This is a genomic window from Candidatus Hydrogenedentota bacterium (assembly GCA_018005585.1).
Classification (GTDB): Bacteria; Hydrogenedentota; Hydrogenedentia; order Hydrogenedentales; family JAGMZX01; genus JAGMZX01.
The window spans coordinates 39,751-91,022 of the sequence record JAGMZX010000003.1; the positions used below are offsets into that span (position 1 = coordinate 39,751).

The following is a 51,272-nucleotide window of genomic DNA, read 5'->3' on the forward strand; positions in this document are numbered from 1 at the left end:
TGGCGCAACGGTTGCTTCCGTTCAGGTAGTACCAGTCCGGCGTGTGAATATACACGCCGCGTTTGCGCAGTTCGTGGTAGAACCGCACGCACGCCTGCCACTGGGCCACCTGCGAGTCTTCAAGCCCACGGTGATGAGCGTGCCCGGTCGCGGCGCACACGTCGCCGTGATACGGGCCGTCCGTCTCGATTGCCTCCAATCCCGTCGCGTCGATGAAACGCAGCACCCGGTCGAAATAGCCGTCGGCCCAGGCGCTGGCGAGGCAGGCGCTCTGGCCGAACTTGCTGCCGGGCAGTCCTGTCTCGGGCGATATGCAATTGAATTCCGGCCCCGCGTCGCGCGAAGCGCACATCAGCGTGTAGCCGCCCAATTCGACGCCTTTTTCGTGCGCGTACTCCACGTCTGCTTTGATGCGCGCGATGTAGTCCGGGTCTTCGCTTTCAATGTCGAAGCCGCTCCAAAAGGTGCAGATAACCATCTCGAATCCTGTATCCGCGCATTGGTCCACGGCCCGCCGGACGGCCCTCGAAGAAGAATCCCGTACATGCATCAGAATCGGGTTTTCCGTAACTTGCGGGGCTAGCACCCGGTACATGCGCCGCCGCGCGAGACCCCGCCGCTCGCGGTCGTCGCTGTCGTGTGCGAGCACATAGGTCCGGAACGACTCGAACGACGCCCCCGGTTTCAGTGCGACGCCCGGTCCCATCGGGTACTTGCTCGTAAGCAAGACCGGCGACTGGTATTCGTAATCGACCTGCGTCACATACTCGCTGTCCGGACCCCAAAACGTCGTATCCATTCCGGCAAACGCGAAATTGCTTTCAACATGCAGCCGATGCCGCTCCTGTTCCGTCACCGCCAGTATCTCGCCTTCCAATTCGCCGATCAGCACCTCCGCCGTTCCTGCGTTGGTCACCGTAACCCACTTCACCAGAACCGGCAGGCCGTCGTACAACGCGTAGGTGACGACAACCCGGATGCCCTCAAGCAGTCCCTCCGGCGCTCGAAAGCGCGCCGTAAGCGTGACGCCCCGCGGGGGCCATGCCGCATCGGGCGCGTGGCGCGCGTGCTCCCAGAAATACGGCGTTTGCGGCGCTCCTTGCTCCCAGCCTTCAAGCTGGAAAGCGCCGGGATCGCTCGTGAGCGCGCCGATCCAGGCAGGGTCGAGATAAGCGTAGTCGGGTTGTCCCTTCAGTCCTCCCACTTCGAATCGCCGCCCTTCTACGGATATCGCGGCCTCGGGTTTCACGCCGCGTAAAATCGATGCCCCTGTCATGAGGTTTTGAAACCCGGTCGTCGCAAAATTGGGTCGCGTAGCGAAAGAGCGGCTGATAAGTCCGTTGGTCAGCGTGACCACGTTCCGATCCTCCGTCTCCTCGATGCGCGCGGTCCAGCCTTCGGGGTCAACCAGCCAGTCACGGGAACAGGTATCCGCCAAGGGGACAGAAAGCGCCGCTGCACACATCGTCTCAAGAAGTACAGAGACCATAAGGGATGGCCACCAACCGCGCCGCATAGGTATCACCTCATTTAAACTGCAGACTTAACATGCAATGCCCCGCGACCTCCGGGACCGTGAAGCGCACATGACTCTCGGATTGCGTGAACACGAGCGGCTGTCCGTCTGGAACGCAGCGCACTTCCGCGACCGCTTGTGGCGCCCGCACCGATACTTCCACGCCGTAGAGCGGAATCACGTCCTCAATCACGTCGAAGTCTCTTCCGCGCCGTTCGGGAATGTAGTGCAGCAGGTGCGCCACCCAGCGGTTTTGCGCGGGTTGGGCGTTAATCGCGGCAAGCAGCGTCGAAGGCCCCTCCACGCGCAGCAACGGGTCGGGCAGCAGCAGTCCCAGCGCGTTCAGAACCAGCCGCTTGCACCACAACGGCGCGTTTGCGTGATATTGCGTGAACACAGGATGCGCAAAGTAGATTACGCGGTTCCGGCGCACGATTCCCGGATAACGCACCTCGCGCGAGGACGGCGTATGCCGGTGTGAACAGAAATGTTCGAACGTCCTGTTGAAGTACGGCACTGCGACGTCCGCCAGCACCTCCGTATCCGGAAGCGGGCGCACCTCCAGTCCGCGCATATACATGACGTGCGCGTCTTCGGGCAGTCCTTGCGCGAGCGGCCTGCGCGGAATCAGAAAATCCGGGCTGAATGGGGCTTCGCCAACCGGCTCGACGCCGAATGCATCGCATGCGAACCGTCTTCCCATCGGATCCAGGCCTGACCGATGCGAAGCAATCATGGCGCCGCCTTGTTTCAGATAACCATGCAGTTTTCGCGCCAGACCGTCGTTCACGGGAATGGCATCCGGCAATAGCAGCACGGAGTAGGCCGAGAAATCCGCCTCCGAATCGACCACGTCGAACTGGTGTCTGGCCTCCTGGAGCATCCGCACCGCGCCGAGGGCCGCCTCCGGTTGTCCGGCCTCGCGGAACTCCTCCGGCGTCAGCACCGCAATCTCCGTGACCGGCCTCGCACCGGTGCACCACGGTTCTTTGGTCGAGACGGCGGCATAGACACGGCCTATCAGCTCGTACGTCGTCGAGCAGATGCGCCCATCCGGGTGCAGCTGGTCGCCAATCGAACATTTGGCGTTCAGCGCAAGCATATTGAAGCATTCGAATTCGAGCGCGGCCCGGTTCTTGAACGAATGGAAGTCGCCCCAGGACGTATGGAATTTGCCGGTCATGCCGAGGCAGTCCAGACCAAGCGTGCGCGCATACCGCGCCGCCAACGGGAAATGCATGTATCCCCAACCGCCGCTTGGCAGCGATTCGATCTCGAAATGGGTGTACGTGTCCGCGATGGGCCGGTGCCGCGGCCCGATGTGCCCCGCGTTATAGAAGATGGCGCAGTCATTGTTGAACCGTCGCACAAACGCGGTCATATCGCGCTGAAAGCGATGCAGCACCCCGCGCCCGAACGCTTTCCGTTCGTCCTCGCAGTCTGGGTTCAAGTGGGCCCCCGCCATCGCCCGCCAGCAATGCGTGCACGAACAATCCTGGGCATCTACAATGTCGAAAAACAGACCGTCCGCCGGGAACGTTTCAAGTACTTCACGCGTGACGGCCTTTAGAAAATCGACGTAAGGCGAGTTGAGGCAGAGCCGCCGGTAAAAACCCGGCTCATATGGCGGGGTACCCGCTATCCGTCCGTCCGCACTTTGAATCAGCCAATCCGCGTGCGCTTCCGCCGTGAATCGGTCCCATTGCACCGTGATGTAAATCGGGACGCGGATGCCGCGCCTGTGGCAAGCCTCAATTTGCTCGTGGAGCAGATTGCGCGTCAGGTGCGGGTGTCGCCGTTCGGGAAACCGCTGCGTGTTGTAGTAGAGGTAGCCGTGATGACATCGGGCGAAGCAGGTTACGGAGTTGACGTGCGCCCGGGACAGCGTATCGGCGAATTCCACGGGGTCAAAGGCCGAGCCTATCCCCAAAATATGTTCACTGGTATGGAAATCAAGGTGTATCTGTCGAAAGCGCATGATTCAAACGTGCGACCTCTGGTTGCAGCCGTAATCGAGAAAAGATGCCTGACGGAGCATAAGATAAGGGAAGCGGCGCGGACAGGACAATCCGCGGCCGCGTTGGAAATCGGGGAATTCACTGGCGCCTGCCTGGTCCGCGCGGCCTGAACAGAAACAGCATCGAGGCAGCGATCATGCCGAGCAGAACGTCGCCGGCCTTTGCGCTCAGGGGCGTGTCAACGCCAGGCGCCATCTTGAAACAACCGCATCCGTCCGTCGAGTCGCCCTTCTGAGCGCCCAGCGCGAATACCTGCGAGGCCGTCTCCCCCCCGCCCACGCTGACGGACCTGCTCACGGGGGCGTAGTCCGGTGTCGTGACAGTGACGGTATAGGTACCGGCCGGAATCGCGGCAAAGGCGTACACGCCCTCCACGTTTTCCGTGACCTCCACGAATCCGCCCGGCGCCAGCGCTATCGAGGCATCCGTCACGGGATTACTTGTCGTTGCTTCCCAGACCGTGCACACGATTGACGCGGGCAGCAGCCCGCTGCCTTTCGCCAGGTAAGGCTCATAGTCAACCTGGCCTTCGATGAGTCCCGCAATCTCCGCGGGGTCGTCCGTATCCCAGTCGTTGTTTTCGATGCTGATCGGCGCAGCGCGTTCATTCACTATTGCCTTGTCGCCGATATTCTCAAACCTGTTCCAGCCGCTGCCCGAGTCGCCGGCTTGACCCAGTGTGTTCTCGTCTTCCTGCTTCCGCGCCGTCGCCTTGATTACAATTGCATCGTCGCCAATGTTGCTGAAACGGGTACGCCGCACCAGCGGAAGGGCGTCCTCGATGACCATGCCCGTCTTTACTTGCGCAATCACGCAATCGGTCACCAGTACCGTGCGGGCCTCATTGCCCGAGAAAAGGATACCCGTCGCCTGACTGTTCGTGCGGCCCACCACGCCGACCCGGTCCAACAACACAAATCCGGAATCGACGGCAATCAACGGGGAGGCGCCGAGCGCAGGCTCCTTGACTCGCAGACTGACGAGAGCACTGAAAGGCGCGGTTCCGACCGTGCCTTCAATGGTGCTTTGACCGAGCGCTGCACCCTGCAGGCGGATGCCCGGGCGCAGCACAAGGTTCTCCGGGTATGTTCCGGGTTCCACGATTATCGTGGCGCGCGTGCCGTCCGCGAGCAGCCGCAGGCCTGCCTCAACGTCCTGTCCCACCACTTCTCCAATCAAATCGCCCACCGCATTCACCGCATGTTGAATAGTGCGCCACGGGTATTCCTCCGTGCCCGCATTGGCGTCGTTGCCGGAAACGCTCACATGGAAATCCGTTCGGGGGCTGCCCGGGTCATTGGGGTCGGAACGAAGCTGGAACTCGCGCAGATTCGAGACTCCATCGCCGTCCGGGTCTTCCTGGGCATCATTCCGCGTATTGTCCAGACCATGCTGAACCTCGAACAGGTCTGACATGCCGTCACCGTCACTGTCCGGAGAGTTCGGATTCGTCCCGTAGAGGCCGGTTTCCTCCTCATCAGGCAGGCCATCCCCGTCGCTGTCGCGGACGCCCGCGTCATTCCGGTCGAGCCAGAAGGAAAGCGTGGCGTACGCGCTATCTCCCGCAAAAACCAGCGGTTCCGATTCCGCGGTCTGGTAGTTCACCGCCGTGACGACCGCGCGGTACGTTCCCGGCATGTCGAGGAGGAATCGGTGATAGCCGTCTTCGCCGACTCGCGCGGTTTCGCCGGTAGGCTCGATTCGAACCACCGCCTGCGGCAGGACTGCCTGTGTGCCCGTTTCAGCCACGCGCACTATCAGGTCGGCCCGGCTGGGATCCCATTCGAGGACAAACGTGCCGAAGAACTTCACGCCTGACGAGCTGTCGTCTTCGGAAATGCCGTCGAAATACACACGCGCGCCATTTACCTTGACTTCAAAGAAACCGGACACACCACAACAATTCGCCTCGCTATACACGACAAAGCGAAATGTATTGAGTCCCAGGCGCAATGACGCCGTGACATCGACCGGGCCACTGTTGCCGGGCTGGTCGCCAATATCCGTGCCGGCGGGCCCTTCCCCCCACGCCGTTTGCAGGATGGCCTCCCCGTTCAGGTACACCCGGCAGATATCGTCCGCTTGCGTGATTTCCACTGTCACCTGTTGCGTGATGGGTTCGCCCTCGCCCTCGCCTTCCGCCCCTTCCGGTATCGCAACCTGCATGCTCAACAGGGATGTGTTTCCAAGGCTATCCGTAACGGCGGCGGTCAGGTTCTTGCCTATATGGGCGGACAGGTCCAGGTCTCCGAAGAATTCGCCGTCTGCGTCGGCGGAAAGCGTTCCAACGTATTCCTTGCCTTCATTCAACGCATCGGCATAGAAGTCCACGATGCCGTTCGGAGTTTGCGTTGTTCCCGAAACGGGGTTCACGGAGGTAATGACAGGCGCTTGAATGCCATCGTTCGCGCCGTCAACGAGTTCAATGGCCTTGCCCGTGTTGTTATGTATCGAATTTCCTCGAATGGTATTGCGCCAGGAGCCGGTGCCGTTCACCTCGACACCGTCGCGGCCGTTGTGGCGGATGATGTTGCCCCAGCCTTCCTGAACGTCTCCGATGACATTCGCGCTGGAGCCGTTTCCGATGTACACGCCCCAATATCCGTTTGGCAATGGCGCGTTCCCGTCTGCCGCGACGCCAATGTAATTGCCTGAGATGACAGCCCTCGAGTTTTTCGACGTTTCTTCGTATAAGAAGACGCCGCTGCGCCCGTTACCGGAAATGACGTTGCGCATCTCTGGCAAGGCGCCGCCCACCAGATTCTGCGAAGCGCCGTAACCGATGGTTATCCCATTCCACCCGTTAGGGACGGCCAGTGAGCCGGTCTCGTCCGTGCCGATATAACAGCCAATTATCGTGTTATCATCCGTTCCTGTGCCATAAATGAAAATGCCTACCTCCTGGTTGCCGGAGATTATGTTGCGAACCGCGCCGCTGCCTCCCCCGATTACGTTATTGTGGGCGCCGTTCCCGATTTCGATGCCGTAGCGATTGGGCGCCGCGGCGCCGTTCAGTATGCCGATACGGCATCCCCAGATTACGTTCTCCCTTGCGTCCGGCCCCTCGATAACCAGCCCAGACACGGGGCATCGGATAATTGTCAGCCCCTGAATGATGTTTCCACGGCTCACAATGCGCAACGCGGCTTGTGTCATCGGGTAATTCCTGCCGTCCAGGACAATCCCCGATCCGTCAATCAAAACGCCGCCCGAACCGGTCAGCCACAATTCCGAAGTAGTGCCGCCCGTGCCCAGCAGTATCGGTTCCTCGACGTCGGGCGAGAAGGTAATCGTGTCAAATCCTTCGGTATTGTTTGCTGCCTGAATGGCCTCGCGCAGCGACACCAGCCCGTCGGGGCCCACGTCTCCGTTCAGCAGGTCGTCGACAGTCGCACCCAGGCTGGCGTCCTGCACATCGAAATGTGTCGTGACTTCGATGGTCAGCCCGAACAATGGCGGCATCCCCCATAACGCCATTACAAGAATGATACACATCTTTTTCATCGAAGCCACTCCCGGCTACTGCATTCCGCTACTGCATAGTCCTCGCCGTTCCCGGCGTGGGAACGTCCTTCACTCCCCGGCGCGGTTCAGGGCCTTGGCCCGAGATCCGTAACCTCCTATCCAACTCCGTAATACAATACCTGCCACGCCCGCCGTCGTTGCAGGCTGGAACGCGCTTCCAGCGTCCTGTGTTCTTCAAGGTTGCTTCCCTCGCTTCCGGCGCTCAATGCACAAAATGCCGGTGCGCATTATTCTTCACGGCAACCCAGAAATGCGCCTGTGCTTCTGCCGCCGCCCTCTGCATGAACAAGGCATTGAACTCCAGCCACGAGAACTTCAGCGCCTCGACCGGGCCCCGCGCCGCCGCTGTCGCCGTCCACCGCAGGCCGGGGTCGAATTGCGGAAGCACGCCGAGCAGGTCGGGCGCGTGGCGAACATCATGGGTTTGGCCGGCCATGCGGAGTTCGACTTCGCCATGCGTGAGCAACCAGCCCTCGCCGCCGCACATGCCGCCTTGCTCAAACAGCACTTGGCCGCTGGAAAACGCGACCGGTTGGGTCACCCATTGCAGCAACAAGCAGACACGCAGTTTCAACGCGTCGTCCAATCCCTCAAACAGCGCCAAATCCAGCAGCATGCTCCGGTGAAACCGCTCCAGAACGCAGCGTTCCATGGCGTCCACGATCAGGCCCTGCCCGGCAACGGAAAAGGAGGACCTGGCCTTCGCGTAGAACGCGGGCCAGGCAAAGCGCAGCGCGTGAATCGGGGTCAGGGCGCGCACTGTCGCGGTGCGCTGCGCCTGTGGATTGAACTGGTTCATCTCGCCCAACAGCGCCGGGGCCATCAGCCGAATCGGCGCGCCGGCATCCGGCTCCACCTCGACAGAGCCGTCGACGAGCACATAGCCCGTCTCGCCGCCCAGTTCCCCTTGGCGGATGAGAATTTCCCCGGGCGCCAGCGCGACCTCCTTCGACACATCGGCGAACAGCGCCGCCACGGCTCCCCGCTGCGCTTCGGGTATGTACTGCACGAGCGGCAACCCCTGCAGGGTCCGCAATACCTCACCTCGTTCCATGAGCCGGACCTCCCAAGTTCCGGATAAGGTTTCCCCTCAGTGTATCACGTACCTCTTCCGGAGCACCTCATCCGCGATTTTCCTCACGCAACCCATCCGGCGCTGACCAGCGGGTTTGACAGGATCCCCTTGTCTTCCCCCTATAATACTCAAAGGATGTCTCGCATGCATGAAAACCGGCATCGCAACCTATCCGCCGCTTTCGGTTCGGTCGTATTTCTCATAATCGCGGCATACGCATTCTGGTTGTCCGTGGAGGCGCGTGCGCCGTGGTTGGGCGAAGCGCCCATGAACATCGCCGGGTGGATGACCGGCGGTTCGACTCAGATGGCGCGCAACTGGTACCGCGAAGGCGCGTGGCCGTTGCGTTTTGCCATGTATTGGGAACCTGCTTCGGCCGAACAGCAGTACGCCGGCGCGCGCACGCCTTATGTGTCATATCCGCCGGGCGCCATACTGCCGCTGTATCTGCTGGCGCTCCGGCAGGGAAAAGAACCCGTGCCCGGCCTCGCCATGTCGCTGAATCTCGCGCTGCAGGGCATCACGGCGATTTTACTGTCCGCCACAGGGACGCTGCTCTTGCGCCGCGCGGTCTTCTCACGCTGGACCGCTTTCGTGCTGGCGCCGGTCCCCTTCCTGCTCTACGTGTATCTTCCCATATCGTATCACGAACACGCCATGAGTTACTTTGCGGATGCGGCTGTATTGCCGCTGTACGCGCTGTTCATCTTGCTCGAAGTGTGTCGCGAGCGCGCCCGCAGTCCCCGCGTCCGCCGTTGGCTGGCTTTGTCGCAGGCATTAACCGGTTTTTGCGGCATCCTGACGGACTGGCTGTTTGTGTTCCTCGCGTGCTGCGTCTGGCTGGCCCGAGTCTTCCGGGGCACGCTTGGCGACCGGTTGCCGGTCAAGGTCCGCAATACTCTCCTGTTGGGGCTTCCGTTCGCCGCGGGTGTGGCGCTGTTCCTCGGTCAAGTAATCCTCCTGGACGGCATGGACCAGTTGCTGGAACGGTTTCTGATGCGCTCTGGCGTTACGCCGGGGCAGGGCTTCGGCGTTGGAAGAAATCCGCTCGAATTCGCTTCGGCGAACACGTTCTTCACTTTTTCCCTGGACACGCGCTTCTGGAAGGAACATATCCCCGCTTCCTTTGGCACGTACGGGGCCGAGGTCATCGCCGGATGCCTTGCAGCATGGCTGGTAGCAACGGTGCTGGCCATGTGCGCGGCGCTGCGGCGCAGGTGGCTGGCGCGGGGGGCGGATGGCGAAGAGCAGGCGAACTCCTATGGGAGTGTGGGCGTGTTGCTTGCCGCGTGTTTTCTGTATCTTGCCCCTTGTTTGCTCTATTATCACGTATTCAAGCAACACAACAACCTGCTCTTTCACCGGTACAGCGCCCTGAAGTTCGCGGTTCCGCTGGCTGCGATGCCGCTGGTATTGCTGCCCGCCGCGTACTGGCGTTTTTGGTTTCCCGCCAGAGTGTTTCAGACATGGCCCATGCGCTGTGCCTCGCGGATGGCGCCGCTGTTGCTACTGGCGGGCGCCACTCTCCTGCTCATTTCGCTCACGCCGGAACGGCGCGCCCTGTTCGCGTCGGACGACGACTTGCGTCACGTGTCCTCCGGGAAGTTCATCGGGCAGAATACGACGCCCGAAGATATTCTCTTCGCCCCCGCGCCTCCACCTTGGGCCGATATGCCGCAATTTCAGGCATACGCGATGAAGCGGCTGCATCCCGCCAAGTCCCTTTGGGAACTGTATGCTTTCCTGCGCGGTATCGACGGTCCCTGGCAGGCGGCGGTGTTTCTGGACCGGGCGGACCGCCTGGACCGTCTACCGGAATTGCAGGTCTTGGCTCATTCGGCGCGTGTCGCCGTATCGGAGGGTGCAATGACGCTGTTGTTTATAGATAAAGCGCGTTTTGTATCGCTTTGTGACAGCCTTGGCGTTTCCGCGCGGCATCCGAATGACCAGAATGCTGATTATAGGCTCGCCATTCCGGAATTGACGCCGTTGATGCTTGCGTATGAGCATCAAATCGAGATACCCGGCTGGAAACGCGAGTTGGGGGGCATTCCACATCCCGCGGATTATGCTCCAGAGACGCCCGATGGCCGCATCAGCCTCTCTGAACTGCTGCGTCAATTTCAATTGTGCAACAGCGGCGGATATCATCTGGACGCAGGCGCGGAAGGCCATTTCGCGCCGGGACTGGAGTAACACGGGCATATGAGCAAGACCACATCGGCAGACCGCCCCCTGGTCATCATTCTCCTTGGCGCTTCCGGCGACCTGGCTCTGAAGAAGGTGATTCCGGCGCTCTTTGCGCTGTACAGCCGGCGCTTGCTGCGCGAGCGTGTGCGGTTCGTCGGTTACGCGCGTTCTCCCATGACGACAGAGGCTTTCCGCGAACGCATCATGGCGCATCTCACCTGCCGCTACGTGCCCGGCGAGAAATGCGATGATTGGATAAGCCGATTCCTCGACCGCTGCACGTACGTTTCCGGTCAATACGATTCTCCGGATGACCTGCGCCGGCTCCAGGAAATCGTCAGGCCGTCCGACGCGGACACGCCAGTCGATCGCATCTTCTACATGGCCATCCCGCCATTCTTGTTTCTGGACGTGGCGCAGTCCCTGGCAGGTGCGGGCCTCGTCACCGGTTCCGCGGAATCCGGCTGGTCGCGCGTAGTGATCGAGAAGCCGTTCGGGCGCGACCGCGCCTCGTCGGATGAACTCACGCGCAACATGACGCGGGTGTTTACGGAAGAGCAGACCTATCGTATCGATCACTATCTCGGCAAGGAGGTTATCCAGAATCTCCTTGTCCTGCGTTTCGCCAACCTTATCTTTGACCCCATTTGGAACCGCGCGCATATCGAGCAGGTAAAGATTTCCTGGATGGAGGACATCGGCCTGGAAGGCCGCGCGGGTTACTTCGACGACTACGGCATCATCCGCGACGTCATGCAGAATCATTTGCTCCAGATCCTCGCGCTCGTCGCAATGGAGCAACCGGTCCGGCTCGAGGCGGGGTATGTGCGCGACGAGAAAGTGAAGGCGCTCCGCTGCGTGCAGCCCGTGACCGTTGAAGACCTGGTTACGGGCCAATACACGGCGGGCGCGCTGGAAGGGCGGCGACGCCTCGGCTATCTCGAAGAGGAAGGCATCCCCGCGGGCTCGGTCACGCCGACCTATGCCGCCGCCGCACTGCACGTGCGCAACCGTCGCTGGGACGGCGTGCCGTTCCTGATCCGCGCCGGAAAGGCGCTCAACGCGCGCATGACAGAAATCCGCATACGTTTCCGGCCCGTGCCGGGCAACATCTTTCTCCATGCCGCGGGCCATCTCGCCAACAACGAACTGATTATCCGGGTCCAGCCCGATGCGGCGATCACCTTTCGCATCGTCAATAAAGTGCCCGGTCTTGGCATCACGCTCGAAGAAAGCGACCTCGACCTGCAATACGCCTCCGCCTTTCCTGTTCAGATTCCCGATGCATATGAGTGCCTGCTCCTTGACGTCATCGAAGGCGACCGCAGCCTGTTTATTCGCGCCGATGAACTGGCCGCGGCGTGGGACATCTTCACGCCGGTGCTGCACGAGCTGGCGACGCGCGGAACCAAGCCGCGGCCCTATTCGTTCGGCAGCGCCGGCCCCGAGGCGGCGCAGGCACTCGCTGCTCGCTACGGCGCCACGTGGTGATTGCGCATGCCCGCTATCCTTGAGAAGACCTTTTTTTCGCCTGCGGCGCTTCTCGAAGCCGCGCAACACCTCCTGCGCGAAGAACTGCGGCGCGTCTCGACGCAATCGCGCGCGGTCATCATTTCCGGAGGACGCACCCCCCTCCCCATCTATCACGATATTGCGCAGTCGGCGTCTCCGGCGGCGCCGAATGTGAGTGTCTGCTTCAGCGATGAGCGGCACGTCCCGGCCGGTTCTCCAGAAAGCAACTACGGCAACGCCCTTCCCATGCTCGAGGCGCTGCGGCTGCCTCAGGAACGTATCCTGCGCGTCAGGACCGAACTGTCCCTGGAAGAAGCCGCCGCGGATTATGACGCGGCACTTCACGCGTTTCTCGACCGAAGCGGACAAATCCCCCTCGCCCTGCTCGGCATTGGTCCCGACGGGCACACATGCTCTCTCTTTTCGGACGCCGACCTCGAGCGTGCGCGCGAGCGCTACGCGATCCCCGTTACGCGGCCTGAACCGCCCCATCGCGTGAGTGTTACACCCGGACTGCTGGCGCATGTCGAGCGCGTCCTGTTCCTTGTCGCGGTTCCTGATAAAGACACGATTATCCGGCAATTGCTGGAAGCCCCCATGTCCGTCGTCGCGGGCAAGGCCGTCGCGGACTGTCCCCACGTCGAACTGTGGCGGGCGTAGCCAGGTGTGGATTGCTGACCGCTGAGTGGCGCGCACCGGACTCTGCCTTTGCGGGAATTGCGCCTCCGGTCAACGAGGCCGCAGCCAGGTGACGCGCTTCCTGCCCCATTGGCAGCTCTGGCATACCGCGCAGAAAGCGCAGACGGTTTTCCACCGCGAACGCGCGACCCATGGAGGGCTCTGCCACTACCAGCTCCGACGTATGGAGTTCATACGAGGTCCGGTGATTTCCTGCCAAGCGGCTGCGACCAGGTTTCGACTCCGCCGTGCTGCGAGGTGACTGATAATCGAAGTTTCGATGTGGATGCTTTGGCCCAGCGTGTGACACGTCCGCCAAATACACTCATTACGGGCAATCACGGGAAGTTGTTCTGCCTGTAGTCGAACCTGCATCCACAACCTGCCGAGCCGCTTTCAATTGGTTGCGCCGCCTGCGCAGAAGGACGCGAAGCGCCAGGCGGACCCGTCGTGAAGCAGTGTGCCGGTGAACGGATAGGGTCCGGCCCCGAAGGCAGGCGATGCGATGTCCCACGTGCCGGACATAACCGCAACGTCTCCCTGTACCGCCATGCCGTCTATCGTCAGGAGGGACCGCGCCGCCGCGCCCCACATGACCGCTGTGTCCAGCATCGTGACCAGGTAATCCGGCTCTCGGAACACGAAATACTCGCCGTTTTGTGTCGCCGCCGCCATCAGACATGCCCCATTATGGTAAATGCCATGCAGACCGCGCGTGTGTCCTTCCCGCAGTGCCCCCTCCCACCGGTGCGCCAAATCCGACAACGCTTCCGCCGTCCCGGCGTCCGGCGTTTCCGGTTGCCGCAAAACAGTCAGCGTGAGGAATCGCAGCGCGCCGCGCGGCCCGTCGGGCGTGGCAGCAAACCATGCCTTTGCCGGAGCGCCGCTACTGCCCGCCAACTCCAACTTCCCGATAACAAACCGCCCCGCATCTCGCGCTTCGCGCGCCTGCGCGCGGCAGGTTGCATCAAGACGGAACGCCTGCGCTCGCTCAGGACTGCGCCGCAATTCCTCGCGCGTCGCAGTGATTGCGCCGCTGCTCCCGCATGATACCGCCAGCGAACCCTGGCTGCTGAACAAGGTCCAAAGCGGCGGGTCACCATTTGCCAGCGCGCGGCACAATGCTTCCGCGAGTTGCTGCTCAGCCGCGGCGGGCTCCCCAAGCGGCCCGGTTTCCGTTTTGCCCCGCAGACTCTGAAGCAGTGGCTCCCGGTGCGCGTTGTCTGCAACGAGGAACGTCAGGCCGCGCGTGGCCGTATCCGGCAGGGCCGCGGGGTTGCCCCAGCGATCAAAGGAATGTACCCCGGGCGGTATCGCGACAGGCAGGGGCTCCTCCCCGTCTCCGTCGCTGTGCAGCACGACGATAATCGTGGGCGCTTTGCCATAGGGCCGGTCCGCATGCTGTTCAAACACATGTGCGCTGATATCGTGTGCGGGGCGCAATCGCTCTCTGTACGCCGCTCCCTCGACAAAATGCGCGAGCGCCGCGAGCGTAAGATGCATCGGCTTGAGCAAATACTCCGGTTCGACCAGCATGTGCGTTGGCCAGCCATGACGCGGGTCGTCGTGTGTCGAATAGGCAATGAAACAACGGTTTCCAGCGGCAATCGCGCTGAGGTACATCCGCGCGTACTGGTCCGCGCCACGCGACCAATCGCCGACGATTTCGGGGTTCGCGAAGGAGAAAAACGAGCCGTGGAACCGCGCCACGTCCGGGCCGCCCTCGCTGAACAATAGCGGCTTAGGCGCGCCGTACTTTGCCTGCTCCGCGTTCAAGCGTGCGGCCACACGCGCAATGGCGTCGTTCGGACACCCGTGCAGATTCGGGTCGTACCGATGCCACGAGAGCATGTCAAAGTACGGATATGCCCCCTCGGCCAGCACCAACTGTTCCCAGAACGGCGGGTAGGTATTTACGCCGGCAATAGTGCTATCGGGATTTGCCGTTTTTGCCTCCTCATATGCCGCGCGCAACAGTTTTGCGTAGAATTGCGGCGTACCGCCGGGAAAGAACCGGAACATGTCCCAAGGCTCGTTCCATACCTCCCAGCGGTCGATCCGGCCGGCGTAGTGTCCGACAACCGCACGCACATAGGTTCGCCAATGGTCCACGCTGCGCGGCAGGCCGTAGATACTCCAGTAACCGCCTTGCTGCGTGCCCGATTCCCATGCCGGGGAACCATCGAGCATGCCCAGCACGCAGAGGCCGCGGTTCCGCGCCAAGTCGATTTCCGCGTCGAACCACCGCCACTTGCCCGGCTCCGGCTCCGCCACGCCCCACTTCGTGCATGCCGCGGCGTCGTGGATGCGGCACCACTTATAGCCCAACCTCGCCACCGCGCTGACATCAGGTTCGCGCAACGCCACATGCACGCCGAATGGCGAATCCGGGCATAGCCCGGCCACCGGTTCCGCGGCCCGCGCCAGCAGGGTCTCTCCCATGAGCGATAAGGGCGCGCCCGCGGTATTGGCAACGTGCGCCTCCACACGCAGCATACCGTTCAATGTCGTTGCAGACCCGGTCAGTTCCAACGTCTGTTGCCAAAACCCGGTCCCGTTGATGGGAACACTCGGACAGTCTTCCGTCGCGCCCGTGGCATGAATGAGGCGCAGCGCGAGGCGGCTTGCGTCCTGCGCGCCTACGACCCGCGCCTTGATGCGATGCGCCTCCAAACCTGTGACGACGCCCCAAGGGGCCACCGGTTCCAGGACAACCCCTGCAGGGTGCACCGGCGGACGCCACTCGGGCGGCAACGGCGCGACCTCCTCGCTTAACCACAACCCGTCCAGCCAGACCGTGCAGTTCTCGCCCTCCAACGCCAGCGAGAGGAAATAATGACCCTTCAGTGCTTCCGGCAGCACCCCCTGCAAGACGATGCCTGCCCATTCCTTCCCGGCCATCGCCGTCCGGGACAGCAACCCTTGTTCCGGCTGATTATTGTCCCGCAGCGTCAAGAATACCTTGGCCCCCGGCGGCTCTGAACGCACCCAGACCGCGGCCGCGTGCGGCAACCCGGCGCGTAACGCCCGCGCGGGGCCGAGAAGCTCCGCTCGTCCCCTGCCCTCGAATTGCAGCCGCGCGGCGCCTGTGCCGAACGGCTCCGCGGCATCGTCCGCCGTCCAGGAAACATTGTCTAGCTCCGCCAGCCAGCCGGCGCCCAGGCCCGCACCCAAATGTTCCATGTTAAGCAGGTTCTCATCTGCGTTCGCAGCGCTTCCCAAGAGCACGGAAGCAAAGCACGCTGATAGCGCCATCCGCAGGCTAAGGTGCATCGGGCAAGGTTTCCTTGGAGCGCGGGCGCGTCAGACATGGGCCGCGACGGGCCCTCTGGGGAAGCTTATTCATTTCTCGGCCGGGTCTTCTTCGAGACAGCGTTGCATCTCGGGAAACTGCTCGCGATATTTGACGACCGTCAACAGACTCGGCGCGGGATTGTCTTCGAGCATACGGTTCAGCGCGTTCAGCATCTCGCGTTCGTTCGGCGCCACTTGGCAATCGTCAAAGACTACGCGCAAGACTGCCGAGACGGCGGCAATGCCGAATACTCCCGCGTCCTCGTCCTGCGCGGCCTGCGCCAAGGCTTCCACTTGCGCCCGCTCGGATTCCGGAATCTTCCCCATGGCGAGCAGCTCGCGATACTCGTTCGCGAATCGTTTCTGCATGGCTGTGCGGGTTTCAGTCAATTGTGTGGCGGCTTTTCGATAGACCACCGCACCGGCGGCCAACGCCATGCAAAGCGCGACCACCCCTCCGGCCGCGCAACCGCGCAGCCAGCGCCGCTCAGGGCGTTGACCCTCGCTCATGCGCCGTCCTTTGCGCTTTCCGCGAATGCCATGCTGGCGAACGACACGATGCCGCCCGCCGGGTCAGGCGCGTGCCCATAATGCAGCACGCGTCCCACGCACGCGTCGTCCAGCATCTTCAGCGTTGCGTAGATGCAACCCAGACCACAGACTTTTCGCGCATTACCGTCCTGCATTACCGATCCATACCAACGCTGGGGCGCGCACGCCGCCGCGTGGGCCAAGTCCTCTTCGTCACGCAGGCGCACCGCCTCGACCACGCCGTCGTCGATGTCGAAGGGGTCGCCGAACCGCTTGCCAACGTGGGCCAGGTCGGCGCCCGCGATCACCGAAACCCGGCGTTCGGCCGGCGCGGCATAGGCGCGGCACGCCTCCAGAAACGTCGCGACGGGCTCGATACCGGACGGGTCCGTGTTGTCACAGTCTTCCGAAAACGGCGCACACAGAATAGGAACAATCCTGACGGCCGTCCCGTAAAGGTAGGCCAACATGACCGCCTGAAACTCGACGGAATGCTCGTTCCGGTGCGCAAGTTCATTGGAGAAGATGTCCCATCCACAGGCCGCCGCAATGTGGTCGACCGCGTCCCGGTCCGTGTCCAGAACGCCGAAAGGCGTGGCGAACGGTTTGCGCGTGACGATGAAAGGCGTGGAGCCTCCCGCGTGCGCGACGCCAAAAATGAATACGGTCCTGGGAACGCCCGCTTCGTACAAGCGCTTGTAGCCATGGGCGTAGGCCGCGCCACCGCGCGTAAAATCGATGTGCGGCACAATCACGCCGCGAAGAGGCGGCGCATCGTCTCCGCCGCGGGGTCCCAGCGCTCCTGGCCCTCCGTCAATAACGAAAAAGCTGTCTATGAATGCGCGCAGCAGCGCCGGGTCGCTTGGATAAGACTTGTCGGCAAATGCAGTAGGCCTCAAAGGCGCTTCTCGAAACTCCGCTTCCATCCGGGCCAGGCGCTTCAAGTAGCGGGGCGTCAACAGGAACCCCGCTTGGTCCAGATACTCAACGACCTGCATGATCTGGTCTTGCGGGACCTGCGCACCGCCGCATTGCTGGGCGAAGATGCTCTGCACTGCCGCAAGGTCGTTTTCGCCATCGAGACAGCTGGCGATGAGGAAAGCGTGGGGCGACAACAACAACTGTTCCTCGACGCACCCCGAGGGGTCGTGCATACAGAAGTGCGGCTGGCCCTCGTGCTCAATGAGCACTGTTTCAATCGCGCGTAGAGGCGGCAATGGCTTAGTCATGATGACCTAGCCTAAAGACCCGGAGGCCGTGGATGCAATCCCCCCTGCAGAGTCGTTTTTCGAGCACGCAGCCAGGCTGTCGCCGTCTGGCGCATCCGGCGGTCATATGTCCTGCAGGCGTTCTTGTGCGTACGCCACGGCGTTGCGAAAAACCTGCAGGCCGAATCCTTCCTCAGGGAGGTTCTCGCGCGTCCAGCGGGGATGCTGCGTGCGCGTGACAAAAGCCTCCGGGTGCGGCATCAGTCCGAATACACGGCCGGACGGATCGCAGATACCCGCGATATCGTCGATCGCGCCGTTGGGATTCGCGGGATAGATGCCCTGCGCGGGCGCGCCGCCGGGCGTGGCGTACCGGAACACGACCTGACCGTTGGCGCGCAGCTTTTCGAGCGTGGCGCCGTCTCGCGGGATGAACTTGCCCTCGCCGTGGCGGATGGGCACTTCGAGGCTGGTGATGCCCTTTGTCCATACGCAGCGGTTGGCGGGAACGGCTGTCAAGGTTACCCAACGGTCTTCAAATCGGCCCGAATCGTTGTTTGTAACGGTCACTTCCTGCCGGAATTCGCCGTTGAACAGCGGCAAGATGCCCATTTTCACCATAACTTGGAACCCATTGCAGATGCCGATGGCGAGTTTGCCCGCCCCAAGAAACTCGTGGAGTGGTTGGCCGAGCTTGAAACGCAGCCTGTTGGCGAGAATCTTGCCGGATGCGACGTCATCGCCAAAGGAAAAGCCCCCGGGAATGGCGAAGATGTGAGATTGCCGAAGTTTCTCCGGATCGGCGACCAGGTCGTTTAGATGGACGAACGCAGCCTCCGCGCCGGCCAGACGAAACGCGTGCGCTGTCTCGTTTTCGCAGTTAATCCCGAATCCGGTCAATATCAGTGTGCGTACCACAAGCCTGAATGCCTTTCAATGCTCATCATCCGTCTCGATACCCCGCCCCGGCGGTGTATCGCTTCCTCCAGGCGCTTTGCGCCGTTCCCTGACGCCCATTACACACGCCCATCACCAATGGGCGCTACCAGCGCAGTGGCCGTTGCCACGCTTCCTTGAGTTCCGCGAGCGGCGCTTGGATTGATGCGCCGTTGCGGCTCGCCACTTCGAGAAGCGAATCCGGCGTCACGACGCCCAGCCGCGTCACCGGGCACCCATCCAGCGCCGTTTCGAAACGGTCCGATTTCTCGGGAGGCACGGTAGCGACGAACCGGCTCTGCGACTCGCTGAACAGAGCAACAACATCGCTCTCGATATCCATCGGGGCGAGATCGAGGCGCATGCCATAACCGCCTGCGAAGGCGCTCTCGGCCAGCGCCACGGCAAGACCGCCGTCGCTGCAATCGTGACACGAAGCGACGAGTCCTTCGCGGATGGCCGACGACAGCTTTTCGTAGAGCAGGCGCGCCCTCGCCGGATCGACTTTCGGCACGTTTGCGCCCAGTTGCCTGCGCAGCGCGAGATACTCGCTGCCGCCCAGTTCGTTTCTCGTCTCACCAAGGACGTATACAAGGTCGCCGGGTTTCTTGACGTCCATCGACACGACCTTGTCCGTGTCTTCGATGATGGCGGCGGCGGTGAACAGCACGGTCGGCGGGATCGAGATCTTCGTATCGCCGATCTTGTAGTCGTTCTTCATGCTGTCCTTGCCGCTGATGAGCGGGATGTCGTAGGCGGTGCAGACGTCGTACAGCGCCTCGCAGGCGCGAACAAGCTGCGCGAGTTTGAAGCGGCCATCGGGCGTCTTCTCGCTCTGTACCGGATCGGGCCAGCAGAAGTTGTCGAGGCCGGCGATAAGCCCGAGCCGCGCGCCCACCGCAATCAGATTGCGGACGGCTTCGTCGATGGCGCACGCCATCATGTGGTACGTATCGAGGTCGCTGTATTTCGGGCAGATGCCGCAGGAGACCGCGAGACCGCGTTTCGAGCCGGGCACGGGCCGGATCACGCCCGCGTCGCCGGGGCCGTCATGATGGACGCCCTGGAACTGCTTGAGTACGCTCTGCCCCTGCACTTCGTGGTCGTACATACGCACGAACACTTCCTTGCTGCAGACGTTGAGCGAGCCAAGCACCGCTTTCAGGTCTTCGGTCAGGTTGGTGTCCCCGACGATGATTTCCGGTTCCGGTTGCGGGGGCGTCCAGGCCGCCTCGAGGCGCATCTTGGGAACGCCGTCGTGCAGGAAATCCATGTCGAGCGCGCCGATTAGCTCGCCGTCGTAATAACACTCGAGACGTCCCGCGTTCGTGAAATCGCCGAGCACGGTCGCCTCGACTTCCCGCTTCCTCGCCAGCGCGAGAAAGGCGTCGATCTTCTCCGGCGGCACCGCGAAAGTCATGCGCTCCTGCGCCTCGGACAGGAATATCTCCCAGGGGGCGAGTCCGGCATACTTCAGCGGAGCGCGTTCAAGATGCACTCGCGCGCCGCCCGCGCCACGCGCCATCTCCCCGACGCTCGAGGACAGGCCGCCCGCTCCGTTGTCGGTAACGCTGTTGTACAGGCCAAGGTCGCGCGCTTCCAGCAGGAAATCGGCCATTTTCTTCTGTGTGATCGGGTCGCCGATCTGCACCGCCGTCGCAGGCGAACCCTCGTGCAACTCTTCAGACGAGAACGTCGCGCCGTGGATGCCGTCCTTGCCGATGCGTCCGCCGGTCATGACGATGAAATCGCCCTTGCAGGCCTTCTTCACGTGGCTGGGCCGCCCGGCGACTTCGCGCGGGATCAGGCCTCCGGTACCGCAGAACACCAGCGGTTTGCCCAAGAAACGGTCATGAAAGACGATAGCGCCGTTTATGTCCGGGATGCCGCTCTGGTTGCCGCCGTCTTTCACCCCGCGATGCACGCCGCGCAAGACGCGCCGCGGATGCAGCAGGCGTTCCGGGATTTCGCCCTCGTAGAACGGCGACGCGAAGCAGAACACATCCGTATTGAAGATACAACGGCAGCCAAGCCCCGCGCCGAGCACGTCACGGTTCACGCCGACGATGCCGGTCATCGCGCCGCCATATGGATCGAGCGCGGACGGGCTGTTGTGCGTCTCGGCCTTTAGTGCGAAGTTGTGGTGCTCATCAAACCGGATAGTGCCGGCGTTGTCGTCGAACACGCTAACGAGCCAGTCGACCTTTTGGGCGACCGCATCGGTTGTTGCCTTCACATATGTTTTGAACAGGCTGTTGACCGTCCGTTCCTGCCCGGTTTCGTCCGTGTACTCTATGTCAGCATTGAAAATCTTGTGCTTGCAGTGCTCGGACCAGGTCTGGGCGAGGATTTCGAGTTCAATATCGGTCGGGCGCGGCGGCAGGCCGAGCTCCTCGCGGGCGGCGCGCACCGCCGGATCGCGGTAGTGCGCCTGAATGGCCTTCATCTCGTGCCGTTCGAGCGCGAGCACCATGTCCCGGCTCAATTGCTGCAAGGCGTCATCGGATTGTTCAAGATCGATTTCATGGACTTCCGGGTCGCTTTGCGTGGTGACGATCGGGAGCGCCAGCAGCGGCTTGCCGTCCAACGCGCGCATCTCGGCGGCGGACTTCACAACCCATTGTTGAATAAGCTCGTTCGCCAGCAAATCGCGGGCTATTCGCGCGCACGTTGCCGTATCCACGCCGCCGCGAATGGCGTACAGCGTAGACTTGAACACCGTTTCGCCCGCGGCCAGCGGGCGGCCCAGCACGTCGGCAATTCCCTCCGCGGAAGTCTTGCCAACGTTGTCCGTGACGCCCGGCAGGAATCCAACCTCGACTACGAAATCGTAATCACGCGCCAGCGACCGGTTAATCGCTGACTGTTGAATGACCGGGTCGGTGAATAGTTCGCGACGGACGATTTCCAGGTCTTCGTCCGTCAAGGCAGCATGGATCGTATAGACGTCAATGGCGCGCACCTCATCGACGCGTATATCCAAGTCTTCGGCCAGTTGACTTCGCACCGACGCGCCCGCCGGGTCAGGCAAGCCAGGTTTCATCGCCACTTCGATACGGCTAGGCATACTGCAATGTCCCGGTATAGTTCACTTTGCGCTCCCCCGCCAGTACACGGCCGACTATCATGGCTTTTTGGCCCGCCATCTCGATGTTCTCAATCGCCTTGGCCGCGTCTTTTTCAGGGACCACGATGAGAAAACCTATGCCCATGTTGAACGTGCGCAGCATCTCGCTGTCCGCAACGCGGCCCGCTTCCTTCAGGAAGGCGAACAGGCGCGGTACCGTCCAACTGCCGAGGTCAATCTCGACACCGGCGCCGTCGGGAAGCACGCGCGGCAAATTGTCGGTGATGCCGCCGCCCGTCACATGCGCCATGCCACGCACATCAACGAGTTTCATAACGATTTGCATGAGTTTCGCGTAGGTGATGTGCGGCTCCATGAGCGCTTCCGCGACGGTCCTTCCGAGGCCGGGGATTTCGTCTTCCGGTTTGAGTTTGGCCGCCTCGAAAACAATCCGCCGCGCCAGGCTGTAGCCGTTGGTGTGAAGCCCCGAGGACGGAAAGCCAATGACAACGTCACCGGGCTCGATGTGGGAGCCGTCCACGATGTTCTTGCGGTCTACGACGCCCACAATTGTTCCCGCCAGGTCGTATTCGTTTGCCGCGTACATTCCCGGCATCTCCGCCGTCTCGCCGCCGATGAGCGCACAACCGGCGTAGCGGCACCCCGCGGCCACGCCGCGAATAACATCGCCGATGATCTGCGGATCCATCTTGCCCGTGGCAAGATAATCGAGAAAGAACAAAGGCCGCGCGCCTTGGACGAGGATGTCGTTCACGCAATGCGACACCAAGTCCACGCCGACGGTATCGTGCTTGTTGGTCATGAACGCAAGTTTGAGCTTCGTGCCGACGCCGTCAACGCTCGAGACGAGGACGGGCGCTTCCATCTCTTTCACGTCGAGCAGGTACATGGCCCCGAAACTGCCGAGGTCCTGCAAGACATTGTCATTGAACGTGCGCTTTATTGCCTCTTTCGCGCGGGACAGGGCCTCGTTCGCGGCATCGATATCGACGCCGGCGTCTTTGTAACTGAGGCCCGGTGCGTGTTCACTCATGGTTGGGGTTCCTCCGGAAAGAAAACAAGAATACCGGCCGTGGGCGGTCAAAGCAAATGCAGCGCCCTTGCGCGTCCGGCCGAACCGGCCGTTGACACCGCGCTTCCGGGCGCACACCCGCGGACGGGCCGCTGCACGCTGGCGCATGCAGCACAACGGAAATGTTAAGATGCCGCCCGTGCTTGCCAACGCCGGAATACTGCCTCATATTCGATTAGGGTGAGACACCGCATGGAAGCAGCCAACTTCCTTTTCCTTCATCCCCGAGGTCCGATTTACGGATACATCGGAGCGCACGGTGTGCGCGAATTACGCCTGCCGTCCGGTGACGGCTCAGACGCACGGATATACCTGCTGCACGGCGCGCCCAACATCGGTCTGGGCCGCCGCCTGCACGCCGCGCTGGAACAGTACTTCCAGGGAATACCGCAGGACTTCGGTGACATTCCGCTCGATTACGGGCCCGCCACCCCGTTTCGGCGCTCGGTTTGGGACACCGCACGGACGGTCGCCTGGGGCGTCACCAGCAGCTACGGCGACCTGGCGCGGCGCATGGGCAAGGGGCTGTCGTCCGCCAGGGCAATCGGCGCCGCGCTTGGGGCGAACCCGCTGCCGATTCTGGTACCGTGTCACCGTTTCATTGCGGCGGACGGCAGTCTCGCGGGCTTTGCCGCGGGCCTGGATTGGAAGCGGGAATTACTCCGGCTGGAAGGGGCGCTTTGGTGTTGACGGAGCTGCTTATGCTGGTTTCTTCGCGGCGGCTTTTTTCCGCTTTTTGCGGCGGCTCTTGCCGAAACTGCCCGCGTAAATCTTGCCCCGTCGGGTGCGCTTGTCGCCTTTGCCCATAAACTCATCTCCTATCGTTTTGCCAAGTTGGCGTTTATCGCGAGAGCGTCTGTTCTGGCGGACGGCCGCGCGCGACCCTCCGCAATTAGTTCAAGTACCCCAATGCTTCCAGTTGCCTGCGTTCGGCATCATCTTGTTCCAGTTGCGACTCCGTCGCGGGTCCGCTGACGGCAGTTGCCGCATGTCTCCGCCACGATAGCGCATGGGCGAGCAGGTAGTCTGTCAGAACAGGCCGCAACGGGACCAGGTCGCGCCGTTCCTCCGGGTCGCGCTCCAAGTCGTACACTTCCAGGCGCCGTCCCATGGTATCTCGAATCAGCTTGAACCGCTCCCACCAGAACGCCTCGAGCGGATCCCAAGTATGAGTTGCTACAAGCCAGTTGTTTTGAGCGTAGGCTCGCACATCCCCGGCGTCCAGCGCCTGCCAAGGCCGGACAAGGCTGCGCCCGGCGATGGATTCGGGCGCCGCCGCGCCGAGAACATCGCAGATCGTCGGGTAGAGGCACACGGTGGACACGGGCATGGTGTTGAGCGCGGGAAAAGCCTTTGTGACCCCGGCGCCCCATAGAACAAGCGGTACGTGCGTCACTTCCTCATAGAGGGTTTGCCCATGCGAAAGGAAATCGTGTTCGAGAAACGCCTCGCCGTGGTCGGCGGTTACGATGACGAGCGTATTCTCCGCCAAGCCCAGTTCCGTGAGCATGTCGCGCAGTTTGCCTATCTCTGCATCGACCGACAACAGATTTTCGTCGTAGCGCGCGCGCAGAACGAGGCGTTGCTCCCGGTTGAGCGCAACGCTGCTGTCCTTCACTCCGCGCATGAAGTCCGCGGTGGGTTTCACGGAGCCGGTGGGGTCCACGGTGAAATGGTCCCAGTACGGGGACGCTGCGATGTACAGCTCATGCGGCGGTCGGTAATGCAGATACAGGAAGAACGGCTTTTCCTTGCTCCTCTGGAGAAAGTCCCGCGCTTTCACCGTGAGCAGGTCGGGGTGACCGCCCGCATTGAGGATTTCCACCGTTTCGTAGGCTTCCGCCCATTCGTCAAAATAGTCGGCGATACCGAACTTCGGTGAGATCCAGTGTTGCTGAGAGATGCATCCGGCATAAATGCCCGCTTGCCGGAGCACCTGCGCCAGGCGCGGCGCGGAGTCGGCCACGCGCAAGGGCTGTTCCGGCGCGTTGTGCTGGAAGGGATACAGCGAGGTCACGAGGGACCAGGAGGAACTGTAGGTATACGAGGCGGGCGCGTATGCACGGGAAAAACGCACCCCTTCCGCGGCAAGCGCATCGATGCTGGGCGTGGTATCGCGTTCGTATCCGTAGCAACCCAGGCCGGAAGCGCGCATGGCGTCGCAGATTATCAGGATTACGTTGCGCGTCTTGAATCCGGCATCCAGAGGAGCGTAGGTCACACCCGCTTCCGGCGCGGCAGCAAGAATCCGGGGCGCGCGCCAGCGCACCGTGGCGGGAAGCGCGCCACCCGTGGTGTCGAAAACGAATTCGACCACCTTGCCCTGGAACAGTGTCAAGTCGTACGCAAACGGCTGCGGGCTCCCATTCGCGAACAGTTTGCGGTCGGTGGGACCGTCCAAGTCGTCCGCGCGCAGCGACACGGACCACGCCGCATCGACCGGGCTGGTCTCCGGCGGCTCCATTTCGAAGCGGCAATAGCCGGAAGCCGGTAGCCGCACGGGATATTTTAACAGGGTGCCGGGCGGCTGAAGCACGGTCTCCCCGTCCAAGACCAATTCCGGGCTGTCCGGCGGCGGGCCCGGAACGGCTGCGGCGCCAGCATCCGTGAGGTCAAGGCTGAGCAGGCTGAACGCGTGGTTGCGCTTGTCCTCCCCTTCTTCAAATGCTCCGCGCGAAAGCGCAAACCGGCTTACAAACGTAATGCGGTTGGCGCCGCGCTTCTGGATGGCCCGGGGCACGGAGAACGTGGCCGATTCGGTTCCCCAGCCACGTTTGAGGTCAAACTCGATAACGCCCAGACGGGTCTGGTTCCAGGAAACCTCCACGCGTTGCGCTCCGGCGTCTTCAAGGTACGCCGGCCGCATTTCCAGGGTCAGGTTCAGGTCGCGTGGCCGCAAGACGGTGATTTCCAGCGTGGCCAGCCGGGAGCGCGCCCAGAAATCCTTGTCCGACGCCATGAATTTGCGGACCCCCTGTCCGACCCAGCCTTCGCCCAGGCATGAGAAGCTCTCATAGGTATCCTTGTTGAAAACAAGATGCGCGGTTTCCTGCTCCAGGAGATAGGCGCTCGCGGCAGCTGCAAAGGCGCGGTAGCAGGCCTCCGCCGCCGGGCCGGGCATTGGCTGAGCCAGAACAGGATTTGCCGCGGAAACACCCAGAACGCACCCCAATGCGCCGCACCAGATCACTATGCGATTCGGAGTTCCCCAACGGGGAATAGCAGCCATCAAAAAGACTCCCAGGATTTTCGGAGACTCTAGCAGAGCGCATTTACACGGGTCAAAGCGCGGACAAGAATTGCGGAATGAAATTCGCCGCGGTTGCGCCCGTCACGCCGAGTCAAAATATCGCTTTAGCGCATCAAGCAACGCCTCAGCGAACCACTGCCGCCATTGCGGATCAGCCAGGCGCTGCCGGTCCGTGGCGTTATTCATGTTCGCCACTTCCGCCAGAACCTTCGTGGGAATCCCGGCGTTGCGCAGGACGGCGGGCAGATAGGCGCGGCCGCCGCTTTGGCGGATGACGCTACGGATTGGCGTGCTCGCGCTGTGCACCTTGAGGGGCGGGTTGTGGCCGCGCAAGCTCGCAAGCATGGTCTCCGCGAGATTGAGCGAGAGTGCTTCATCGTGGCGGCGCGACTCGGCCGTCGTCGTGACGCGCCGGTAATCGCGCGCTTCTTCATAATTGTCGTAGATGCTTCCGTCGGGCTGCTCCGAATCGCGGCGATGCGCGGCGCCTGGTATGTAGATCATGGCGCCGCGCAGTTGTTCATTGAAAAGCATATCGCAGTGGATGCTGACAAAGACGAACTTGCGGTCATCCACGCCCGCGGCCCGTTCCTTCCTGTAGAAAGCGTTGGCCAGATACCAGCGCAGGTTGGCGGATATTTTCGCGTCGTCGTTGGGATATGGGGGCGTCGTCAGCAGTTCCTCGTCCGTATCGTGCTGGAATTCCTTCTGACCAACGCACGTGAAACCGGCGCTGCGGTCGCGAACGGTAATATACACTTTGGCGCGGGTGGTAGTTTCGAGCATTGCTTTGAGGCGGCAGGTAATGTCGTACGCTAATTCGTCCTCGAAAAGCCCCGCGCTGTGGACTGCGGCGCCGTAGTCGCGGCCGCCGTGGCCCGGGTCGAGCACGATCACAATACCCTCCAGGTCCTTTGAGTGGACACGGTTCTGTTGCAGCCGGGTCGCCTCGGCCCGCGTGGCCTCGTAGGCCTCCCGCTGCGCGCTCCCCTGCGGATAGAACCGGTCGCTGAGCATTTCGATGGGAATGCGAATCTTCTGGCCTGCCGCAATGTCGCAAACGTCGCGGATTCCGCTGCGTTTCTGGATGCAACGGCAGGCCTCCAGTATGTCTGCGTGGTCCCGGAAGTCGGTGAATCGCACAACCACGGACGTGTAGAGCGCCTCGCCACGCTTGATGCGGTATACCGCGTGCTGGCCTTGCGCATCGGTTTCAAACAGGAGGTCCTCGGGCAGGACGAGAGGCGGCGTCTCCCCTTCGCCCTCGCCAGGACTCCCAGGCGCGGGCTGTTCACCGGATTCCGGTTGCTGTGTCTGCCCGCCTTCCCGAGCCGCATCACGTACCGCAATCAGCGGCGGTGGAGGCTTTGGAGTCGGCGCCTGAAACGCTTCGGGCAGGAGCTGGCGCGGTATCAAGACCACCTGGCCTTTGCGCAGCGGTGTGGGAACGTCCTTGTTCTGTTCATTCCTTTCCAGCACGCAGGCGTTCGACGCATCGTTCGTGAACCAGAGCGCCAAGGCCCGCCAGTCCTCCTGGGCCAATGCCCCCTCGAACATCACCGCATGCCACCAGCCATAGGAATCCACGTAGTCATCCGGGAACAGCGCGAGCAGGGTCGCGCGGCGCGTTGCGGCATTCAGCCGTTCATAAGAAACCGCAACCGCTATGCGGTTCCTGTACACGCCCCATTCGTCCGGGTTCGCAAGGTACTTTGCGAAGAATGCCTTCGCCCCATCCCCTTGCGGCGGACTGCACTCGAGGTACACCGTTCTTCCCCCCCGCACGGCCGCATAGACTCCCGGTTCCAACGGCTGCCGCGTTACAGCCTCGCCAAGAGCTGCTGAGACTCCCTGTACAAACAGAAATGTGAGGAAGAGACATCTTATTGGGACACAGGAACAAGGGGCAGAACGTGAGTAAGAGGCGAGGCTGCCACTGTGTTGGGCCATGTCTCGTGCTCCGCGCAGGTTCGGCCAATCCGGACCTGGAACCTACATATGGTAGCACGTGCGGGCACCCGCACACAACATATAGTGTAAACGGGCGAAGACTCGGTCTTGCGGGAGGCGGAGCGGTCAGCCGCTGATTAACGTAAGTGAAGCTGTTGCTGGGGATACAGCTCGCGGAGCCGGTGCCAGATGTACTGTCTGAGCGCCTGCGCGTCGGCGGGTTCGAGGTCCAAAAACCGGAACCCGTAGAGATGAGCGTTGCTCGTGCGCTCCGGGCTGGCGGCGACGGAAATGACCTCCGCGACGGTGGTGATGCGATGCCCGGAGGGGAGTGCGAAGGAAAGGTCGACCGCATCGTTCACGAGCAAGGCGGCGTCAGATTCCACGAGTATGCCTCCCGCGCTGATATTGCGCGCGTGCCCTTCGTAGGGCCGGGGGTGCGCCTGCTCGCGCATGGAGACGGCCAGAGCGGCGGGCACGCGCCAGTTGGTTCTGTGCTGCGTACGGAAGGGCGATTGGGTGCGCGCAAGCAGAAGGCCGTCACCAATGCCCTTCGGCGATTCGAACACTTCCATATCGTAGGACGTATATCCGTTTTCGTCGTGAAACTCGAGTTGCACCTGCATGCCTTCGATGGGAAAGTTCTGGACAGGAAAACTGACGCGCACGCTGGCCGGGGTCACTTCGAGAATGCCAACGAGAAAACGCTGTCCCAAGAGCAACAACAGTGCCCGGTTGCCAACCTGCAGATGTTCGGCGGTGGAATCCGCGGACGATGGTTTCGGCATGAGCAGCATTCTCCTTCGGACTCTATGATAGCATCATTCTATCAGAGAGCCGGTGCGATGCACAGCCCGGAGAACATGAACCCGGAACGAACAATCGTTAGGGGCCGCAGGCCGGCACCCCGACTCTGTGTGCTGTCTCATCCCGTTCTGATAAGATGAGACCCGGCCCCTTGACACGCAAGAGTCTCCGTCGTGACGCGGCGGTCGCTGCGAATGTCGGGTTTTCCTGTATCCCGATGTCCCCCGCGGCAAGAAATAAGGAATCACCTGATGATGGATTTTCTGGACCCCGAGACAGCCTTCGCCCTGGCGAGCGTGCGCACCGCAGCGCGGCTGACCGCCCGCATCCGCGCAGGAATGCCGCCCGCACATCTGACCAAGACCGACATGAGCCCGGTGACCGTGGCGGATTTTGCAGTACAAGCTTATGTCGCGAGGGGATTGGCGGAGACGTTCCCTGATGACGCGCTGGTGGGCGAAGAAGGGTCCGCTGTGCTTGAATCAGACAGCGGTGCGACGATGCGGTCGCTGGTTGCGGCGTTTCTGAAGGAGGAGGCGGCGGACACGACGGAGGAGCGCGTCTGTGCGTGGATTGACCGCGGCGCAGGTCAGGCGACGGGTCGATTCTGGACGCTCGACCCGGTCGACGGCACGAAGGGCTACCTGCGCGGCGGACAGTACGCGATCGCACTGGCGCTGATCGAGGACGGCGTGGTTCAATTGGGCGCGCTGGGCTGCCCGGGGCTCGACACGCAGTGCCGCCCCGCGCAAGAGAGCGGTGCAGTGCTCGTGGCGCGGCGCGGCCATGGCGCGTGGATAAGCCCGCTCTCCGCAGGAAGCAACGATTTCACGCCGCTTCGCGTATCGGACTGCGCCGACCCGCGGCAGGCGCGAATTCTCCGTTCCTACGAGTCGAGCCACACGAATGAAGGCCAGATCGACGCCATTGCCGCGCACCTTGGGGCGGCGGCGCCGCCGGTCTTGATGGACAGCCAGGCAAAATATGCGGTGCTGGCGGCGGGTGGAGGTGAGATCATGCTGCGTCTCTTGTCTCCGAAACAGCCCGATTACAGGGAACGTATCTGGGACCAGGCGGCGGGCAGCATTGTGGTCGAAGAGGCGGGCGGCCGCGTGACGGACCTGTGCGGTGAGGCGTTCGATTTTCGCGCGGGCCGCCTGCTCGAACACAACACGGGCGTATTCGTATCCAACGGCCATTTGCATGAAGCCGGTTTGCGCGCCATTGCGGCCGTATGCGGATCGGGAAACTGTTTGATTTGAAACATGTCGTGGTAAAGTCTAGAATATATGCTTCTTAGCCGGGGCATGTGTGGAAACGCGGCGCGCGGGATTGTTCAGTCGCCCCAATGATGGCACATCCGGGCGATGGCCGCATTTTTCAGAATGGAGGTCAGATCGATGTTGATTGATTTCGGTGGCGAAAGAGAGAACGTCATAACGCGCAGGGAATTTCCGATGGCCAAGGCGCGCAAGGTGCTCAAACAGGAGACCATCGCGGTCCTCGGATACGGCGTGCAGGGACCTGCGCAGGGTCTGAACATGCGCGACAATGGCTTCAATGTGATCGTCGGTCAGGCCAAGGAATTCAAGCGTGACTGGGACCGAGCCGTGAAAGACGGCTGGAAGCCGGGCAAGACCCTGTTCAGCATCGAGGAAGCCTGTGATCGCGGCACCATCGTGCAGATGCTGGTCTCCGACGCGGCGCAGAAGGCGATATGGCCGACGGTAAAGAAGCACCTTAAGCCCGGCGATGCCCTCTATTTTTCGCACGGGTTCTCCATTGTCTATAAGAAACAGACAGGCGTCATTCCGCCCGATTTCGTCGACGTGATCATGGTCGCGCCGAAGGGTTCGGGCACGTCCGTGCGCCGCAATTTCCTGAACGGGGCGGGCATCAATTCCAGCTTCGCGGTCGGGCAGAACTACACGGGCCGCGCGGAAGAGCGCACACTTGCCGTCGGCATCGGTATCGGTTCGGGCTACCTTTTCCCCACCACGTTTGAACAGGAAGTGTTCAGCGACCTGACTGGAGAACGCGGCGTGCTCATGGGCGCGCTCGCGGGCATTATGGAAGCTCAGTACGACGTGCTCCGCTCGCATGGCCACAGTCCGAGCGAGGCGTTCAATGAAACGGTCGAGGAATTGACCCAAAGCCTCATCCGGCTCGTCGATGAAAACGGCATGGACTGGATGTACGCCAATTGCTCCGCGACGGCGCAGCGTGGCGCCCTCGATTGGAAGCCCAAGTTCAAGAAGGCAACGCTTCCGCTCTTCAAGGAACTGTACAAGCGTGTCAAGGATGGCGTCGAGACGAAGCGCGTGCTGCAGTCCACCGGCGGCAAGGACTACCAGGCCCAACTCCGCAAGGAACTGGAGGCGCTTCGCAATTCCGAAATGTGGCAGGCGGGCGCGGCCGTGCGTTCGTTGCGCCCCAAGACGCCAGAAGGCAAGCGGACCAAGTCCGCGACAGGCACCAAAGGGCGCGGCGCCTGAGCAAGACAGTACGCTTTCGCAACGGGCAGCGCCCCGCATGCCGCTGCCCGTTGCGTCGTTTTTGTGGTTTTTTGCAATTTTCCCCGTATCTGTGCCATGCTCCTCCCAACGCTTGCGCAATGAAGGAAAACACGTGGTGAGGTTCGTGAATTACACGGCCGCAGTGTGGGGATAGACGCGTCGATGCATCAAGTGGAGTTGCACGATTACATCCCCATGTCGGAATTCGGCCCTCACGAGACCGAAGAATACGAGTATTGCTGGCAAGGGGCGTTTCTGCAGGCGTGCTTCCTTTCCAATGTCGGCAGGAAGCGCAAGAACAACGAAGACGCCTGCATGCTGTGCGTGCCGCAAGATCCCGGTCTCGCCGCGCAGCGGGGCCTGCTTTTTGCCGTTGCCGACGGCATGGGCGGTGCGAGCGCGGGCGAATTCGCCAGCCGCATGGCCTTGCGCCTGACCACCAGCTGCTACTACCGCAGCGACGACCCTTCCATCCCCCACGCGCTCCGTGACGCCGTCGAGACCGCCAATCTCAAGGTGTTTGAAGAATCCGAAGTGAATCCCCTGCTCTCCGGCATGGGCACTACGATCTCCGTGCTCGTCGCCGTGGGCGAATACGGATATATAGCGCATGTCGGTGATAGCCGTGTCTATCTCCTGCGCGACGGCGCGCCGCTCCAGCAAATCACCCATGACCATTCCCTCGTGGCCGAACAAATGCGCTGCGGGTTGCTCACGGAAGAAGAGGCGCGCAACCACTCGATGAAGAATCTGATCACGCGCGCCGTGGGTATCAAGAATGAGGTCAAGGTCGATATGTACGCGGTGCGCCTCGAGCGCGGCGACCAATTGCTTATCTGCACAGACGGCCTCTCCAACCAGGTCCCCGACCGCGACATTGCGCCGCTCATTCAGGCGGCGGCGCCCCGCGAGGCGGCCCGCCGTCTTGTCAACGCGGCGCTGGAAAACGGCGGCTCCGACAACGTCACCGCTGCGCTGCTTCGGGTCACCGAAAAACCGCCCAAGGGCAGCATCGAACCCGGCATCGAGGAAGTGCTTCTCCCTCAAGCCAGCCTTATAACGCGGTTGCGGCGGTTCTTCGCTTAGTGATCCCTTCCATAGCTTCGCCAGCGCATTGCTGCTTTTCGTGCGGAGTGCGGCAGCTTTCTTTGCCTGGCGACCTGTTTGTCGCGGGGCAAGAAGCGCAAGCATCTGCCTTCGCAAGAGCTGCTACTGAAAAGAGCTGACGTATTCCACCCGTGGCCGCATATCTGAAATGGAGCACTTGGACCGGGCGATTCGCTCGCGAAGACGTTTCATCTCTCCGGCGTGGATTTGCGTTTCTTGACTCGCATGTTTGTGTTATCGTGTGGCTTCAATCGTGACCCGGCTTCCGGGAGGAACCCTGCATGTCTGAACGCACCATCACCCGCAGGTTCTTTGTCAACAAGGTCTGTCTTGCAGCCGTGGGCGCATGGGGCGCCGCGGCCATCCGCCCGCGCCCCGCGCCGGCCGCGGTCAGCCGCGCCGCCGCCAACGAGAAGATTGTGCTCGGTTTCATCGGCGCCGGCGGCATGGGCCGTTCGCACTTCGACCGGCTGTGCGCGCATCCCGAGGTAACCTTTGCCGCAGTGGCCGATCCCGACCGTCAGCGCCTCAACGCAGCCCAGACGCACGCCGCCGGCTACGGCATGAATATTGAGATATACGTCGATTTCCGTGAAATGCTCGAACGGCATCCCGACATCGACGCGGTGTTTGTCACCACGCCGGACCACTGGCACGCGCTGGCCACTGTTCATTGTCTGCGTGCGGGCAAGGACGTGTACTGCGAGAAGCCGCTTGCGCTCACCATAGCCGAGGGCCGCGCCATAGTCGAGACGGCGCGGCGCTACGGCCGCATCGTGCAGGTCGGCACGATGCAACGCAGCGACCAAGGCCAATTCCGGCACGTGTGCGAGCTTGTCCGGAACGGGCGCATAGGCACGGTCAGCAAGGCCGTGTGTTTCTTCGATGCCAATCCGTATCATGAGTACATCACGCCGGAGCCGCCGCCTGATTATCTTGATTGGGACTTCTATCTGGGCCCCGCGCCGTGGCGGCCTTTCAACAGGCTCATTCACCCTTATAACTTCCGGTATTTCCGCGACTACTCGGGCGGCCTGTTGACGGATTGGGGCGTGCATCTGTTCGACATCGCGCAGTGGGGCTTGGGCAAGGACGCCACAAGCCCGGTGCGCATAGAATCGGAATCGGAGATGTATCCGGACAATATGTACGAGTTTCCCCGCTTTCAGCACATTACGTACAGCTACGGAGATGTTGAGATTGAGTGGTGGTCGGACTCAAAGCAACACCCTTTTGAGCCCGGTCAGAGTTACGGCACGAAGTTCTACGGGTCGGAAGGCGAAATCTGCGTCAACCGGGGCGGCTACTGGATCCACGGCAAGGACGGCAGAGTCATCAACGAGGATCTGGGGTTGAACGACGTCTGGCTGTACGCAAGTCCGGGACACCATCAAGATTTCTTCAACGCCATGCGTTCGCGAAGACCGCCTGTCTGCGACGCGGAAACCGGGCATCGCGCGACGGCGATTTCGCACCTGGGTAATATCGCGGCGCGCGCCGGCCGGCCGGTCGTATATGACCCTGTGAAAGAAGCGTTTTCGCAGGACGAGACCGCGAGCAAGCTTCTGCACAGGCCCATGCGCGCGCCATGGCGGCTCTAGTCAGGGAGACATGCAATGCACCGGACCCCGTTCGTATTCCTTATGGCGGCCACATGTGTTTCGTGTATAGCCGCGGCCCAGGAAGATATCGGCGCGCTTGTCCGGTCTCTCTCGAGCGGAGATGCGCTTGCCCGCCATGCTGCCTTTGAAAACGCCGCGCAATTCGGGCCGGAAGCGATCATCGCCGTGGCGCCGCTGCTCGACAATGAGCGGCCGGACGTCGTCTACGCGGCAACGCAAGCGCTCGAGAATATCGCCGGGGCCGCGACTTCCGCCGAAGAAACGCGCAAGGCCGCCTCTAACGCCCTCACCGTGGCGGCGCTTGCCACGCAGAATCGCGACCCGCTGCTTTCGCTCCTGGCCTATGTGGGCGATATAGAAGTCCTGCCTGCATTGACTAATCTCTTGACGAAGGCGCCGGAATCATTCGACGCCGCTTTGCGCGCCATTGAGAGCATCGGCCGCAACGCAGCGCAACGCGGCAACGCCGCCGGAGCGGAGACTGTATGCGCTGCGCTACTGTCCTGCCTGCAACGCAGCGAGGGACGGGAGCGGATTGGGATCATAAACGCAATCGGTGCGGCCGGAAGCGGCTGCGCCGTAGATGCGCTTATTGCCGAAGTGCAGGTCCGTGGCCCGTCCGCGGATGCCGCGGCGCAAGCGCTGGGCTATCTTGGAGGCATTCGGGCCTTCGATGCGCTCTGGCAACAGTTCGAACGCCTCGGGTCTGACATCGCGCTTGAAGCCTGCCTGCGCATGATCGAACGGCAACCCGACGCAAAAGCCGCGAAACTCTATGCGCGGATGCTGGACCGCGCGCAAACGCAGGAAAAAGCCGCGCAAGAGGGCGGCGCCCGCCACACAGCCGTTTCAGGCGACCCGCGCGTTCTGTGCCCTTCCTTGCGCGGCATCGGAAGGACCGCGGCGTCCGGCAAAGCCGTCAAGGTGCTGTTGCCCTTCCTGCGCGCTGCGCGCGCGGATGTCTATGGAGCGGCGCGGGACGCTCTGGTTGCCGTGCGCGACGAAACAGCCACGCGCAAGATGGCCGCGACCGCGCGAAAGGCCGAGCCCGACCTCAAGGCGGCCTTATTGGAAATCGTCACCATCCGCGACGTGGCCGCGGCGACGCCGTTGCTTGAAGGAGGGCTGCGCGACGGCGACCACCGTGTGCGCGCCACGGCGCTGCGCCTGTTAGGCCAACGCGCCGACGCTCGCTATGCGGACGCGTTTCTCGAGGCGGCGCAAGACAGCGACCCGAGCGTGCGCACGCAAGGCGTACGCGCCTGGCTGAACCTTGCCCACGCGGCCGGGGCCAGCGGCGATACTGCGCGGGCACGCGACATGTACCACGAGGCTCTGGGGTTCGAGGCGGAGGACACGGAGCGCGCGGCCGCCGTCGAGGGATTGACAATGATCGCCGCGCCCGAGACTTTGACCTATCTTCAGCCGCTTGTGGGGAATCCAGCCCTCGAAGGGCCGGTTGCGCGCTGCGCCTTCGCCATTGCGGACAAGATGGCCGCGGCGGACCGGGCCGCGGCGCAGGGGATCTTTGAGGCCGCGTTGCGCACCACGAAGGACCGCGAACTGGCAAAGCGCGCGCAGGCCGCGCTGGCTGCACTAGGCTTGCCGGCCAGTCTTGCCGCCGAACGTGGGTTCGTTCTACGCTGGCGGGTCATTGGCCCCTTCCCGAAGACCGCGTTTGACGCGGCGTTTCCGCCCGAATCTGAATACCAGCCCGACGCGGCGTATACAGGCGCAGACGAACAGCAGGTGCGCTGGCGGGACCATGTCGTAAACGACCCCTTGGGTATAACGGACCTCGATGACTTCCTGCAACCCACGGAGCAGGTCATCGCGTATGCCCGCGCCGTCGTCGTTGTCGATGCCGCACAGGATATTCTGGTCAAGGCCGGGTCGGACGACGGGATCGTGTGCTGGGTGAACGGCGAAAAGGTGCATGAAAACGATGCGGCCCGCGCAGTATCCGTGGACGAGGACACGAAACCCGCCGCACTTGCGGCGGGCGAGAATGTCATACTCCTGAAAATTGTGCAGGGTGGTGGTGACTGGGGTTTTTGCCTGCGGTTGACGAACCGGCAAGGCGAACCGCTTCTCTTCCGCTACGAATGACTGCCGGCGGTCACGGACTATTGCCCAAGGGCCTTGCGAATCTCGCTCAGCAGGTCCCGTGCATGATAGGGCTTGCGCACAAAGCCGACAAAACCGTCGCCGTGGCTGGTCACGTTGACCTGTTCGCTGTGGCCACTTGAAAACACAACGGGAATGTCGGGGCGTATGCCGCGGATGAGGGCGAACAGTTCGTCGCCGTCCCGGACCGGCATGGACACGTCGAGCAGGACCGCGTCAATCTCCGCCGCCCGTGCGCTGAAAATCTCCAGGCCTTCGCCTCCATCGCAAGCCGTGATCACCACCAGTCCGGCGCGTTCCAGAAAAGCCTTCGCCACGCCAAGCACGGGTTCCTCGTCATCGACGACGAGCACGGTGCCCCGGCCCCGCCACTCCGCCTGACGGTCCTCTTCAGCGCCAATCACGGGTTCCGCCACTGCCGCGCAGATGGGGAACAGCACTTCAAACGTGGTTCCTTCCGCGGGCCGGCTCTCCACGTGTATCCCGCCCCGATGCCCCCGTACCGTGCCCAAGACCGCCGCCAGACCGAGCCCGCGTCCAATGAATTTCGTGGTGAAGAAGGGGTCGAAAATACGTTCCAGCATCTCCGCGTCCATGCCGCACCCGGTGTCCGCAACACGGAGAAACACATACTGGCCGGGCGCAAGCGTTGTCTCCCTGCGAACCCGCAGGAGAAATTCGCGGTCGTACGTGCGTACGCCCGTCTGCACATAAATGGACCCCGCCCGGTCGTTCATAGCGTCCACAGCGTTGACGACAAGGCTCAGTACAAGCTGGCGCAATTGCGCCCCGTCGCCCTGGATTAGGGGCGTCCTGTCTCCGGCTTCGAGATGGAGCCGGACCTTGCGTGGCACGCTGACCTGAAGGAGGTGCGCCATTTCGCCGAGGAGTTTTCCAAGGTCAACCCGCTCCCTGGCAAGCCTGCCACGCCCGGCGTAGGTCAACAGTTGATGGGTCAGTTCGGCGGCGCGCTTCGCCGAGCTTTCGATTTGACGCAAGCACTCGCGCGCCGGGGCGTCCGCTGACAAATCGAGCAAGGCCATTTCCGCGTACCCCAGGATGCCGACAAGCAAGTTGTTGAAATCGTGAGCGACACCGCCCGCAAGCGCCGCAAGACTTTCGAGCCGTTGCGCATGCTGCATCTGCGCCTCGAGGAGGCGCCGCTCCTGCTCTGCCTGCTTGACTGCCGTGACATCATTGCCGATGCAGAGGATTTCCTTGATGTTCCCGTGTTCGTCCCGGATGGCCTTGTTGGTCCAAGCGACCCAAACCCGCTCGCCGTTGCGGCGTATGTTTTCATTCTCATTCGTTGAGTAGCGCTCCGGATTGCGGCCAATATCATCGATCATCGCGGCAAGATCGCGGCCGTTCGAGTCCAGCCCCGGCACTACCGTTCCTACCATGTGCTTGCCAAGGATCTCCGGTTCGGAATAATCGAAGAACTGCTGCGCATACTCGTTGAAGAAGGTGATGCGCCCGTCTGGTCTCCGCCGTAGGATAATGCTGTTGGCGCTTTCCACCAGTTCGCGGTATTTCTCTTCGCTGGCACGCAGGGCTTCTTCGGCGCGGCGCCGTTGGGTAATATCCACATCCATGCAGAAGACTTCCGCCACCTCGGTGCCGTCGAATACCGGAAACATGCTCGAGTAGACCCAGCGCACTTCGCCGGAACGGGTTCGGACGGGCCATTCCTTGGGCGTCGTCGCGGTTCCCGAGCGCCAAATCCCGGCAATTATCGATTCAAAGTCGCGGGCATCTTCCGGGCTCAACAGGAGGTCCCCCAGGCGCTTTCCGACCGTCTCGCGGGCTGCATATCCGTAGAGGTCGCCGCTTGCGCCGTTCCAGTGGCGCACCACCCCGTCGCGGTCGAAACCCTGAATGGCCACAAGCGGCGTATGCTCGATTACCGCCTCAAAGCGGTCCAGCGCAATTCGCAGAGCATGCTCTGCTTGCTTCTGCCTCGTGATGTCGCGACAGACCGCCTGGAACCCGGTCACCAGGTCTTCATTCTTGAGAATCTCCAGGTTCTGCCCCAGCCAGACCTCCTGCCCGTCTTTGGTCAGCACCGGAAATTCGTGATACACGCTGCAACGCCCCGCTCGCTGCTCCGCGCGCACGTACTCCCGCACTTCGTCGCGTGCATCGGGGCGGACAAACTCCGAGTAGTGCCGCCCCAGAATCTCCTCGATCGGGAAACCCAGCGTCCGGATCGCCACTGGGTTCACATATACAAAACACCCTTCGGCATTCGTCTGATAGATAATATCGCCCGCGTGCTCCACCAGCCGCCGGAATCGCTCCTCGCTCCGGCACAGCGCTTCTTCCGTCCGTCTTCGCTCCGTAATGTCTTGGAGGAATACCTGAATCGATTCCTCGCCCGACCTGGGGTCGCGCACCAGACAGGAAGTATGCGCCGCCCATTTCAGGTTCCCGCGCTGGGTCCGGAAGGGGTAGGCAAGGTCGCGAACGCGGCGCTCCTGGCGCATCCGATTGCGGATCGTGCCCACGGGCAGGACATGCGTGACCAATTCGGACACATTCTTGCCTACGGCGTCCGCGGGATTGGGATAACGGTCTTCGAGTTCCAGGATTGCGAGTGCACCACGGTCGATGAAGAGAATCGTGCCGTCGAAGGTGTAGCGGAAAAGACCGACCCCCGCGAATTGGAGCACTTCGCGTTGGATTTCGTCTATTTCCTCAGGGGTAAGGTTGGATTCGCGATTCTCGGCCATAGCGCACTCCTGAATATTCCCTCCGGCAACCCGCGGCGGAATACCCAAACACGGCATTCGTATCAACCCGTTAATCGCAAGCGGGAGGATAACACAAACACATTCTGCCCCGAAATGCCCTGAAATGCTCTGGCTAAGACGCCTGGGTCCGGCACTGACCAGAGCCGTCCCCCAAGATTGCGCTACGGATCGAGCGCTCGAGAATGCGCATGCCGTCACCTCCCAATACCGGCATCCGATACCGGCGTGACACCAGGGGGCCGCGGGGCAGAATGGCGTTGTTCCTCTCGCGGCGTATTACGCGCGGTTGGGACTCCACAGGCCGTCTGCGTCACTCCCAACAAGACGCTTGCCCCTCAGCATGGCCCCTGCGACGTCAAGAAGCACGGACACCTCTTGGGTCCGGTTCGTCATGGCGGCGTAATTTTGCCGAGGATGACCTGTCTGCGGGCGCCGGTGGCGCGCGGCACGTTCGCGGGCGTGCCACAGATGGTCTCGTTGCCGAGGATGGCGAAGGCGACGGCTTCCCGCGCCTCCATCGGGATGCCGTACTGGTCGCTGGTGAAGACCTTAACCCCGCGCAACGCCTTGCGCAACAGCTTCATGAGCGTCTTGTTTTTCGCGCCGCCACCGGCCACGACCATGTATGAAATGTCGTGCTGCGGCTGAATGAACCGCTTGAACGCGTCGCTGATGCTCTGTGCGACGGCGTGCGTCACGGTGGCTACCAGGTCCTCATAAGAGTGCTCCCGCCGCGCGGCGAGCGCGTCCCGCAGGTACACCGCCGCGCCGAACTCCTCTCGGCCCGTGCTTTTGGGCGGCACCTTGTGAAAATAGCGCGGACTGAGCAGGTATTCGAGGAATTCGTCGACCACGATACCCTTGGCTGCCGCCTCTCCGTCCTTGTCGAATTCTTTCGTTCCACGCGTGAGCAAACGAACCGCGCCATCAATCGCCATATTGCCTGGCCCCGTGTCAAAGGCAATGACGTTCTCGAATTCAGGCGTGACCACGGTGAAATTCGCGATGCCGCCAATGTTCAGACACGCCACCGGATTCTCGGATTTCCGGAATAGCACCCAGTCGGCGTAGGTAACCAGCGGCGCGCCCTGCCCTCCCGCGGCCATGTCGCGCGGCCGGAAGTCCGAGACGACCGGCAACCCGGTACGTTCGGCTATGACCGCCGTTTCGCCTATCTGCAAGGTACCGCAGGGTTCCTCGGCGGAGGGCGGGATATGCGCGACGGTGTGTCCGTGCGAGGCAACGAAGTCGACGGTGCAATCGTTGGTCTCCGCGACCTTAAGCAATTCCACTACGGCGTCCGCGAATCGCTCCCCCAGTTCGAAATTGAGCAGACAGATTTCTTTTGAATCCATGTGCTCCGCGAGAAGACGCGTGCGAAACCATGGCGTATAGGGAAAATGCCTGTGCGCGATTAGTTTCATGGCCTGCCCCGGGCCCGTACCCTTGACCCGCACCAGCACAGCCTCCAGCCCGTCGCTCGAGCTTCCCGACATGAGCCCGATCACAAACCGGGCAGGCTTGTTGCGCAGTTCTTCCAGGTTCATGCTCGCAGTCCCTTCCGCTTGCACGAATTACAGCACACACTCTCTCCTTCTCATAGTACCACATTTGCCCGCTTCGATTGTTCGTGCAGCCAAGCAACTGAACGACAATGTCCTGACTGGGATCAGCGCAACGCCGCGCCGCATTCGCGTCGCGCCGGTCAGGTCTGGTATATTCACGGTTCCCGCCGTGCAAGAGACTTTGAGGCAAAAACAAAGGGATGTATCATGGCAGATGTGATCAAGGCGACCAATATTACGTGGCATGACCACACGGTAACGCTGGAAGAACGCGAGGCGCGCTACGGCCACAAGCCGGCCGTGATCTGGTTTACCGGTCTTTCCGCATCGGGGAAATCGACGATTGCCCAGTCCGTTCAATCGGAACTGTTCGACCGTGCGTGTATGACCTTTGTCCTCGACGGCGACAATGTCCGTCATGGGCTTAACAAAGACCTTGGCTTCTCGCCGGAGGACCGGGAAGAGAACATCCGCCGTATTGGCGAAGTGGCCAAGTTGTTTGCGGATGCGGGCCTGATCGCCATGACGGCGTTCATTTCTCCGTACCGGGCCGACCGTGACAAGGCACGGGCCATCGCCGGAGACCGGTTTATCGAAGTATACGTAAAGGCTGACGTGAGCGTGTGCGAGGAGCGCGACCCGAAAGGCCTGTACAAGAAGGCCCGCGCTGGCGTTATCCCCGAGTTCACGGGGATATCGGCGCCATATGAAGAGCCGCTGAATGCGGAACTCGTGCTCGACACGGGCTCGGAGTCGCTGGCGGAATGCACGGCGCGCGTGCTCAACTACCTGATCGAACGGGGTATCCTGAAGGCGGGTTCGTGAACACTACGTACCGGTAGGTAAATACCTTGATACCGGGCGCACTGGGCTGTACGGCTATCGTACAAGGGTGTTTGGACTAAGCCCGCGCCAGCCTCCGGCCCACAGCGCTAAGTGCCCTGTGCAGACAACAAGATATCTGCGTATTATGCTTGAGATATGAAAAGCTGGATTACCTGCCGCGAATAACTTGCAATTCACACCCGGTTTATGCGAGCATTTAAGAGTCTTTATGCGTCCACGCGTTTTCCCCGTTGTCTGCGCGTAAGGGAAGCGATTTTGTCATGTATGAAGAGTTCGCTGCGGTTGTCGTGTTCTTACTACTGGGCGTTGTCGTCGTTGTGGCCACGCTGCTGCTGGGATGGTTTATCCGCATCCAGCGTCCAAACACAACGAAGAACGCCATATATGAATGCGGCGAGCCGACCATCGGCTCGGCCTGGATACGTTACAACAGCCGGTTCTACACCGTTGCGCTGGTTTACTTGCTGTTCGACGTGGAGGTCGTGGTGCTGGTTCCCGCGGCACTGGTGTTGAAAGAAATGGCCGCGGCGGGCGCAGGCTGGGTCCCCCTGGGTGCGCTGCTCCTGTTCATGCTCTTGCTGGTGCTTGGTCTGGCTTACGAGTGGCGCTACGGCAATCTGGATTGGATTGGGGAGCAGGTATACAAGACGGTACGCAAAGAAACGGGGCATCCGGAGCGTGGAGAGCATGTTGCCTGAAGCGCCTCACGATACGCCGCAGACAGCCGAACAGCTGCTGACCACGTATTTGCGTGAGCCGCGTGATTTGACGCGTTACCTGCACTACGTGAAGGTGTGCCGGGAAGAGGGCTTGCCTCTCGCGGTCATTCCGCTGGATGCCGCGGTGAACTGGTCCCGGGCGAGTTCGTTATGGCCGCTGACGTTCGGGCTCGCATGCTGCGCCATTGAAATGATGGCCACCGGCGCGTCGAAATACGATTTGGACCGCTTTGGCGCGGGCGCGTTCCGGCCCACGCCCCGGCAGGCGGACCTGATGATTGTTGCGGGCACGGTAACGCACAAAATGGCTCCGCGCGTGAAGCGGCTGTATGACCAGATGCCCGAGCCGAAATACGTGATGGCAATGGGCGCATGCACGATTGGCGGTGGACCCTACTCGGTATACGGCTATCACGTAGTAAAAGGGATCGACCGCTTCCTGCCGGTGGATGTATACGTGCCGGGTTGCCCACCGCGCCCGGAGGCGCTCATAGACGCGCTCCTGTGGCTGCAAGCCAAGATTAGCCGGGCACACCCGATTCGAGAACGTTATCAAGGATCATGACGGCACCATGACCACAGAAGAGATCCATGCGCAATTAAAAGCGCGATTCGGCGACGCAGTGGCCGAATGGCGCGCCGTCGAGCATGGCGACTCGTATATTCAGGCGGCGCCAGCGGCCTGGCATGATATTGCCGGCTTCCTGCGTGACGAGGACGGTCTCCGGTTCGACTTTCTGAGGTTGATTTCGGGAGTGGACCGCGGCGAACGGTTCTCCTCCGTGTATCACCTGTATTCCTACGAGCATGGCCACGCGGTTACCTTGCGCATCGACGTGGAGCGCGCCGACCCGCGCATCCCAAGTGTCGCGGACCTCTGGCCCGCCGCCGAATGGCACGAGCGGGAAGCGTACGACATGATGGGCATCGTGTACGAGGGCCACGAAAACCTGCGGCGGATTTTGCTGCCGGACGACTGGGAAGGCTTCCCGCTGCGCAAGGACTACGTGCCGCCGAAGAGTTACCACGGCTTAACCAATGAGTAGCCTATGGCAGACAAACGCACCATAGCCGCCTCGCGCGAGAATGCGCTGCGGACCGAGGAACTGCTGATCAACATGGGTCCGCAGCATCCCTCGACCCATGGCGTGCTGCGTCTTGTCGTGCGCACGGACGGCGAGATGGTCCGCGAGACGTGGCCGCAGATCGGGTTCTTGCACCGCTGTTTCGAGAAGGTCGCCGAATCGATCAAGTACCCGCAGATCATCCCCTATACGGAGCGGATGGACTACTTGGCGGCGATGAACAATGCTCTGGCCTATTGCCTGGCTGTCGAGAAACTCGGCCGCATCGAAGTGCCGGAGCGCGCGGTCTACATCCGCGTTGTCATGGCCGAACTGAACCGCATCGCATCGCACTTGATAGCTTTCGGCACTTACGCGCTCGACCTCGGGGCGTTCACGCCGTTCCTTTATGCGTTCCGTGAACGCGAGATGATCTTGTCGATTTTCGAAAAGGTCAGTGGCGGCCGGCTCCTCTACCACTATTCGCGTATTGGCGGCGTCGCGCGCGATATCACCCCGGACCTGGCCGAGGACATCCGCGCGTTCCTCGCGCAGATGCGCAAGGCCTGGCCCGAATACAACACCCTGCTGTCCGAGAATCAGATTTTCGTCAAGCGCACCGCGAACGTGGGCGCGATTTCACGCGAACAAGCCATAGCCTGGGGGCTGACCGGACCGTGCCTGCGCGGCAGCGGCGTCCGGTATGACCTGCGCAAGCAGCATCCCTATTCTCTCTACGAGCGCTTTGCCTTTGACGTGCCCGTCGGCGAAGGCGCCAAGGGCACGGTCGGTGACTGCTGGGATCGGTACTGGGTACGGATGCGCGAGATAATGGAAAGCTGCAACATAGTGGAGCAGGCGCTCGACGGTTTGCCCGAGGGCGAGGTCATGGCGAAGCTGCCGCGCACCATCGACCTGCCGGAAGGCGAGGTTTACGTGCCGTGCGAAAACCCGCGCGGCGAACTGGGCTTCTATATCGTTTCCGGCGGCGGTTCAAAGGCGTTGCGCATCAAAGCGCGCGGGCCGTCGTTCTGCAACTTGAGCATTACCCACGAAATCTGCCGGGAAGTGCTTCTGGCGGACGTCGTAGCCATCGTCGGTTCGATCGACATCGTCTTGGGCGAGGTGGACCGATGACGCAACCGGTGGCGTAGCCAATGGACGAGTTTGTACGGTCATTCGAGAGCGGCGCGATGCGCACCCTGTGGCCAGCGCTCGAGCACATGCCGGCGTGGGTGCCTTTTGCAGTCGTCTACACGCTCGGCGGTCTGTTCTTCGCCGCGTGGATGGGCCTTATGGCGCTCGTCTGGACGTACGGGGAGCGCCGCATCGCCGGATTTATCCAAGTCCGGTTCGGCCCGGACCGCGTTGGCCCCGTCGGTATCCTGCAGCCCTTGACGGACGGCATCAAGCTCCTCGCAAAAGAGGATATCATCCCGCGCGCCGCGCACCGGTTACTGTTCGAGGCCGCGCCGCTGCTCGTGTTTCTTGGCGTCATGATCCCCTATGCCGTACTGCCCTTCAGCGAGCGGTTCGTGTTGTCCAACATGGACGTGGCGTTGTATTACGTGCTGGCGTTTGAGGCTATCGAAGTCATCGGCGTACTGATGGCGGGTTGGGCCTCAGGCAGCAAATGGTCGCTGTACGGCGGCGTGCGCCTTGTGGCCCAGATGTTGTCCTACGAAATCCCCGTGGGGCTGTGTGTGCTTGTCGTGGTGCTGCTTGCGGGGTCGCTGAATCTGGGCGAAATCGTGCAATGGCAAACGCACGACGCGTTCGGCCTGGAGCATCCCTGGATACTTGGCTGGACGGTATTCCGCTCGCCCGCGGCCTTCATCGCGTTCATAGTGTTTTATGTTGCCGGGCTCGCGTCGACGAAACGCGCCCCCTTCGACCTGCCCGAGGCGGAAAGCGAGCTTGTCGCCGGATATCACACCGAGTACTCCGGCATTCGCTTCTCCTTCTTCTTCATGTCGGAGTATGCGGCCATGTACGTCATGTCCGCGCTGACGGCGATACTGTTCCTGGGCGGGTGGCATGGCCCGATCCCGCGCCCGGACGTGCCCGAGGGTCTGACATTCCTGTCGCTGTGGAGCCAGGCAATGAGCGGGGGGATCTCCGGCGTGGACTCCTTCCTTGACAAAGTCTTTCTCTTCGTCGCAAGCGGGTTTGGGGCGCTTTTCAGTGGCCAGGGGCTGCGTATCGCGGCATCGGAGACAATTGGCGTCGTCAACATGGTTGGCAAGGCGTTTCTCCTTTATTTCGTCATGATCTGGGTGCGCTGGACGCTGCCGCGCATCCGTATCGACCAGGTCATGTATCTGTGTCTCAAGGTTTTTCTGCCCGTCAGCCTCCTATGCGTGCTGTGGGCCATGATCCAAGTGGTGGTATTCTCATGAGCGCACAAGTGAAACGCAGGCGCAACCCGCTGGCTCAGTACTTCGCCGATATCTGGGCCGGCATTGTGACCACCTATGCGGGGATGCGCCTGACGCTGGGTTACTTCTTCTCGAAGCCGGTCACGTTGCGTTATCCCGAGCAGCGGCCCGTCATCCCGCCCACCCACCGCGGAATTCACACTTATGACGAGGACAGCTGCACCATCTGCCGGCGCTGCGCCATGGTCTGCCCCGTCGATTGTATCGATATCGAGACAGTCGGGCGCGGCAAAGACCAGCTCATGCTCCACTTCAGAATCGACTACGCGCGCTGCCTGTTCTGCAATCTGTGCGCGGAGGGCTGCCAGTCAAGCGGACTGAAGCTGACGGAAGGATATAACCTTGCTACAGGGTCGCGCGCGCTTTGTGTTCGTGAATTGGCCCGGCCCAAGACGGAGGAAGAGATCCAGGCAGTGAAGGACCGTATCGCGCAAAAGGACGCCGAAAAAGCGGCAAAGGCGGCAAGAGAGGCGCTGGATAAGAAGGCGAAGGAACAGCAGGAGGGCACCACGGCATGACCCCGGACCTTGCAGGGGCCGCGCCCGCGGCGTGGCAGGGAGCGAACATCTCCTTCTGGGGGATCACTGCGCTCGTGCTCGTATCCGCCTGCTTCGCCGCGTTCAGCCGCCGGATCGTCTATGCGGCATTTGCCCTGTTCTTCACGCTGGTCGGCATGGCGGGCTACTACGTCCTGCTCGGCTCCGGCTTCCTTGCCGTCACGCAAATCATCATCTATGTCGGGGGCATTCTGGTGCTGCTCATGTTCGGCATTCTGCTCACGAGCGCGCCCATCGTGCGCGAACCCATCGAGTCCCGATACCTGTACGCCGCCGCGCTAGTCTGCGGCGTGGTGCTCTTCGCGGTGCTGGCCACTGCCGTACTGAACACACCCTGGCAGGTGACGCCGTCCGCGGCGGAGCCACCAAGCGAGGTGCGCGCGCTGGGCAGGCAAATGCTCACTACGTACCTCGTGCCGCTGGAAGTCGCGGGTATTACGCTCTTGTTCTGCCTCGTGGGCGCGGCTTATCTGGTGCGGAGGCGCGAGTAATGCCAAACACCGCCAACCTGTTCAGCGCCCATCCCGGCGGCATTCACCTCTACCTGCTCGTCGCCGTCGCGCTATTCTGTCTGGGTCTCACCGCTTGCATCATGCGCCGTAACGCGATCGGCGTCCTTATCGGCATAGAACTGTTGCTCAACGCCGCGATCCTCAACTTCATGACCTTCTGGCATTTCCGGGGCGGGCTGGAGACGGATGGGGCGCTGTCCGGCCCGGTCATGGGCGTGTTCATCATTATTCTCGCGGCATGCGAAGCCGCAATCGCGCTGGCAATCCTGATCAACCTGTTTCACAATTTCGGCTCCGTCCAGGTGGACAAACCGCAGCGGATGAAGAAGTAGCCGTGGACATGACCGTGCTGACATATGCGTTGTTAATCTTTGCGCTGCCGCTGGCTGCGTTCCTGCTGCTTGGCCTGTGCAACAAGCGTCTGCCGCGGCGGGGCGATTTCATCGCCACGTCCGTGCTCGGCACATGCCTCTTTCTTGCGCTGCTGCTGTTTTACAGGGCGTGGCGGTCGCCGCAGCACATCATGCTCGACGTGACGTTCGACTGGCTGCCCCTGTGCGCAGGGGTGAACCTGAATGGCGGACTGATGGTGGACCGCCTGACCGCCGTCATGCTGGTAGTAGTGACGCTGGTCAGCTTTCTTGTCCATCTCTTTTCGACGAAATACATGGAAGGCGATGTCCGTTACGGGCGGTACTATGCGTCGCTGCTGTTGTTCACGACCTCGATGCTCGGGCTCGTGCTCGCGAACAATCTCCTGTACTTGTACATGTTCTGGGAATTGGTCGGCCTCTCCTCCTATGTGCTTATTGGCCACTGGTTCGAAAAGAAGTCGGCGTCTGACGCGGCGATGAAGGCGTTCATCACAACACGCCTCGGCGACGTTGGCATGTTTATCGGCATCATGGTCTGCTATTTCCAGGTGGGATCGCTGCACTACGCGGACCTGTTTGCCGCCGTGAGCGACGGAACCCTCTCGGAATCGTGGCGGACGCTGGCGGGGCTGGGCCTCTTCTTCGGCGCCATGGGCAAGAGCGCGCAGTTCCCGCTGCATGTCTGGCTTCCGGACGCGATGGAAGGCCCGACGCCGGTAAGCGCGTTGATTCATGCCGCCACCATGGTGGCGGCGGGCGTCTACCTGACGGGCCGGCTGTTGCCGTTCTTCAATGAACCGACTTTGCTCTTCATCGCGTACGTCGGCGCGTTCACGGCCTTGTTTGCGGCCACCATCGCGCTGGTGCAGGACGACATCAAGAAAGTGCTCGCCTACTCGACCGTGAGCCAGCTCGGATACATGATCCTGGCTTTGGGCGTGGGCGGGTACGTGTCCGGACTGTTCCACCTCACAACGCACGCGTTTTTCAAGGCCGGTCTGTTCCTGGGCGCGGGCGCGGTCATCTACGCGATGCATCACGAACAGTCCATGAGCAAGTACGGCGGTCTGCGCCACAAAATGCCAATCACGACGGTGTGTTACTTGCTCGCGACGCTGGCGCTGACCGGTTTCCCCGGGTTTTCCGGCTTCTGGAGCAAGGACGCAATTCTCAGCGACGCACTGGCCTTCGCCATGCTGCACGGCCATTGGTTCCTGCCCGTCGCCGGGTTTACGACCGTGTTTCTGACCGCGTTCTACATGTTCCGGCAGTTCTTTCTGACCTTTACCGGAAAACCGCGCGACCATCACGCCTACAGCCACGCGCATGAAGTCCCGTGGCCGATGCTGGCGGCGCTCATCGCGCTCGGCGCGTTGGCGGTCATCGGAGGCGGGTTCGGTCAGTGGTTCGGCGTCATGAATCCCAGCCGGGACGGCATTGAGCAGGTCTCCGACTTCCGTGAAGCCGGTTTCCACTCCCCCATCACGGAAAGAGCGATGGAGCATGCGCCGGAACGCGGCCAGGCTGTCACGCACGCGCACGACGAAGCCCACGACCCCGCATCAGAAGCGAAACATGCCGCGCACGGCATCGCCATGAAGCTTTCTACGCTGCTCGCACTGAGCGGCATCGTTTTCGGTGCGCTGATGTACCTGCAGCGGCGCAACGGGCGCACGGTCCTGCAGCCCGAATTCTTCGTCAAGACGTTCCGGCCGGTACACACGCTTCTGCTGAACAAGTACTATTTTGACGAAATTTACATGGCTTGTTTCGTGATGACCACGCGCGCCTTGGGCGCGTTCGCCGCCCTGTTCGACCGGAAGATCATCGACGCGGTGGTGAACCTCTTTGGGCGCCTGAGCATCGTCTGGTCCATAGTCATTGAGTGGGTGGACCGTCGCATCGTCGACGGCCTGTTCGTGAATGGAGCATCCAATACAACCTATGCGGCCGGGGAGCGCCTCGCGGCAGCCCAGACCGGCCGCATTCGCGACTATCTGTTGCTGACGGTGGTGGGACTACTGGTCATTTGCGGCGCCTGTTTCCTGGTGTATTGCCAGATTCAATGAGAAATACGCGAACACTACACGTGGGAAGAACGAATAAATAGCCGGAATTGAAACAAAGCCATGGACAAATCTCTGCTTTCGCTGATTACCTTCGTGCCGCTGGCCGGCGCGGCCGTCATGCTGGTGTTGCCGGGCCGCGCACACAACGCGATCCGAGCGGCGGCAGTTGCCACCAGCGGCATCGTCTTCCTGCTGACGTTGTACCTGTGGCGGGTCTTCGACCCCTCTTTGCTGTCGGCGGGCACGCCCTATTCGCCCTACGATGGGAGAACGTTCACGGAAATTGCCTGGATCCCCTCCTATCACATCTATTTCCGGCTGGGCGTTGACGGGCTTTCGGTCATGCTTATCCTGCTCACCGGTCTGCTCTCGTTTCTGGCCTGTTTCAGCGCCTTCACCATAAAGAAACAGGTGAAAGGCTTCTTCGTCTTGTTCATGCTGCTGATCACGGGGATGATGGGCGTGTTCATGGCGCTGGATTTCTTCCTCTTTTATGTGTTCTGGGAAGTCATGCTGCTGCCGATGTACTTTCTCATCGGTATCTGGGGCGGCCCCCGCAAGGAATACGCGGCTATCAAGTTCTTTATCTACACGCTGCTGGGCTCGGTCCTGATCCTGCTCGTCATGCTGGCCTATTACTTCAAGATGACTTCCGCGGGCTTCCCCGAATATGCGTTCAACATTCCGGAACTCGTTGCGCGCAAGCCCTTCAATGTGCCCGGCGGCCCGACTCTATTCCAGTATCTCATGTTCTGGGGCCTGTTCATCGGTTTCGCGATCAAGGTGCCGATCTTCCCGTTCCATACGTGGCTTCCCGACGCGCACGTCGAGGCGCCGACCGCGATTTCCGTCATACTCGCGGGCGTATTGCTGAAAATGGGCGGGTACGGCATCCTGCGGCTGAACTATCCCCTGCTGCCGGAGGTCGGGGCGGCGCCGGGCGTCATGTGGTTCCTCGCGCTGCTGGGCGTCGTCAACATCATCTATGGCGCGCTGTGCGCGCTGGGCCAGAGCGATTTCAAACGGCTGGTCGCCTACTCGTCCGTGAGCCACATGGGCTACGTGCTGCTGGGTATCGCAATCCTGCGCACCGAAGGCGTCAACGGCGCCATATTCCAGATGTTCGCGCACGGGTTGTCCAGCGCGATGATGTTCATGCTCGTCGGCGTGGTGTATGAACGCGCACATCACCGCGAAATCGCGCGTTTCGGCGGCATTGCCGTGCAGATGCCCGTCTATTTCGCGCTGGCCGTGATCGGCTTCTTTGCGTCGCTCGGCTTGCCCGCGCTGGTCGGGTTCATCGGCGAAGTCATGGTCTTCCTGGGCGCGTTCCGCTACAGCCCCTGGATCGCCGGCGTTTCCACGCTCGGCATGCTGCTGACCGCCGCTTACATCCTCTGGACGATGCAGCGGGTCTACCTGGGCAATCCGAAGGAAGAGCATGCGGGGTTTCCCGACAGCAACCGGTGGGAACTGATCTCGATTGCGCCGCTCGCCGTGCTCTGTATCGTGTTTGGCGTCATGCCAATGCTCATACTCAACATTTTCAGCGGTTCAACGGAAGTGTTCATGAGCCTGTTCAAGGGCCTCGTATGACAAAGTCCCGGATTGAGAATTAGCCATGCCGCCAGGTCAAGCCAACAGTTTTTTGCCCATCCTGCTCGTGGCCGCGGGCGCGTGCGCGGTGATTGTGGCGGACATGCTTGCGCCGCTGTCTCGCAGCCGCCGGGTATCAGGCCTGACCGCGCTCGCGGCCGTGCTGGCGGCGCTGGCCGCGCTGCTGGCCGACATGGGCGCGGGCGTGTTTCACGGCCTCAACTACCGTTTCAGCGGCATGCTGGCCTATGACACGGTGTCCACGTTCCTGACGCTGGTCTTTCTCTGCGGTGCGGCAGCGGTCATTCTCTTCGCGCTGCGCAGCGGCGAAACCGCCGCGTACCGGCAAGGCGAATTCTACGCGTTACTGTTGGGCGCGGTTCTCGGCGCCATTCTCCTTGTTACCGCGAACCATCTCGTTCTGTTCGTTCTCGGAATCGAAACGCTGAGCATGTGCTCCTACGTCCTCGCGGGATTCCTCAAGGACGACCGCAACTCAGCGGAAGCAAGCCTCAAGTACCTGATCTACGGCGCTGTCGTCTCGGGCATCCTGTTCTTTGGACTGAGTTATCTATACGGGCTGTCCGGGACGCTGGAAGTGAAGCAGATCGGCGTAAACATGGCCGCTAGGGTGCAGTCCGGCGAAACCGGTCTGGTGTTTCTCTATGCTCTCGGCGCGCTGCTGCTCGCCGGCCTCGGCTTCAAGATGGCGCTGGTGCCGTTCCACTTCTGGTGTCCGGACGTGTACCAGGGCGCT

General features: G+C 61.8%; 37 protein-coding genes. 21 read left to right on the top strand and 16 right to left on the bottom strand.

The features are described from left to right. From KA184_00870 to KA184_00885, 4 genes are all read right to left on the bottom strand, one after another. The coding region (locus tag KA184_00870) for an alpha-galactosidase (protein ID MBP8128102.1) at positions 1 to 1,489 on the bottom strand (1,489 nt) is incomplete at its 3' end. Between the two features lie 37 nt (positions 1,490 to 1,526). Next, positions 1,527 to 3,494 carry a beta-galactosidase trimerization domain-containing protein gene (locus tag KA184_00875; protein ID MBP8128103.1) on the bottom strand — a complete coding sequence of 656 codons (1,968 nt, stop codon included), beginning with the start codon at positions 3,492 to 3,494 and terminating at the stop codon, positions 1,527 to 1,529. 118 nt (positions 3,495 to 3,612) lie between these two features. Further along, on the bottom strand, positions 3,613 to 7,038 hold the full coding sequence (locus KA184_00880) for a carboxypeptidase regulatory-like domain-containing protein (protein ID MBP8128104.1): 3,426 nt from the start codon (positions 7,036 to 7,038) through the stop codon (positions 3,613 to 3,615). A 223-nt stretch (positions 7,039 to 7,261) separates the two neighbouring features. Continuing rightward, positions 7,262 to 8,113 (bottom strand): cyclic nucleotide-binding domain-containing protein, encoded by an 852-nt coding sequence (locus KA184_00885; protein MBP8128105.1) that lies wholly within the window; start codon positions 8,111 to 8,113, stop codon positions 7,262 to 7,264. A gap of 165 nt (positions 8,114 to 8,278) precedes the next feature. On the opposite strand from KA184_00885, the gene KA184_00890 reads away from it, so the two are divergent. From KA184_00890 to KA184_00900, 3 genes are read left to right on the top strand one after another with little or no spacing between them, the layout of a single operon-like run. Beyond that, positions 8,279 to 10,330: a hypothetical protein gene (locus tag KA184_00890; protein MBP8128106.1), complete on the top strand. Its 2,052-nt coding sequence runs from the start codon at positions 8,279 to 8,281 to the stop codon at positions 10,328 to 10,330. 9 nt (positions 10,331 to 10,339) lie between these two features. Further along, positions 10,340 to 11,815, top strand: coding sequence for a glucose-6-phosphate dehydrogenase (gene zwf / locus KA184_00895; protein ID MBP8128107.1), 1,476 nt, complete (start codon positions 10,340 to 10,342; stop codon positions 11,813 to 11,815). 6 nt (positions 11,816 to 11,821) lie between these two features. Next, the gene (locus KA184_00900) at positions 11,822 to 12,496 is read left to right on the top strand and encodes a 6-phosphogluconolactonase (protein MBP8128108.1); all 675 of its coding nucleotides are present in this window, start codon (positions 11,822 to 11,824) and stop codon (positions 12,494 to 12,496) included. 414 nt (positions 12,497 to 12,910) lie between these two features. On the opposite strand, the gene KA184_00905 is transcribed toward KA184_00900, so the two are convergent. The 6 genes from KA184_00905 to KA184_00930 all read right to left on the bottom strand — a co-directional run bounded on the left by KA184_00905 (position 12,911) and on the right by KA184_00930 (position 22,604). Continuing rightward, entirely contained in the window at positions 12,911 to 15,697 is a 2,787-nt protein-coding gene (locus tag KA184_00905) for a hypothetical protein (GenBank protein ID MBP8128109.1), read from the bottom strand. A 159-nt stretch (positions 15,698 to 15,856) separates the two neighbouring features. Beyond that, on the bottom strand, positions 15,857 to 16,318 hold the full coding sequence (locus KA184_00910; GenBank protein ID MBP8128110.1) for a hypothetical protein: 462 nt from the start codon (positions 16,316 to 16,318) through the stop codon (positions 15,857 to 15,859). Continuing rightward, complete coding sequence (gene amrB, locus KA184_00915; protein ID MBP8128111.1) at positions 16,315 to 17,568, bottom strand: AmmeMemoRadiSam system protein B; 1,254 nt, start codon at positions 17,566 to 17,568, stop codon at positions 16,315 to 16,317. The genes KA184_00910 and amrB overlap by 4 nt, the downstream gene beginning before the upstream one ends. Positions 17,569 to 17,670: 102 nt before the next feature. Then, positions 17,671 to 18,465, bottom strand: a complete 795-nt coding sequence (locus KA184_00920; GenBank protein MBP8128112.1) for a phosphoribosylformylglycinamidine synthase subunit PurQ — start codon at positions 18,463 to 18,465, stop codon at positions 17,671 to 17,673. A gap of 124 nt (positions 18,466 to 18,589) precedes the next feature. Then, the gene (locus KA184_00925) at positions 18,590 to 21,550 is read right to left on the bottom strand and encodes a phosphoribosylformylglycinamidine synthase (GenBank protein ID MBP8128113.1); all 2,961 of its coding nucleotides are present in this window, start codon (positions 21,548 to 21,550) and stop codon (positions 18,590 to 18,592) included. After that, positions 21,543 to 22,604 (bottom strand): phosphoribosylformylglycinamidine cyclo-ligase, encoded by a 1,062-nt coding sequence (locus KA184_00930; GenBank protein MBP8128114.1) that lies wholly within the window; start codon positions 22,602 to 22,604, stop codon positions 21,543 to 21,545. The genes KA184_00925 and KA184_00930 overlap by 8 nt, the downstream gene beginning before the upstream one ends. Positions 22,605 to 22,904: 300 nt before the next feature. On the opposite strand from KA184_00930, the gene KA184_00935 reads away from it, so the two are divergent. Next, positions 22,905 to 23,333, top strand: a complete 429-nt coding sequence (locus tag KA184_00935; GenBank protein MBP8128115.1) for a methylated-DNA--[protein]-cysteine S-methyltransferase — start codon at positions 22,905 to 22,907, stop codon at positions 23,331 to 23,333. A 9-nt stretch (positions 23,334 to 23,342) separates the two neighbouring features. Here the strand turns inward: KA184_00935 and KA184_00940 are convergent, their stop codons facing one another. The 4 genes from KA184_00940 to KA184_00955 form a co-directional block, all read right to left on the bottom strand. After that, on the bottom strand, positions 23,343 to 23,450 hold the full coding sequence (locus tag KA184_00940; GenBank protein MBP8128116.1) for a 30S ribosomal protein THX: 108 nt from the start codon (positions 23,448 to 23,450) through the stop codon (positions 23,343 to 23,345). An 85-nt stretch (positions 23,451 to 23,535) separates the two neighbouring features. Continuing rightward, a complete protein-coding gene (locus tag KA184_00945; GenBank protein ID MBP8128117.1) occupies positions 23,536 to 25,872 on the bottom strand; it encodes a sulfatase in 2,337 nt (778 codons plus the stop codon). A gap of 102 nt (positions 25,873 to 25,974) precedes the next feature. Next, positions 25,975 to 27,678 carry an N-acetylmuramoyl-L-alanine amidase gene (locus KA184_00950; GenBank protein ID MBP8128118.1) on the bottom strand — a complete coding sequence of 568 codons (1,704 nt, stop codon included), beginning with the start codon at positions 27,676 to 27,678 and terminating at the stop codon, positions 25,975 to 25,977. Between the two features lie 302 nt (positions 27,679 to 27,980). Next, on the bottom strand, positions 27,981 to 28,631 hold the full coding sequence (locus KA184_00955; GenBank protein MBP8128119.1) for a PilZ domain-containing protein: 651 nt from the start codon (positions 28,629 to 28,631) through the stop codon (positions 27,981 to 27,983). Positions 28,632 to 28,901: 270 nt separating this feature from the next. Between KA184_00955 and KA184_00960 the strand changes: the two genes are divergently transcribed. The 5 genes from KA184_00960 (at position 28,902) to KA184_00980 (ending at position 36,004) form a co-directional block, all read left to right on the top strand. Then, the gene (locus tag KA184_00960; GenBank protein MBP8128120.1) at positions 28,902 to 29,912 is read left to right on the top strand and encodes a 3'(2'),5'-bisphosphate nucleotidase; all 1,011 of its coding nucleotides are present in this window, start codon (positions 28,902 to 28,904) and stop codon (positions 29,910 to 29,912) included. Between the two features lie 138 nt (positions 29,913 to 30,050). Beyond that, on the top strand, positions 30,051 to 31,145 hold the full coding sequence (gene ilvC, locus KA184_00965; GenBank protein ID MBP8128121.1) for a ketol-acid reductoisomerase: 1,095 nt from the start codon (positions 30,051 to 30,053) through the stop codon (positions 31,143 to 31,145). Positions 31,146 to 31,328: 183 nt separating this feature from the next. Further along, entirely contained in the window at positions 31,329 to 32,252 is a 924-nt protein-coding gene (locus KA184_00970; GenBank protein ID MBP8128122.1) for a Stp1/IreP family PP2C-type Ser/Thr phosphatase, read from the top strand. Between the two features lie 302 nt (positions 32,253 to 32,554). Next, complete coding sequence (locus KA184_00975) at positions 32,555 to 33,874, top strand: Gfo/Idh/MocA family oxidoreductase (protein MBP8128123.1); 1,320 nt, start codon at positions 32,555 to 32,557, stop codon at positions 33,872 to 33,874. A gap of 15 nt (positions 33,875 to 33,889) precedes the next feature. Beyond that, the gene (locus KA184_00980) at positions 33,890 to 36,004 is read left to right on the top strand and encodes a HEAT repeat domain-containing protein (GenBank protein ID MBP8128124.1); all 2,115 of its coding nucleotides are present in this window, start codon (positions 33,890 to 33,892) and stop codon (positions 36,002 to 36,004) included. Positions 36,005 to 36,021: 17 nt separating this feature from the next. Here the strand turns inward: KA184_00980 and KA184_00985 are convergent, their stop codons facing one another. Both KA184_00985 and KA184_00990 read right to left on the bottom strand, forming a co-directional pair. Next, on the bottom strand, positions 36,022 to 38,754 hold the full coding sequence (locus KA184_00985) for a PAS domain S-box protein (protein ID MBP8128125.1): 2,733 nt from the start codon (positions 38,752 to 38,754) through the stop codon (positions 36,022 to 36,024). 410 nt (positions 38,755 to 39,164) lie between these two features. Further along, complete coding sequence (locus KA184_00990) at positions 39,165 to 40,322, bottom strand: anhydro-N-acetylmuramic acid kinase (GenBank protein ID MBP8128126.1); 1,158 nt, start codon at positions 40,320 to 40,322, stop codon at positions 39,165 to 39,167. 225 nt (positions 40,323 to 40,547) lie between these two features. Here KA184_00990 and cysC point away from each other — a divergent pair, with 225 nt between their 5' ends. From cysC to KA184_01050, 12 genes are all read left to right on the top strand, one after another. Next, positions 40,548 to 41,165, top strand: a complete 618-nt coding sequence (gene cysC, locus KA184_00995; protein ID MBP8128127.1) for an adenylyl-sulfate kinase — start codon at positions 40,548 to 40,550, stop codon at positions 41,163 to 41,165. 281 nt (positions 41,166 to 41,446) lie between these two features. After that, entirely contained in the window at positions 41,447 to 41,884 is a 438-nt protein-coding gene (locus KA184_01000) for an NADH-quinone oxidoreductase subunit A (GenBank protein MBP8128128.1), read from the top strand. Beyond that, positions 41,874 to 42,470 (top strand): NADH-quinone oxidoreductase subunit B, encoded by a 597-nt coding sequence (locus KA184_01005; GenBank protein MBP8128129.1) that lies wholly within the window; start codon positions 41,874 to 41,876, stop codon positions 42,468 to 42,470. Before KA184_01000 ends, KA184_01005 begins: the two co-directional genes overlap by 11 nt. A 7-nt stretch (positions 42,471 to 42,477) precedes the next feature. Continuing rightward, positions 42,478 to 42,951: an NADH-quinone oxidoreductase subunit C gene (locus KA184_01010; protein ID MBP8128130.1), complete on the top strand. Its 474-nt coding sequence runs from the start codon at positions 42,478 to 42,480 to the stop codon at positions 42,949 to 42,951. 3 nt (positions 42,952 to 42,954) lie between these two features. Then, positions 42,955 to 44,106: an NADH-quinone oxidoreductase subunit D gene (locus KA184_01015; GenBank protein MBP8128131.1), complete on the top strand. Its 1,152-nt coding sequence runs from the start codon at positions 42,955 to 42,957 to the stop codon at positions 44,104 to 44,106. Between the two features lie 20 nt (positions 44,107 to 44,126). Next, positions 44,127 to 45,368: an NADH-quinone oxidoreductase subunit H gene (locus tag KA184_01020; GenBank protein ID MBP8128132.1), complete on the top strand. Its 1,242-nt coding sequence runs from the start codon at positions 44,127 to 44,129 to the stop codon at positions 45,366 to 45,368. After that, complete coding sequence (locus KA184_01025; protein ID MBP8128133.1) at positions 45,365 to 45,925, top strand: 4Fe-4S binding protein; 561 nt, start codon at positions 45,365 to 45,367, stop codon at positions 45,923 to 45,925. The genes KA184_01020 and KA184_01025 overlap by 4 nt, the downstream gene beginning before the upstream one ends. After that, a complete protein-coding gene (locus KA184_01030; protein MBP8128134.1) occupies positions 45,922 to 46,455 on the top strand; it encodes an NADH-quinone oxidoreductase subunit J in 534 nt (177 codons plus the stop codon). Before KA184_01025 ends, KA184_01030 begins: the two co-directional genes overlap by 4 nt. Further along, positions 46,455 to 46,808 (top strand): NADH-quinone oxidoreductase subunit NuoK, encoded by a 354-nt coding sequence (gene nuoK, locus KA184_01035; protein MBP8128135.1) that lies wholly within the window; start codon positions 46,455 to 46,457, stop codon positions 46,806 to 46,808. The genes KA184_01030 and nuoK overlap by 1 nt, the downstream gene beginning before the upstream one ends. Before the next feature lie 8 nt (positions 46,809 to 46,816). Continuing rightward, entirely contained in the window at positions 46,817 to 48,919 is a 2,103-nt protein-coding gene (nuoL, locus tag KA184_01040; GenBank protein MBP8128136.1) for an NADH-quinone oxidoreductase subunit L, read from the top strand. Positions 48,920 to 48,991: 72 nt separating this feature from the next. After that, entirely contained in the window at positions 48,992 to 50,515 is a 1,524-nt protein-coding gene (locus KA184_01045) for an NADH-quinone oxidoreductase subunit M (GenBank protein ID MBP8128137.1), read from the top strand. 25 nt (positions 50,516 to 50,540) lie between these two features. Beyond that, on the top strand, positions 50,541 to 51,272 hold a 732-nt coding region (locus KA184_01050), incomplete at its 3' end, for an NADH-quinone oxidoreductase subunit N (protein MBP8128138.1).

Excerpts from the sequence above, each read along its gene's own strand:
- KA184_00875 (MBP8128103.1), bottom strand. The coding sequence starts at position 3,494 with ATGCGCTTTCGACAGATACACCTTGATTTCCATACCAGTGAACATATT.
- KA184_00880 (MBP8128104.1), bottom strand. The coding sequence starts at position 7,038 with ATGAAAAAGATGTGTATCATTCTTGTAATGGCGTTATGGGGGATGCCG.
- KA184_00885 (MBP8128105.1), bottom strand. The coding sequence starts at position 8,113 with ATGGAACGAGGTGAGGTATTGCGGACCCTGCAGGGGTTGCCGCTCGTG.
- KA184_00890 (MBP8128106.1), top strand. The coding sequence starts at position 8,279 with ATGCATGAAAACCGGCATCGCAACCTATCCGCCGCTTTCGGTTCGGTC.
- zwf (MBP8128107.1), top strand. The coding sequence starts at position 10,340 with ATGAGCAAGACCACATCGGCAGACCGCCCCCTGGTCATCATTCTCCTT.
- KA184_00900 (MBP8128108.1), top strand. The coding sequence starts at position 11,822 with ATGCCCGCTATCCTTGAGAAGACCTTTTTTTCGCCTGCGGCGCTTCTC.
- KA184_00905 (MBP8128109.1), bottom strand. The coding sequence starts at position 15,697 with ATGGAACATTTGGGTGCGGGCCTGGGCGCCGGCTGGCTGGCGGAGCTA.
- KA184_00910 (MBP8128110.1), bottom strand. The coding sequence starts at position 16,318 with ATGAGCGAGGGTCAACGCCCTGAGCGGCGCTGGCTGCGCGGTTGCGCG.
- amrB (MBP8128111.1), bottom strand. The coding sequence starts at position 17,568 with ATGACTAAGCCATTGCCGCCTCTACGCGCGATTGAAACAGTGCTCATT.
- KA184_00925 (MBP8128113.1), bottom strand. The coding sequence starts at position 21,550 with ATGCCTAGCCGTATCGAAGTGGCGATGAAACCTGGCTTGCCTGACCCG.
- KA184_00930 (MBP8128114.1), bottom strand. The coding sequence starts at position 22,604 with ATGAGTGAACACGCACCGGGCCTCAGTTACAAAGACGCCGGCGTCGAT.
- KA184_00940 (MBP8128116.1), bottom strand. The coding sequence starts at position 23,450 with ATGGGCAAAGGCGACAAGCGCACCCGACGGGGCAAGATTTACGCGGGC.
- KA184_00945 (MBP8128117.1), bottom strand. The coding sequence starts at position 25,872 with ATGGCTGCTATTCCCCGTTGGGGAACTCCGAATCGCATAGTGATCTGG.
- KA184_00955 (MBP8128119.1), bottom strand. The coding sequence starts at position 28,631 with ATGCCGAAACCATCGTCCGCGGATTCCACCGCCGAACATCTGCAGGTT.
- KA184_00960 (MBP8128120.1), top strand. The coding sequence starts at position 28,902 with ATGATGGATTTTCTGGACCCCGAGACAGCCTTCGCCCTGGCGAGCGTG.
- ilvC (MBP8128121.1), top strand. The coding sequence starts at position 30,051 with ATGTTGATTGATTTCGGTGGCGAAAGAGAGAACGTCATAACGCGCAGG.
- KA184_00970 (MBP8128122.1), top strand. The coding sequence starts at position 31,329 with ATGCATCAAGTGGAGTTGCACGATTACATCCCCATGTCGGAATTCGGC.
- KA184_00975 (MBP8128123.1), top strand. The coding sequence starts at position 32,555 with ATGTCTGAACGCACCATCACCCGCAGGTTCTTTGTCAACAAGGTCTGT.
- KA184_00980 (MBP8128124.1), top strand. The coding sequence starts at position 33,890 with ATGCACCGGACCCCGTTCGTATTCCTTATGGCGGCCACATGTGTTTCG.
- KA184_00985 (MBP8128125.1), bottom strand. The coding sequence starts at position 38,754 with ATGGCCGAGAATCGCGAATCCAACCTTACCCCTGAGGAAATAGACGAA.
- KA184_00990 (MBP8128126.1), bottom strand. The coding sequence starts at position 40,322 with ATGAACCTGGAAGAACTGCGCAACAAGCCTGCCCGGTTTGTGATCGGG.
- cysC (MBP8128127.1), top strand. The coding sequence starts at position 40,548 with ATGGCAGATGTGATCAAGGCGACCAATATTACGTGGCATGACCACACG.
- KA184_01000 (MBP8128128.1), top strand. The coding sequence starts at position 41,447 with ATGTATGAAGAGTTCGCTGCGGTTGTCGTGTTCTTACTACTGGGCGTT.
- KA184_01005 (MBP8128129.1), top strand. The coding sequence starts at position 41,874 with ATGTTGCCTGAAGCGCCTCACGATACGCCGCAGACAGCCGAACAGCTG.
- KA184_01010 (MBP8128130.1), top strand. The coding sequence starts at position 42,478 with ATGACCACAGAAGAGATCCATGCGCAATTAAAAGCGCGATTCGGCGAC.
- KA184_01015 (MBP8128131.1), top strand. The coding sequence starts at position 42,955 with ATGGCAGACAAACGCACCATAGCCGCCTCGCGCGAGAATGCGCTGCGG.
- KA184_01020 (MBP8128132.1), top strand. The coding sequence starts at position 44,127 with ATGGACGAGTTTGTACGGTCATTCGAGAGCGGCGCGATGCGCACCCTG.
- KA184_01025 (MBP8128133.1), top strand. The coding sequence starts at position 45,365 with ATGAGCGCACAAGTGAAACGCAGGCGCAACCCGCTGGCTCAGTACTTC.
- KA184_01030 (MBP8128134.1), top strand. The coding sequence starts at position 45,922 with ATGACCCCGGACCTTGCAGGGGCCGCGCCCGCGGCGTGGCAGGGAGCG.
- nuoK (MBP8128135.1), top strand. The coding sequence starts at position 46,455 with ATGCCAAACACCGCCAACCTGTTCAGCGCCCATCCCGGCGGCATTCAC.
- nuoL (MBP8128136.1), top strand. The coding sequence starts at position 46,817 with ATGACCGTGCTGACATATGCGTTGTTAATCTTTGCGCTGCCGCTGGCT.